Consider the following 57,671-nt stretch of genomic DNA (forward strand, 5'->3'; position numbering starts at 1 on the left):
TCTTAACAGCATTAACACCAGAGTTATTAAAAAAATTAACAAACTTTTCACTTTTTGTTTTAAATTTTTCTTGATCTAAATCTGACATCCATGGATTATAATTACCAATTTCATCATAATTTGCTCCATAATTATCAATGGAGTGAGCAATTTCATGAGCAATAACTACACCAATACCACCATAGTTTAAATTCTCTGAAAAATGGACATCATAAAAAGGAGGTTGTAAAATACCTAATAAAATAATAAATTGATTAGCTCTCTGATCATAATATGCATTCGCATTTAAAGGAGACATTTGCCATTTTGTATTAATAATTTCATGATTAATTTCATTTATTAATTTTTTAAAATTTCTTTCTTTTAATTTTAAAATATTTAAATAATATTGATTTACATCTATATTAATTAAATTTTCTAAATTCCAATCTGTCACATTATTTGGTCTAACAATTTGAAATTTCATTTTATTTAATTTAATTTCTGCTTTATTTTTAGAATTTTCTGATAACCAATTATTCTTTTTCAAAGCGCTAATGTATTCTTTTTTAATTTGATCAATCATATTTACAATTTTATTATTTGAAAAATTTTTATAATAATTTTTACTAATTTCATATTCAATATTTTTACCAAAAAAATTTTCAGCAATATTTGTACATTCATTTTCAATTGATAAATTTTCTAATGAACTTCCAAAATATTTATTTTTAAATTCTTTCAATTTAGAATAAAATATTGGTAAAGAAAATTTCACAAGCTCCTCATCATTCAATTTATACCAAACAGAAAGAGCAAAAAGCTCGGATGTTGATGCCCTTTCAAAAATATCATTCATTAATAGAAAAACTTCTTCTGATATTATATTTAAATTTATATGATTCGGAATTTTATTTAAAATTTTATTAAAGTATAGGTTTGAATATTTATTTAATAATATACTTCTTTCAATTGAAATATCTGAGTTATAATAAATTTGGGAAATATTTTGTGGATATATTTTTGATATTTTTCTTTCAAAATCAATAATAAAATTTGCATGATGAGAAGAATCATTTATTTTTAAAGTATTAAAAAGTTGTTCAATAAGAATTTTATAATCGTCTAACAAATCCTTATTCTCATAAAATATTTTATTCATTAATGGGAGCTCATGATAAAATAACAAATCCTTTACTTTATTATTTTTTTTATTTGGTACTTCTAAAATTTTTATTAAATTCATATTTGAATAAATAGATTCTTGAAATAAATGGTCTAACATTTTATTTTTATCGTAAAAAGATAAATTATTAAGATAATTTTCAATATATGTTTTTGATTCAAACTCTCTCAAATTAGTATTTAAACAAGATTGATAAAAATCTTTTAAAGTTTTATTTCTATTATTTAATACTTTTTGCTTTATAAGCGATTTTAAATATTGCTTTCTTTGTTCTTTGACTTTCGTCTCGGCTTTGTCAATTCCAATATATAATCCTGATTTATTGTTTGATAATTTGTATTTTTTTTCTTCTTCTGAACAAACGTATTCATAAAAATTTGTACACGGTGAAACATCTTTATTTAAATGTGTAAGAAAATTATTATTATTCAATTTTATAGAATCTATTTGAATATTATTATTTTGATTTTCATAAATAAATGATTCATTTTTTTTATTACAAGATAAAATAATTAAAGGTAAAATTAGAAATAATTTTTTTAATTTAGTGCTCATAAAATTCTCACTTTTAAATTTTATTAGAAACACTAAATTAATAATATTTTATCACAAATTAGTCAATTTTATAAACTTTAATAATATTTAAGAATCTACCATAGTGAGATTCTTTCTTCATTTGGAAGAGTCATTGGATCACCTTTTTTACAAGAAAAAGTTTCTTCAAATTTTTCAGATAATTTCATTTGATTATTAACTCTTAAATCAATTGGAGAATGAGGATCATTTTTAATAAAATATTCTCTTACTTTTGGTTGCAATACACCGCACCAAACTTTAGCAAATTGAATAAAAAATTCTTTTTGCTCTTCTTTATTTTCTGATGTTTTATTTGGAAAAGCGGATTGGAAAGCATTTTTAACTCCAACAAAATCTGCTATATTTTCTCCTAAAGTTAATTTTCCATCGATCCCATCCTTAGCAAAAAGATTAATTATTTTAAAAGTTTTTTTATTAAATAGTTTTAGATCTTCTTTATTCATCCAAGGATTTAATTTTCCTAACTCATCATATTTTGAGCCCTGATCATCAATCGAATGACCAATTTCATGGGCAACAACCATACCTACAGAACCAAAATTAATGATATCTGATTTTGTCTCATCAAAAAATGGCGCTTGTAATATGCCAAGAGGCATTACAAATTGATTTGCAGTAGGATTATAATAAGCATTTACCGTTAATGGAGACATTTGCCATTTTAAATCATTCACTGGTAACTTTATTTCTTTGAGCATTTTATTGAAATCATTATCTGCTATTTTTCTTTTATTTTTTATGAAACTATCAGGATTTAATTCCGTAGTTTCAATTAAATCCCAATCTTCAAGATTATCTGGTTTAACCAATTGAAAACGAATTTTTTTAATTTTCAATTCTGCCTTTGATTTCGCTTCTTTCGATAACCAAGTATTTTTTTCTACATTTTCTAGAGTCGTTTTTTGAATTTGATGAACAATACTCTTTACTCTATTCTCGGGAAAGTTTTTGTAATATTTATTTAAAACTTCAATATCTAAATTTCTTTCCAAAATTTGACTTGTATCAACAGTACATTGCAATTCTAGGGACTCTTCAATTTTAGAAGAACCAAAATATTTATTTTGAAAATCTTTATTTTTTATATAAAATTCTGGATATGAATATTTGATATCCTGCATTGAAAATCGATTCCAAATAGCTAATGCCTGTAATTCTTTAATTGAGACTTTCTGAAAAAGAACATTAATTTGTTTTATAACATCTTTTGTGACTAAATTAACATTGATATTATTAGGTATTTTATTTAACATTGTTTTAAAATAAAGATTGGGATAATTTGATAGAAGCTTTTCTCTTTTAATAGAAATATTACTAGTAAATATATTTCTGAACTCTGCTTTTGATGGGTATACTTTAGCAATTGATTTTTCAAAATCTATTAAAAACGAAGTTTCATTTTTCAGACTAGACATAGAAATAAGATCAAAAAATTGAATCATTAGATCATGATAATCTTTCATTAAATTTTCATCAGAATAGTAGTCCTTTGAACCTAAACGTAGATGATAATAAAATAAAATATCTTTAATTTTTGGATTATTTCTATTATTAAACTCATTAATGCTTATTAAATTTGAATTTCCTGTTAAAGATTCTTGAGCAAACTTCTCTAATAATTCTTGTTTTGATAAATTTACTATTTCTTTTTTATATTCTTCTATTAATAATAGTTCTTCTGTTTTTCTTGATTTTTCATTCATGCATGATGAATAATAGTTTTTTATCATTTTATTTTGTGCTGATAAATTTGATTCATTTAAAAGAGAATTAATATATTCAAAACGTTGTTTTTTTATTCTTTCAGAAGCATCATTAATACTAAAAATATAACGATTTTTGCTCTCTGGTAATTTAAAATCTTTAATTTCATTTGAACAAACATATTCAAAAAAATTATTGCATGGTGAAATGCTTTTATTTAATTGAAATTCTCGCTTTTCAGGAACAACAAACTTGGCGTCAGGTATTGTTGGTATTTCGCTTGAAAAAGAAATACTACTTGAAAAGCACGCTATAGTTATAATTGAAGTATATAAAGATCTCATTTTAATTGTCATTCTGATTCCTACTTAAAATAATAAAACAATTTTCCATGATAAATGGATAAAAAGAAACCTACCGTATCAAGTTTTTAATTTATTTACAAATTTAAATATTATACACTTTATATTAATAAATTAACTTTAAGCAGCAAAATCAATTATATTGAAATTTATAAAGCAAAAAGGCATGACTAAAATCATGCCTTTTATAAAATTATTTATAAAATTTTAATTACCAAAGAGTTATTCTTTCACTATCTGGAAGCGTCATAGAATCACCTTGCGAACAAGAAAAGGTTTCTTCAAATTTTTTTGATAGTTTCATTTGATCATTCACTCTGAGATCGATTGGAGAGTGAGGGTCTGTTTTAATTAAAAACTCTCTATTTTTGGGCTGAATAACCCCACACCATGTTTTAGCGTACTGAATAAAAAATTCTTTTTGTTTTTCAATATTCTTGGCATTATTAGGAAACGCTGACTGAAATGCATTTTGTAATCCAACAAAATCTGCAATATTTTCACCTAATGTTAGTTTACCGTCTATCCCATCTCTCGCAAACACAGTAATTATTTTTTGAGTTTTTTGCTTAAATGTGTTTAAATCGGATTCATTCATCCAAGGATTTAGTTTTCCTGTTTCATCGTATTTTGATCCTTGATCATCAATAGAGTGACCAATTTCATGAGCAACAACCATTCCTACAGAACCATAATTTACTATATCTGATTTTGTTTCATCAAAAAATGGAGGTTGCAATATTCCCAGTGGCATTACAAATTGATTTGCAGTTGGATTATAATAAGCATTTACAGTTAATGGTGACATTTGCCATTTTAAATCATTAACAGGATACTCAATTTCATTCAGCATTTTCTTAAAATCGTTTTCAGCAATTGACCTTTTATTTTTAATAAAAGTATCTTCATTTAAAACGGTTTCATCTTTTAAGTCCCAATCATCAATATGCTCAGGTTTAACTAGTTGAAATCTAATTTTTTGTATTTTTAATTCAGCTTTATGTTTTGCTTCTTGAGATAACCATGTATTTTTTTGAATATTATTTAAAGTTGTTTTTTGAACTTGATTTACAATGTTTTTTACACGCTGTGATGGAAAAGTATTATAATAAGCATTTACCACTTCTATATCAAGATTTCTTTCTAAAACATTTACAGTTTCTTGTGTACATTGCATATCCAAAGGTTCTTCTGCTTTCGAAAGACCATTATATTTACTCTTAAAGTTTTTAAATTCTGAATAAAAATCTGGATATGAATATTTAATATCACCTTTAGAAAAACGATTCCATAAAGCTAAAGCTTGTAGTTCTGAAAGAGATGCATTTTGTAATTTTGTATTCATTTTACTAAAAGCATCTTTTGTAATTACATTGATATTAACGTCATTAGGAATTCTATCAAGCATAGTTTTAAAATTTAATTGTGGATATATAAATAACAAATATTTTCTTTGAATTGAATTATCTTTGGTACTTAATTCTCTCATTTCTGCTTTTGATGGATAAACACTTGCAATATCTTTTTCAAACTGAACTATAAAATTTGATTTACTATCTGAATCATTCATATTAATCATATCAAAAAAGTTTTTAATTAATTTATTATAATCACTTAGCATTTGTTGATTATTATAATAATCTTTAACTTTTAGAGGTAGTGAATAAGAGAATTGAATATCTTTAATTTTTGGATTATGAATATTTTCATCTTCATCTATACTTATTAAGTTTGGATTTCCAGATAAGGATTCAAGTGCAAATTTTTCTAATAACTTTTCTCTATTTAAATTCATTATTTCATTTTTATAATTATTTATTAAACTAAACTCTTCATTTTTTCTTGAATTTTCATTAGAGCATGATAAATAGAAATTTTTTATCATTTTATTTCTTGAATTTAAATTTGGTTTATTCAATATATAATTAATATATTTCAATCTTAATTTTTTAATTCTTTCGGCTGAATCATTAAAACTGAAAACATATCTACTTTTACTTTCTGGTAATTTAAATTTTTCAATTTCTTTTGAACATGTGTAGTTAAAAAAATTATGGCATGGTGAAATTGAATTATTTAATTGAAAATCCCTTTTTTCAGGCACAACAAAATTAGCGTCTGGTATCGTTGGATAATCATCAGCAAATGCAGAAAAAGCAGATAATAAAGAACTAAAAAACGCTGTAATGCATATTTTTTTTAAATTATATGACATAATATTTCCTATTAATTAAAATTTTGATTCTGATCATTATTAAGAATAAAAATTTAAAAAGTCAATTTTTTTGATTAAATATTTATAATAGTTATTATCTCTATTTATTTAAATTTAAAATTTTTGGTAATCTTAAATCTGCTTTTTTGCAGAATGAAACCGCAATTAATATTTGCCATAATTTTAATCAGTAATTATTTCAACAAAGCTAATTTAAAATTAAACTTTTTTTTAATAATACATTGGAAATCTATCACTTAATTTTTTAATTTTTGGTTAGCAATATAAATTAAAAAGGTCTTAAATATTAATAGGAAAAAAATGATAACTTTTTTTAAATTATAAAATTATTAAAATATTTTTTTTATGACTTAATACATTATTTTTTCGTAAATTAGCATTAAATCAAATATGATATGCTTAAATTTATTATGTATAATATGATAATAATTTTTATAATAAAATAATTGACTTATTATAACAAACAATTTAAGGGTATTAAAATTTGGAATATTTAACAATTCCGATATTTTTAATGTTTTTTAGAAAGGCTGCAAAAATATGCTATCATTTTTTAAAAAAAAAATTCCAATATTTGAATTAATACAATCTTTTCTTTTTATTTATATCAGTAAAAATTCATTTTATTTATATAATAATAAAAATTAGTTTTTTTATTAGGAATATGAAATGATAATTGAAGCGTTAAAAGATAGCAAACCAACAGCTTTTGGATATTTATTACTTGGAGGTGCCTTTGGCATACTTTTTCAAAGTTTAAATGTACATTGGTTTTATGGTATTTTAATGAGCGCCATGGTTTATGCCGGGTTTTCTCAATTTATTGCTATACCTATTTTGGCAGCGCATGGTTCACTATTTAGCATTGCAATTGCAACTTTTTTAGTGAATTTAAGGCATATATTTTATGGTATTGCTTTTTTAGATAAATTTAAAGTTAATAAAATATTAAAAGGATATCTTATTTTTGGACTTACAGATGAATGCTTTTCTATTATAAGTTCAAAAAATAAAATAAATAATAGAAAATACGAAGCTACAATTGTTATTCTTTGCCATATTTACTGGATTATTGGTACATTTATTGGAATATTTCTTCATAAAGAAATATCAGGATTTGATATAAATTTTTTATTTTTTTCACTTGTTGCTCTGTTTGCAATACTAACAGTAGATTCATTTAAAGCTAATAAAGATATATATTCTCTTTCTACAGGAATTCTTACTTATATTTTCTTTAAATTTATTGGTGTTCAAGAAATATTATTTTTTAGTATGCTAACAAGTTTTTTTATAATCTATTTTTGGATATTTTTAAGCGACAATACCGAGGAAAAAGATGTCATTTGATAGGTATCAAACTTATATCCTTTCAGCAATTATTATTATGAGTTTAGTCACATATCTTACAAGAGTTGTTCCTTTTATTTTTTTCCAAAATATAAAGAATGAACTTATAAAAAAAACAGGCTCACATCTCCCAGTTTGTTTAATGGCTATTTTGACAATCCATTCAATTGACTCACTCAAAGAGTTTGATCCAAACTATCTCATTAATGGCTGGATAGCATGCGCTTCTTCTGTGCTTTTCTATTGCACGATAAGATCTGTTTTAGTTAGCATGATTCTTGGAACAACCGTTTATTATTTTGTGTTAAATTATTTATAAAAAAAGCAAGCTAGAAATAGCTTGCTTTCATTTTTTTAAAAAAGAAAAATATTACTTTTTCTTTTTAGCTAGAGTAGCTGCCGCTGCTTTTTTTGCTTTAGATGGAGAACGTGAGCCAGTTACTTGCTCTTTTAGTGACTTCGCTGCGCGGAATGCAATTTTTTTGGAAGCTGGGATTTTAATTTCTTCGCCTGTCTGTGGATTGCGACCCATGCGTGGAGCGCGCTCTTTAACTTGTAAAATTCCAATTTTATCGATGCGAAGTTTCTTGCCAGAAGCTACTTCACTTTCAACAGTATTTAGAAAATCGGCGATCACTTCTTTTGTTATTTTCTTAGGAAGTTGATCGAATTTAGCTGCAACATTCGCAATCATTTGACTAGTAGAAACTGTCTCTGGCTTAGCCATAGGGTACGCCTCCTTTATGAGAAAAAAGAACAAGAGCCAAATGCTTAGCCCATTTTAATCGCCAAAATTGGCGCTTGTTTTTTTTAAAATGGAAGTTCTGCATGCTCCTGTTACTTAAATATAAGGAAATCATTGTACAAGTCAATAGCCGACCTAAAAAATTGTAATAAAGCTAGCGTATAATCGGCATTACCTTATCTGAATTTGTTGATCTATTGATGAGGAATAGAATTTGTAGCATAACAGTTTGGAAAGTAGGGGAGCAGTGTTGCCTATTTTTTTATCAAAAAAAGGAGTACTTATGTCACTAATCGACGCTATTCGCGCTCGTCAAATTTTAGATTCTAGAGGAAATCCTACTGTTGAAGTTGAAGTTTTAACAACAGAAGGCTATGTAGGACGCGCTTCCGTACCATCTGGAGCAAGTACAGGTGAACACGAAGCTTGTGAACTTCGTGACGGTGATAAATCATATTATCAAGGTAAAAGCGTTTTAAAAGCGATAGAAAATATAAATGAACACATTGCACCATTATTAGAAGGTGTAATTGATGTTTCAGAACAAGCAGCAATTGATGATTTGCTTATTGAAGCAGATGGCACTGAAAATAAATCTAAATTTGGTGCAAATGCTATTTTAGCTGTATCCATGGCTTGCGCTAAAGCAGCTGCAGAAGAATCTGGCCTACAATTATTCCGTTATTTAGGTGGTACTTTTGCAAAAACATTACCAGTTCCATTAATGAATGTTATTAACGGTGGAGCTCATGCAGACAATAATGTAGATTTTCAAGAGTTTATGTTAGTACCACATGGCTTTAATAATTTCTCCGACTCCTTGAGAGCTGGTGTTGAAATTTTTCATAATCTAAAAAAAGTTTTAACTGAAAAAAAATTGGCTACAACTGTTGGTGATGAAGGAGGATTTGCTCCTAATTTAAATAGCAATGAACAAGCTCTTCAATTATTAAAATTAGCTATTGAAAAATCAGGATACAAAATTGGTACGCAAATTAGTTTTGCTCTTGACGTAGCTGCAAGCTCATTTTTCAAAGATGGAAAATACAATTTAGAAGGCGAAGGCGTTAAAAAATCTTCTGCTGAAATGGTAGATATGTATGAAGATCTTTGCAATAAATATCCTATTGTGAGTATTGAAGACGGCCTCGATGAAAATGATTGGGAAGGCTGGAAATTATTAACAGATAGACTTGGTAAGAAAATTCAACTTGTTGGTGATGACCTATTTGTTACAAATCCTAAATTACTTGCAAAAGGAATTGATAAAGGAATAGCAAATTCTATTCTTATTAAATTAAATCAAATCGGAACTGTAACAGAAACATTAAAAGCTATTGAACTAGCTAAGGTGAATGGCTATACAACTATTATTTCTCACAGAAGTGGAGAAACAGAAGACTCCTTTATAGCTGATCTCGCTGTTGCTACAAACTCAGGCCAAATTAAAACAGGAAGCGCTTCACGCACGGATCGTATTGCAAAATACAACCAACTCATTCGTATTGAAGAAGAACTTGGAAACACAGCAAGCTTTGCTTGGAGAATGGGACGTCGTATTTAATTAATACGACTCTCTCATTTTTTAAATTAAATTTGTATTCTTTAAAGAAAACTTTTTATATGACTTCTTTACTTGATGATAAGGATTTTGAGTATTCCATGTTAGTTCATTTATTTCTTGAATTACGCGGAAGAGGAATGTCTTTATCATCTGCTGATTTGGATATTTTAAAATCTTGGGAGGATTCAGGTATTAAACCTGAGTTCATCGCACAAATAATGATTGAGTATGCTGAAGATTGCAAACAAAGATCAAAACACTTTCCAAATTCCTTTTTACCTCTATCTCGAAGAGTTCGTTCTATCTTAATAAAGGCAAATGAAACTTAGGGGAATAACATGAGTGCAAATCGTTCTTTTGAAGAAATTTTTATTTCATTACAAAATTTAGCTGAATTAAGAGAACAAGAGCAAGAAGAAAATGATTCTTCTCCTATAAAAAATCAAATCCACTCTTGCAGATGTGGCAAAAATGAATATTCCCATTCAATTGATGATTCCGATGATAATGAAAACGAAGAAATTGAAGACAATGAACCAAGCGAACCTATTTATATAGAGCGAACTCAAAATGGATTGCGTTTTGCTGTTTGCCCAGCTTGCAATCCTCGTTTGCATTGCGCTTTATGCGAGGGAACAGGTCATAGAGTTCTTTCAAAAGTACATTTGTTTGAAACAAATGAAGGTGAGTTCGAACATGAAACAGAAGAAATTTGTCCTAACTCTTGTTCTTGTACACACACAGAAAGACTCGTTACCTTATTAAACAAAGCTGATATTCCTAGTAAGTATATGGAAGCAGATATTACTTCATTAAAAGACGATCACTTAAATGAAAATCAGTCTAAAAAATTAAATGAAAACATTAGAAAAATTGTTAATTTTTGTACGCAAGTTGCTTCTAGCTCTTTAAGTAATTTTAGTAAAAATCAAAAATATTTTATAACCTTATTTGGACCAGTTGGATCAGGAAAAACATTATTAGCAGTTTCTGCTTTAAAAATGGCTATTATTGACTATGGTTTTTCTGGAAAATTTGTTGATTTTCAGTTTTTACTAAATCAAATTAAAGCAGAATATGAGCAAAAACGTTCTGGTGAAAGTATTTTAAAAGAACTTAGAGAAGTTGACATTCTTATTATCGACGAACTAGGAAAAGGTCGTAATGAAAATGAATGGCAACTTGAAAAACTAGATGATCTTATAAATTCTAGATATAATGCTAGAAAAATAACTATTTTAACGACAAATTATTTACCGCCTAATTATAAATATGACGATAAAGATATTCCAAGAACAATAAATAAAGAAGTAAATGATTTTTGGCGTGAAGGTAAAGTAAATGCTAGCCAAGGAAACGTACCTGTTCATGAATCTTTTTGGAATGTTTCTTTATTAGAAAGAATTGGCGCACGAATGTATGAAAGAATTTATGAAGTGTCCGATTTTATTGACTTCACCGGACTTCCTAGTTATAGAAAATATATTGGAAAAAGTTTTTTAGAATTATATTCATCTAAAAACAATTGAACTAAAAACAGTGAATAAATTATGAACTTAATTGAATCATTTGATATTTTAAGTCTTTCCGTTTTAAATACTTTTCTAATTGATATGAATTATGATATATCAAAACATTCCTCTTATGAATCAAGAAAAGGAAATATTGGTGTTCCTCTTGGGTATGGAACAGAATTTGGAGAATTTTATTTTGGAAGTTCTCTTATTGCAGATTCAAAACACAGAGGATTACCTTTAAATCCAATAGCAGGATTCGGCTTTGGTTTAGGTAATTCAGAAAAATTTATTGGATTAGACAGCAATATTAGTATTGGTAGCACGAACCCTTTTGGTGGAGAGGGAATGGCTCACGATTCACATTATGGATTTAAATTACATAAACAATTTTTTTTAAATAATTCTATTTCAATCGGTATAGAAAATTTTATTTCGAATGGAAGAGATAAAAACTCTTATGGTTCTTATTTTTTAAATTCAACCCAATTAATCCCTATTTTTAGTAGTTTATTATTAGTTACAATAGGTGCTGGTACAGGGCGTTTTTATACTTCAAAATTTTACAAACAAAATAGTGATAAACAACCAAATGCCAATATAACACCAATCGGTATATTTGGAAGTTTAATATATTCTTTTAAACCAAATTTTGGAGTACAGGTTTCATCGTCATCAGATATTATAGGAACTATTCTTTTTTTTAACCCTCTTTTTTTCACAGATTTAAATGGTTTTAAAGGTGGGATTGGAATTATGGATCTATCTCATGAAATAAATGAAAACAATTTAAATGTAACTTTATCTTACTTAGTTAGACTTTAAAATTTAAAACACAAATTGAATTCCTGTTTGTGTTGTTAACAAAGTGTCTGTTTGCGACCCATCAGAAAATGTTTTTATTTTCCAATCATATACTCCATAACTAACACTCATAAAAATATATTTATTTGTTTTTAACTCACCATCAAATGAATATTTTAGGATTGGGGTAATTACATAAGAATTTGCATCATTTAATAATAATTTTTTTGTTACGTAATTATAGTTCAGGTCTAAACCTAATTGAAAACTATTTGGTAAATAAAGAACGGGTTGTAAACCTAAACTAATACGATTGGTAGTTCTTGATGTGCTTTTTCCATCTGACTCTAAATATTTACCATTATCTGATATATGTAATAATGGTAAATCAGAGGCATAAGTATTATTTAATAATATAATCCCGGTAAGAATTCCTCCATATTTATTAATAAAATATTCAGAAGAATCTGCAAAACCAATTGTATTCTGAGGATAATTTGGAGGTATTCGCCCTTCACCATAATAAGCCGATTTTATCGTAGTGCTTTCTGGTTTAGCGTCTTTATCTGCAGGCAAGGAAGTAAACCAAACCGTTGTTGTTCCTTTTAAACCATTGGACAAAGGTCTAGAAAAAATGCCACCAACTATTAATGAAGAAGAGAATGTTACTTTATCTTTATTTACGCCTTCAGGACTTGATCTAGGAAAACTTTGATATGCCCTTAAAGAAACAATAGGTTGAAATATTTTTCCTTCTGATAATAAAAATTTACCAGAAAGAAATGCCGTTCCAACCCAGTCATCGTTTTGAAATAAAGAGGCTTTTCCGTTAGAATCATTTATTTGAATCCCATTATTATCTTTTGCAGTTGTATAAACAGATTCTTTATTTACTGAAAAGGATACTTGAAATACTTTAGATTCAAAACCAATTCCTTGAAGTTCAATTTGATCAAATGGATTTGATACCTGAAATAAATAAATGTTGTCAAATTCAAAAGTTCGTCTTCCCAACCATATTGAATTTTCATTATTATTATCTAAAGGAATATTTAGGTATAAATCTCTTAATTGAAATTCTCTTTCAGTATAACTTTTAGGGTAGAGATCATAGCGAAACTTTTTTTGCCAGTTGTAGTCTACTCTTGTATACAATGTAAAAGTATTTTTTAGATCTAATCCCAATCTCAATGAAATATCATCTGTATTAAATGCTGCTGAACTAGACGCTTGATTATCTAAGTTTTGGTTTGGAATATTCTTTATTTGAAGGTTTTCCCCAGCAGTTCTAAAATTCCCTTTCAATACACCACCATATAGCAGCTTCCAACGCTCTGATAATTCAAAACTTTCATCAGCATTGGCTGAAGAGAATTGAGTAACTAAAAATGCTGTAAAAATCACATTTCTGAACATTTTTCCCAATTTAAATATTCTCTTTAAATAATAATGATTTATAAAAAACAAATTGATTTATCCTACTATAGTATATGATGTTACTCAAAATACTCTATCAAGCCCCCCTTGACCGAGTAAGTTCAGATACTATGCTTATACAGAAACAATCTTCAACCATGCAAGGTTGGCCTCTTTTAGAAAGGTTTTTTTAAATGATTGCAAAAATTCAAGAAATTATAGAACAACAAATTCGTCCCGCTCTTCAATCCGATGGCGGAGATATTGAACTCATTGACGTAGAAGACGGAATTGTAAAAGTTAGACTCGTAGGGGCTTGTTCTCATTGCCCTTCTAGCGCTATGACTTTGTATCAAGGTGTTGAAAAAATGCTTATGGACAAAGTCCCTGAAGTTAAGGGCATAGAGCAGGTCTGGTAAAAAATGACAATAAAATCAAATACAATTAGTTTGGAGGCGGTTCAAAATTTGGAACACGCCTTGAGTTCTTCTATTTTAAATCAGCTTGGAGATTTTTTTTGGAAAGATCGGGTTCATTCCATTGAAAACGACTCAGGAAAATTAAAAATCCGCTTTTACTCAGATGGACTGAATTTATCGGCTAAAACTGAGATAGAGACGTTTATCCGAAACCAGCTGAAAGAAGATACAAGTGAAAGTGAGTTTTCAATCTACTTTGAAAGAAAAGAAAAATCCGCTTCGTCTACTCCAGCATCAAAACCAAATGAAAATCACACGAATCATAGCCATAGTCCTCAAAATTCAGCCGCAAAACCCGCCCCTGATATGAAACCTCCATCTGGTAAGAAACCTATCCAGGGAGTTAAAAGAATTATTGCTGTCGCAAGTGGGAAAGGTGGAGTTGGGAAAAGCACGGTTAGTGTGAATTTAGCTATTGGATTACATAATCAAGGTTACAAAGTTGGTATTTTAGACGCCGATATTTATGGACCAAGCGTTCCAACAATGCTTAATTTACATCAAGATCCTCTTGTAAATGAAAATAATAAAATTATTCCACCAGAGGCCCATGGCTTAAAAGTAATGTCTTTTGGTTTTTTTGCTCCTGAAGAAACGGCAGTTATTTGGCGCGGTCCCATGATAATGAAAGCTCTTCAACAATTTTTTTGGGATGTCGACTGGGGAAATTTAGACTTTTTAATTATTGATTTACCTCCAGGTACGGGTGACGCTCAATTAACTCTTGTTCAAAGTATTCCAATTACAGGCGCAGTCATTGTAACAACTCCACAAAATGTAGCTCTGCTTGATGCTGTTAAAGGAATTGCCATGTTCCGCAAGACAGATGTTCCTATAATTGGTGTCGTTGAAAACATGTCTACCTTTACTTGCCCATCCTGCGGAACAGAATCTCATATTTTTGGATCAGGAGGAGCAGAAAGAATTTCAGGAAAATTTGAAGTACCACTACTTGGCCACATTCCTCTTATTTCCGAAATTCGTGAAGCAGGAGACTTAGGTTCTCCTTTAACTACAAAACAAAATAATCAAGTTCGTATTCGTTTTGCAGAAATTGCAGAAAAAGTAGTTAAAAATGCTGTTTCCTTAGAGAATTTAAAAAAATAATATTTAGCTTTTGTTTTTATCACTCTAATAAATTTGAATGATAAAAACGTTTTCATTATTTCTTATTATTTATGTGTTCCATAATAATTCTTTTCAAGATTGAGTTCATCAACTACTAATCTTGCAATATCATTAATAATCGATATATTTACTGTAAATGTTGTACTTTTATTAATTTCAATTGAATTATTTATTGAATAAACACCAGTCATAATAGCTGATATTATTAAATGAGTATAATTTGTTTTTATTGTTTTTAGATTAAATAAGGAAAGATATGAATTTAATGCACTGTCTACTGATGCATGTTGTTTAGGGCTATACATAAGCCAACATTCTTGATTATCATCCACCCATTTTTTTAATTTACTTGGCGGTAAAGAATTGTATTTTTGAGCATACATTACATCAGTAACTATTTTTGTTTTTCTAAAATAATTATATTTGTATAATTCGCTATAATTATGTCCTGAATTACCTAATGATTTTATATTTACTATTTTAAAATTTTGATATTCTGGAAAATATCCTACAAATTTATCCGTAGGAATTACATTAGTATCAATTGTATAGCCACCTTTATAGTATGTAACACAAAGTGACATGAGATCTTTTATTGTAATATAATATTTAACTCTATTCGTATAATCTAACTTTGCTTCTAAAAGCAATGAGTCAATAATTTTTAATTCCTTTTACTTTTACAAATTGATATTTCTTAAAGACAAAAGAATAAAATTTTTCATATTCATCTAAACACCAAAAATAAACAGTAGTTTGTATTTTATTTTTTTGTAATAAATTAAGCATTTTTATCACACCACTTACATCATGATTTTTCGCCTCTAAGGAGTATATTTCTGAAGAAGGTGGACCTATCCAAATATAGTTAATTATCGTCATATCATCTTCTTTACTAAGTTAAGAAAAAAATTATTTTTGGTAATATTTATCTATATTTATACTTATTAAATATAATTATTGACAAAATTAAACATTAAATTAGCATGAAATGATTAAATTTCAATTAAAATTTTTGTCATATTTTAAATTATTTATTTAATAATTAATTAAATTGTTACATAAAAATTATAACTATATTTTAAATAATAAAAACAAAACAAATGAATTACAAATTATTTATTTTTTTAATTATGAAATTTCCTAAATTTGACAAAAACGGATATATGCCTTACTTATTCTAGATTAAGAGGTTCAATGCTATGGAAAAAAATACTTATCCCGCTCTGGATGTCTTCATGACCGACTGATTTGTAATATTTTTCTGCTGCTTTAACTGAAAAGAAAGTATGGCTTCAAAAAGCCTTTTAGATAAACTAGGGCTTTCAAATTCGACCCCTAAACACCATTCTCCAGACTCCGAGCTCGTCCACGCAACTTTTCCAGTCATCGATTGAATTCTATCCCCCAGCTCTTTTTCTGTCATTTTTTTCTTTGTTACCGCAGACAATGTAGATAATGCGGGGGCATTTTTTTGTGAGGTTTTACTTTTCGGAGCTTCAGAAACTACCGACTTCCCTGTTCCTTTTTTCTTTGGAGAGTCTTCTGAAAGCAAATTGTTTTCATTTTCCATTTCATTTGAAACAAAAACAACCTTAGTCATTTCAACCATTTTTCCATTTTCAATATCTGATGGGGAAGGTAATTTTAAAATAACAGAACTACCTGAAGATATAAATTCCATGCTTGCTAATAAATGATTCCAATCCGTTAAACCTGTTTTATTGTTCTTACTTGGTTTCAACTTAACACCACTCAATGAACAATCCTCAACAACTCCACAAAAATAAATAGGAATCGACTTTTGAATTTCTTTTTTGGTAGCTATTTTCTTAACTACTTTACCACCTTTTGGAGACTTTTTATCTAAATCTTTGGATGCTTCTTTTTTTAGTTTTTGTGGAGTTATAATTTGCTGATAGGCTTCCAAGCTTTCATTTTCTAAAATAATCTCTGCAAATACAGGTAAATTACAAGCAATTCTTTTTTGCGTTCTAATTTTACCATCACAAAACCTTTGCACAACAGCAATAACCACTTCGGGATTTACTGGTTTTTTTAGCCAACTTTGGCAGTCAGGATACTGTTTTAGCGTTGTTTCAATAGAAGAAGACACTTCTGGGCGATCAAAAGCAGTGATAAGAACAGGGGTGCTATAAAGCTTTTTTAGCCGTGCCGCAGTTTGGGCTCCATCAGCATCAGGCAAGTCGTAATCAATCACATAAGCATCTACGCCCTCATTATTTTTTGCTATCTCTAGAGCCTCTGCAGAGGTTCTAGCGACAAGAACTTGAACTCCTGGATAGTGATCCTTAAAAACCTCGCTTGTCATCACTAAACTGGCTTTACTCGCATCTGCAATTAAAATTTTTTTCACTTTATTCTCCCAGGAATGCCTTTGCACTTCAAAAAGACTCAGATCTTTCCATTAAGGATTATAAACTTGAAATAAGGGGTCTTAAGAGACTAAAAAGGGAGTTATAAGCAGTTAAATGACAGAGGCAAAAAGAACCTTCCAAAATGAAGTTAAATGCTTTAACTGAGCAAAATAAATTCATATCCGCTTTTGATATTTTAAGTATTGATTTTACTAAATAAAGGGAGTTTTAAGATGAGGCGATGATACAAATGGCTCCCCAGGGGTGGATTGAACACCCGACCAAGTGATTAACAGTCACTTGCTCTACCACTGAGCTACTGAGGAACTTCTTTGTGAAAGTGTGTCTACATAATCAATGAAGAGAGGTCAAGTCGATTTGAAAAAAATTTTATACTTTTTTTACGTCAGCTCGTTATGCTATATTTTAAACAAGAAAATGCCTTATATTTAAGGAATAAGCCCTTCAGCCCCAAGAATATCGCTCTTTTCCCAAGCAAACTCCCATTTATGAACACGTTGCTGGCCTGTCACAAGGGGACGTAAAATATCGAGACGTTTTAAACGACGGTGAAAGTTTCCTGGATCAATCTCCTGATTGGAAAGCATACCTACAAGCAAACGAAGATCTTGGATAGAAAAAACTTGAGACAAGAGCTCAAAAGTAAAAGTTGTATTTTTTACCCACAAAGGCACTTGGTTAAGACATTCTCTCAAAAAAAGCCTGCTATCTGGAGCTAAAATGGAATCTTGAGAAAAAAGATTCTCTGCATCAAGCCAAATCCCTTTTGCATTTGCGGAAAACTCTTGTGGAAGAGCAATCGCACGAACAATTGCTATGCTTTGAACTTGTTCAAAAAGAAGATCTCGATCATAGACATCAACAATACGATCTTTACAACGAGCTGAGTTAAACCAAGTTTCTAAATCGGCCAAATGGGAACTTGAAAGAAGATCACTTAAAATACGACGCGTTCCACCATGCAAATGCAGATCTTGCTTAAGAGAAATACTTGGAAAAGTCTGTCTTTCACTCATAGGATCTTTGGTAACCAAAACACGAAGACTGTCGCTAACCGCGGCAATAGGTATCAAAAAAAGTTCTGTTTTCAAGAAAGGTCACTCCATCTGTTTTTTAACTGATGTATTTGAAGGATCACCAACTGAATAGAGCTGGGCAAGTAGAGAGAGCCACCCAGCTTCTACGATGTAAACAGTGGGTGAATCAGACCTTTTTAAATACACATTTTTTTCATTTTTTGGAACCCTATTGCCAACAATTATTTTTATAGGCTTCAAATTAGAAGATTCATTAAATTCAAATGAAAAAACTTTGAGTGGTTTTGTGATTCCAAAACTGTTTAATTGATCGTTGGTAGGGTTCAATATCATGTCATCTGCTGTCATAAATTCCCAATTTGAAAAAAAGGAAAAGGCATCTTGATTTGGAGTTTCAGAGACAGAAGGCTGCTGTGTTGTAGAAGAAACTTTATACCAATTATTGTCTTTTTTAACAAAAGAAAGAGAGTTCGATAAAGTTATTTTTGAAATATTATCTAAAGATACATTTAACATTACTGAACGATTTTTAAAATATTTCTCTTTAGGAACAAGCTCTGGCCATAGCTCCAAATTTATCTTTGCAATGGCGCCGTCTTTAATAAAAGTATAAATACCCTCTTTCGTAATACCTAATTTAAATGTTTGTAAGATATGTCCAGGAGATTCCGCAAATGTTACAGTTGCAATTGGGTTTTTTAAATTTAATTTCTCAATTAAATTATCATTCACTTCTGAACGTTCATAAATTTTTTGCGCAAGCAAACCTTGATAACGTGACAAATAATCAGAAATAAAATTAGCATCACCTGGCCAAGCCGTTGGTTCTACTACTTTCCATGAATTATTTTCCTTTACAGCTGTTATGACTTCTCCATTATATTTTATATTTATATTGTTAACTGTATTGCCTTTAAAATCAGAAACTCTCTTAGTCCGGAAGTCGGCTAATACTTTATTAGATATCAATTCAGCAAAACTACTATCTACAACCAATAATTTATTTTTTGCTGGGTTTTTTGCGTAAATAGAAGAAGGAGCAACAATTCCACTTATTTTATTACCAAGTTCTAAGCCACTCCCTAATAATAATACAGACTCTTTATGGGATTTATTTTCTATTGTTATTGAAGCGTTTGGATTTTCTAATCCATAGGGAGCCAATAATTTTTGATCATTTGCAGATAATAAATTTTCTGTATTTGCGATTTCTTGCTGAGTTTTAAGTTGCTGAACAGCTGCAAGAATATTATTTGCCGCATCTTGATCAGCAGACAATTCAACAGGAGCGATAAGTTTCCATGGATCTTCATTTGTACTTCTTACAAAATTAAAAATTCCATTTTTATTTTTTATTTTAAAACCTAAGACATCCTTTGTCTCAAAGTAAATAGCATAAGAAGCTTCTTTTGTGCGCTCTTCTTTTTTTTGAGTATAATAGTTGTCACCATAATAAATAGCCGTAAGACCTGCTATAGCAAAAAGACCCAATGCTACTTTCGTTGAGAACTTCATGCAGATCTCCTTCTCATCCAAATAAAGAAGCCAGCCAAAGCAGTCGATATTGGTAAAAATCCAGCAAAAAGTAACAACCAAGCGGATGGATTACGAGTTAAATTAAATTGCTTAGGCGTAAAATCTTTTGCAGGAATGGATACTAATTCCTGATCTTGATACAAATGCGCAACAGTTATAGGAAGAAGTTCTTCGCTAATTGGTACCGCTTTTGAATATGGCCCCACAATGCTAAAACCATAAATAACAACTTCTGATTTATCTTTAGCAGGATCAGTCACTTTAGTTGCTACTTTATCTAAAGCAAAATTTGAAATTCCTGTTACCTCTACATCAACCGCTAAAGGCCATGCTTTATTTGCATCAAAACCTATATCAGGAGCTAATTGAAATGGTGAATTTAGATCTATTCTATTTCTAGCTTCAGGAGTTAAAGTAATAGGTGCTGCACTATAAGCAGAAATAAGAACAGTTGAATTTGTTTTAATTGATGAGTTGTTATTTGAATTGATTATTGAAATAGGACGAGCACCATCCACAGGCATAACACCTTGAACACCGTAAACTTGAGCAATCACTCTAGTTATAGGAGATTCCATATTAAAGTTACTTCCAATTACTGGAGGACGCGATAAATTTTGTTTTTGAATTTGCTGCCCTATTGGAGTATTTATATTTAAAGTTAACAAAGTAGGATCTAGTTTAATATTTAACATAGAATAAAGTTTGTCTAATCCTTGTTCACGATATGGATTCACAATAAGAACAAGACGTCCTCCATTCGCAATAAAAGTTTGTAAAATACCTTGAACTTGCTCCGAATAGGCAATGTTATTATCACCAGCAATTAAAACCCTTGCTTCAACAGGTAAATTACCTTGCTTAATATTCCACTCTTTTACTTCATAAGCTTTAGAACGAAGTGAAGAAACGATATCCGAATAATTTTTCTCAATATTTCCTTCTGAATTAATGGAAGGTTCTCCACTTCCAGACAAGAAATAAACAACTTTCTTAAAGCGAACTAAATTTATAATTGCATTTGTTAATCTACTTTCTGTAATTGCGCCATCAAGTTCACTTTTATTAGAATCTGTTAATAAAATTAAACGTGCGTATCCAGATGGTTGAATTTTTTGCAACATTGCTTTATCTGATAAATTCAATGCACCAACATTTGTTATATATTTAGAACGCTTTGCAAATATATTTATTAAATCAGTACTATTATCACAATAATTATCTGTAGGATTTGCAGATGGAATACAAATAATTTCTACAGGTTTTGATAATGAGTCTAAAAATTTATATGATTCATCGCTTAGAGAATTTATTTTGTTTGTTGTTAAATCAAACGTTTTTGAAAAATTATTTTTATTTAGAACAACAGCACCCATAATAATAATTCCAACACCAATAACACTTGATATTACTGCTTGTGCAAAATATTTAGGCGCATAAACTTCATGCTCTTTATTTTTTTCGCCAAAAGGAGAAATAAGATATAAAATAATAAGTCCTGACAAGGAAATTAAAATAATAGGTAGTGGTTTTGAAATGACATATAAGTATTGCCACATTAATAAAACAATTAAAGCAACAAAAATAGCTCCAATTGAAAATTCAAGTTTATGCTTTTTCATGATTTATAATCTCCACTTTTTGCTTTCCATAACGAAACGACAAAGTAATAAAAAGACTAAAATAATTGCAAAATATGTTGCAAGTGACCCTGTCTTTATTAAACCTCTAGTGAAATCAGAACTAAGCTCTAATAAATTTACGCTTTTTCTATACCAATCAGGAATACCTGTTATAAAACCAGATAATATAAAAATTAAAATAAAAAAAGTGGAACCCAAATAACTCAAAACTGGATTTTTTGTTAGTGAACTTATAAATAAACCAATAGAAATAATAGCTGCACTATTTAAAATTAATCCAAGCCAACCTGTTATTAATACCTTTAAATCGGGTTGAGTAAAAATAAAGGTATAAAGTGGATAAATTAACATTAAAGTAATAATAGTTGCAAAATAAAACATAATTCCTAAAAACTTACCAGCCACTATTTCCCAAGTTGAAATAGGTGCTGCTGAATGCAAGCGATATGTTCCATTTCCAAGATCTTCACTTATTGCTCTCATTGTAAAAGCAGGAATAATAAATATATTAATATAATTTAAAAATCCGAGAACTTGTCCAAAAATATCTGCTACAGGATCTATGGATTGCCCACGCACTAATAAAAGATTTACAATGATAAAAAATACGACACCTGATATAAGAAAAATGATACATGCGGCTATCCATCCAAGTGGAGTACCAAAAAAACCTTTAAAATCTCTTTCAGCAATATATAATGCTGCACTCATAAAAGTTCTCCTGTAGGCGAAATTTGAATTTGATGATGTCCTGGTTGAGAACGAATTACTTCAAAAAATAATTCTTCTAATCCTTCTTTTTTTTCTTCAATACCAATTAACGGAAAATTTTCATGAACAATTTGTTCTGTAACGTTAGCAATACTTTCATTGTTACTTTCACTCCAAAATTCATTTCCAAATTCAACTAATATAGAATTCATTTTTTGGGATAGAGGTTTTGCAGAACGAACATAATTTCTTTGCTGAAACCAATGCAATGCATTTTCTGCTTTTGATGCAAAAGTATACAAATAAAATAATGGTTTTGAGGAGTCATTTTGAATTGAAGTTTTAGCCGCAATATGTCCTTGATTGATAATTACCACTTCATCACATGTTGCTTGTACTTCAGATAAAATATGGGAACTTAAAATAACCGTTCTTTCTTTTGCAAGTTTTTTAATTAATGTACGAATATGTAAAATTTGATTTGGATCGAGCCCTTCTGTTGGTTCATCTAAAATTAAAACATTTGGTCTATGAACAAGCGCGGCACATAAAGCAACACGTTGTCTATAACCTTTAGAAAGATTCCCAATTATTCTATTTGAAACATCTGTAACATCACATTCTTCAATAACACGCTCAACTTCACTTGAACGAATTTTAGAAGGAATGTTACGCAATTTTGCAACATAAGTAACAAAATCTTTTACTTTCATTTCTTTGTATAAGGGTGGATTATCTGGCAAATACCCAACTTGTTCCTTTACTTCTTTTGATTGTTGAACAACATCAAAACCACATATTTTTACGGTACCTGCACTCGGTCCAAGTAAACCTGCTAAAATGTCCATTGTTGTTGATTTACCTGATCCATTTGGTCCTAAAAATCCACAAATACGTCCCGATCCAACAGAAAAATTTAAACTATGTAATATTTTTCGATCCCCAAAAAGCTTAACAAGTCCTGTTACCTCAATCATTTTGGCCTCCTCAAACGCCCTATATTGGATTCAAAATGCGATATACGGCAAAATTGCACCGTCAAATTGCCAATATCTTAATGTGTAAGAAGAATATTAGCAAATTCAAGACAATCAGTAACGAATCCGATTAAAAATCGACTTAGAATTGAATTTGAACAGAAAGGCCCGTAGCCATGCGCAAAAGAAAATTTGGGGATCAGACCTTTGCTAAAAGGGTTGCAGAGCTAAATCGTAAAGCGATGGCACATGAACACATTGTTAATTTAGATGCCTACAGAGCCGCTTCAAGAAGACCTGAAGCAAAAACAATCCTTGTTGTTGATGACGAACCTGTTATGAGAAATGCAATAAAAAGAATTTTTGAAAAAGAAAATTATAGAGTTCTTATAGCAAAAGATGCAATGGAACTTTCCAAAATTATAGAAGATACAAAATTAGATCTTATTTTATTAGATATTCAATTACCATGGGTTGATGGTTATGAGTTGTGTGCATTATTAAAGTCACATCCTCTCTTAAAAAATTTGCCTGTAGCATTTGTTTCTGGCAATAAAACAGAAGAGGATATTCGTAAAGGTTTCGACGCAGGTTGTGATGAATACATCACAAAACCATTTGAAGTTGAAGCTATTCAAAAAATGGTGAGCCAATTATTACTAAAATCGAGTTAGGGAAAAATGGACAGCAATAAAAATGGAATCGTTTTAAAATTTGGGGGGGCTTCTGTAAGTTCCCCCGAAGCTTTCTCTTCTATCGCAGATATTATTCTTCATCGTAAAAAAAAATACAGTAGAGTAATCGTTGTTGTCAGTGCAATGGGTGATACAACAGATGAATTGATTTCTCTTGCTAATAAAGTAAACCCTAACCCTCCTCGTAGAGAATTAGACATGTTACTTTCCGTTGGCGAACGAATTAGTATCGCCCTTTTAGCAATGGCATTAGCTGCTAAAGGAACAGAGGCTCTTAGTTTTACAGGAAGTCAGTCTGGTATTATAACAACAAATGATCATGCTAATGCAAAAATAGTAAATGTGAAACCACATCGCCTGATTCCTCATTTAAATAAGGATAAAATTGTTATTGTGGCTGGATTTCAGGGAATGAGTTTAGAAGGAGAAATAACTACTTTAGGACGTGGCGGTTCTGACACAACTGCTGTTGCTTTAGCTGTTTCTTTAGAAGCTGAAAAAGTAGAGTTTTTTAAAGATGTCCTAGGTATTTATGATAAAGATCCAAAAATTTATCAAAATGCAAATTTATTAAAAGAACTTAGTTATAAAGAGGCATTTGAAATCATGGATAAAGGAGCTCAGGTTTTACATTCAAGATGCGTTCGTCTTGCAGAAAAAAACTCGTTACCTTTAAAAGTTCTTCCTTTTTCACGATTTTTAGAAGAAGACCTTGGCACAATCATCCAAGACACGGTAAGATCTAAAAAAAGCATCTCTTATGAAGATTGAAGTGTTAAGATCTTAAATATTTTTTTAAAGATAAATTTAAAAAATTTTGATTGATTGGAGAGAATAAATATGAAAAATATTATAATAGTAGGCGGTAGTGGCTTACTTGGCGGTAACATTCTTTCCATTCTTTCAGAAAAAAAAGATATTTCAGTTATAAGTTTAGTTAGAAAAAAAAACGATGATACAAAATCATCATCCATAAATGAAGTTATCTTCAATTTTGATGACGAAAATGAATACAAAAAAATAGGTAGTGAAATTCCATGCCATATTTTTATATGCTGTTTAGGTACGACAATAAGAAAAGCGAAATCCTTTGAAAGTTTTATTAAAGTAGATAAAGAATATCCTATTAATTTTTTAGAGCATCTTAAAGTAAATTCACCAAATGCCCTTTTTGTTTTTACTTCTAGTATTGGTGTTTCAAATCCAAGAGGTTATTACTTAACAGCTAAATCTGAAGTAGAAAAAGCCATTACAAAGAGTTTAATTCATTATATTATAGTAAGACCAAGTATCTTATTAGGAAAAAGAAAAGAGCTTAGAATTGCTGAAACAATTGGTGGGATAGTTTTAAATAAAGTTGACAATTTTTTTAAAAAACTAAATTTTAGTGAAGAATTTTCATTTAGTAAATACGCACCTATTGAAGCAAAACAAGTAGCTCATACGATGGTTTACCATGCCCTAAATTTTGATAGATCATTACCAGGTATGATTTTAGAAGGAGACAGTTTAAAATTTAATGAAAATGAAGAGAAAAATAGTTAAATTTAAAAATTCTATTTATTTAATCTTTTATTAAAGTTTTCTGTTGAATGTGATATTTCAGAAAGTTGGCCAACAGCTCCTAGTCCAAATAAAGACATACCAACATATATATTTTCTGCTTTATTAGGATCAATTTCATAAGTTTCATGCCAAATACCAATATTTTTATCTTTATAATATTTCCGCATGTATTGTATCCATGTTTCTTTATGTGAAAAATTAGAATTATTTGCAAAATTATTTATATGTTCTATTGATTTCCAATAGGATAAGTAAAGAGTTGTAAACGGTTTAAAAGAAATAAAGTTTTCACCCCATAATAAACCAGAGTCTTTATTCATATTTAACTCATTTTGAAGTTTTGACATTTTCCTTGAAATAAATGGTAATTTCCAAAATGATTTTAAAGAACGACATTGTACACCTACTAAAAATAAAGCAATTGGTTCTTCAATTTTAGAAGTTTTTCTAGAAATCATTTAATCTCCTTATTATTGTTAAAATGTAATATGAATGTATATATTCTTAACACAATCTTAATTTGACTTTATATATTATAAAATTTATACTTATATGTTATATCATTTATTATATATAACATATCTTAAAATAATTATTAATGGTGTTTTAATGAAAATTTTTAGACTCTTCAAAATTATATGGAATTATTATATAAACTATCCTTATTAAATTCTTCACAAAATGAATTCTATGTCAAAATATCATTAGCCTAAATTTTATTATATCATTTATATTATTATTCCTAAAAAAAGAGACTTTATGCTTAAAAAACATGCGAACCTTTTTGTCACATTCCTAATCATTTTTGAAATTTGTGTTTATCTTGCGGACGATATGATTATGCCTGCCATGATAAATGTAGTTAAAGATTTTTCCGTAAGCGAATCGTTTGTGCCAAGCGGTCTGAGTGCCTTTATCTTAGGTGGAGCCTTGCTACCTTTAATTTTAGGACCTTTATCCGATCGCCACGGTAGAAGAAACTATATTTTATCTGGAGTCATATTATTTGTTACTTCATGCATTTTAAATGGATTTACAAATTCTATTGGACAATTTTTATTTACTCGGTTTTTTCAAGGTATGGGTGCTGGTTTTATTGGAGTAATTGGCTATGCAATTGTTCAAGAAAAATTTGATGAAAAAAAAGCTGTAAAAATCACTTCTTTCATGACAACAATTTCATGTTTAGTCCCCGTAATAGGACCCTTTATTGGAAGTATTTACATAAGTTATTTCCACTGGAGAACAATAAATATCAATATTGGTATTATTGCATTAATCTCTTTAATTGGGCTTTATTTTTATTTTCCAAAAGACACTAAAAGTGTTTCAAGTAATTATCATTCGAAAAATTTTTTTAAAGAAATGAAAGATAATTATATTAAATTATTTAAAAATAAGCATTTCATGGCTGGGACCTTTGCATATGGCTTCATTGAATTACCTTTTTATGCATGGGTCTCAATTGCACCCATTATTTTATTTGAAAAGTCAAAAGTTACAAATATAGAATACGGAGTTTATCAAATTCCAATATTTGGATCATATGTAATTGGACTAATTCTTTTACAGCAATATGTTGAAAGAGTTTCTTTAAAAAAAATAATAATATTTGGAAGTTCTTTCTCAATTTTAGGATTGATTTTAAGTTTTATTTTACCATTTATTTATGGAGAAAATTTCCTTTATTTAATTTTATCCTATTCTATATACACATTCGGTGCTGCTATTATAAGTGCTCCATTATATAGAATTGTTTTATTTTCAAGCTCAGTTGGTTTAGGAACGGTTGCCGCTATTAAGAGCTCAATATTAATGATTGTTACAGCAATGGGAACTCAATCAATGTCATTTGTTTATCAAAATCAAAGTAATATATCATTTGGATTATTTGGAGTTTTAATGTCTTTATTATATATTATTTTTCTTAGTTATTTTTTCAAAATAGGCCCAAGAAAAAAGCTATAATAAAAGTTTTAAATTTATATAAATTTAACCATATAAAAATAGGGAAATTAGAAACTATTAATTTTTATAACAATAATTGTATTAATTTTGTTCGTAAATATTAAAACATGGAATACGAAAAATAAATTCTGTACCTGTTTTAAAATTTGAAAAAAAGAATATTTCGCCGTGATGTGATTTAATTATTTTATGACAAATATATAATCCTAATCCAGTACCATTTTTTTTATTTTTTGTATAAAACATTTCAAATATTTTTTTTCTTTCACTTTCTGGAATGTAACTGCCATCATTTTTGATAGATACTTCAATATACTCTCTGTTATCTAAAGTTATATTATTTGTTTTTATCCATATTTTTCCTCGATATTTATTTGCCTCCAATGCATTAGATATTATGTTTATCAAAACTCTCTTTATTTTAATTTTATCGATAAAAACATTTTTACAATGTTTAAAATCTTTTGATATACATTTTATATCTTCAAAAATTTCAGTTACAACCTCTTTAGCAAGAATAGATAATTCAACTTCTTCAATATTTAATAAATTAGGTTTTCCAATTTCCATTACATCACTAATTAAAGAATCTACATAAGAAATATTTTTATTTAATTCTTCTACAATACAATTATGCATTAAATCACTTTTAGAGGATTTATTCATATTATTTAAAAACATCATTTTTAACAAATTAAAAGGCTTTTTGATATCATGAGCAATCATTTGAGTAAGTTGCCCTAATAATACCTGTGATTTCATATCCTCACGTTCTTTAAATATTTTATTAAATTCATAAATTATTTTATTTATATTATTATAAATATGAATAATTTCTTGATTTTTTTTAACTGAATTCGGAATATAAGTAAATGATGGTGAAGATGGATTTATTTTACCAATATTTGAAATCAATTCGTATATAGGTTTATTTTTTTTATACACATAAAAAGAATTTGTGACACTAAACATTATTGAAATCGTAATGATAGTAAATATTATTTTTAAAACAATATTGTTTCTTTCCGATAAATACCTTATTTTAAAGCAGTAATTTATTTCTCCAATTTTTTCGTTTTCATAATAAATAATTTCTTTATTTACATTATATTCACAATGGCTATTATTTAATTTATTTTCTGAATGAAAAAATATTAATTTTTCATTGTCAATAATTTGAATAAAATCTGAGTTTTTTGTAATAAAAGCTTCAGAAGATAAAGACATAACCGCAGGAATATTTTTTATTTTAATCGGCAGTGAAATACTTTTTGCTAATTGATTCGCACTGATTTTATAAGAATTAGAAATAATATAATTAAATTCATTTATACAAAATAAAACATATATAGAAAAAGAAATTATTCCTAAAATTATAGGAAATAGAAAAATTGATAAATTAATATTTTTTTTATTTTGTTTCAAAATATTCATATATTTTCGATATATCTATTATATTATGACTTCCTAAAAATTCAAATCCTAATTTTGGAAGAACAGAATTACTCAATGAATTATTTAATTGTGTTTGTATAAATATCTTTTTATTTCTATATTTTCTAAGAAGATAAATTAATAATTCTTTTGATAATCCTAATTTTTGAAAATCAGGGAGTATGCCTAGATTAAAAATATAATAGTCATATTCATTGCATTCTATAATAGTTATAGTTCCACAAACTTCTTTTTTATAATATGCTATAAATGATTTGCTATAATGCTCTAAACTAATATCATAGAGCAACTTACATAATCTCTTCCTTGATTTTTCATTTAAATTAAATGATTTGTCTACTACTTGAGTAAAAAAATCTAAATCATCTGTAGAAATTATTTCAAATTCTTCAATTTGATTGTCGTAGGAAAATATATTATTGATGTAAAAATAACAACCATTATATATTGAATAATTTTTATACTGATCGGTAAAACTAAATAAATATCCATTATTATTGTTATTTAATTTAAAGTAATTATAAAATTCTTTTGTAATTTCATGAGTTATTACTAAATTATTTTCTAAATGAAAAATTGTATTCCAAAGAAACATATTTTCAAATTCAGGATTAGAAAATAAATTAAAATTTTCATTAATATCAAAATTATTTAAATATTTCTTAATTAATTTGAAATATATTTCTACTGATCTTTTTAATAATAAAGTATTTTTCACTGAATAATTTCCTCATTATTCATTGTAAATGATATTAATGGAATAGAATAAGCATAATGAAGTCCTGGTTGTAAATTTATGAACTTATTTGAGTAAATTCCAAAAACTTTTGGGTGAAATAGAGGGAATACAGTAGCTAAACTCAAAATATGATTATCAAGATACCTTGCACTCTTCTCTTTTTCAACCATATTAGTAGATTTATCAAGCTTATTATAAATTTCAGCAAACAATAAATCTTTTGGATCACCAAAAGTTAATTCAGTATTAGGATTAAAATGTCCCCAGAAATTTAAATTTGTTTCACCTTCGAACCAAATAATAATTGCATCTACTTTATTATTCTCCCATCGTTTAAAAGTTTTTAAAATTGGTGAAATATTAACTTTCAAATTAATTTCACTTTTTAACTCATTAAAATATTCTTTTAGACAATTCTCTGAACCTATATTCATAACAATATCTATTTTATAAGAACTATTTCTTTTTTCCGTAATATTAATTTTTTTATTTTTATAAATGTAATTAAATAATAATTCATTAGATTTATCAACTTCATTTTTAAAACCTGGAAGTCCTTTAGGAATAATACTAAATGCTCTTGTATTTCCAGGGTAGCATTTATCTCTTAATTTTTCTAAATTAAGACTTGCTAAAAAATTTATTCTATCGTCTTTATTTTTAAAATTATTTTTTGCATTTAACGCAATTACATAAACTCTTGTAGAGTATAACTCTTTATATTTTGCAATATTTTTTACTAAAATTATTTCTTTTTCGTCTAAATTATAAAAAAATAAATCGTCGAATTCTCTATTTATAAAACCCCTTATAGCTTCTGATTTTTCAATTTTAAAATAATATATTGCTTTATCAGGTATATTGGGATTTTTTCCTTTTATAAATCGGCTTAAAAAAACTTTATTATCTATTATTTTATCAACTTTAAAATCTCCTAATCCAATTTTTGGATCTCTATTTGATTTTAGTATACTCAAACGCTGATCTGTTAATTTACTTATAAAATTTATATCCTGATATCTTAATTTGATTTGGAATTTTAAATTATTTAAAGGATCTAGTATAAAACCATTAATTGATGGCGATTTTTTATTATAAAAATCCATAGCGCCCTCAATAGAAAATAATTGTTCATGATTTTCTATTTTATTTTCTAAATAAAATAGAAAATTACTAAGAACAGTTTTTGAATCTAAAATTGAATTATCATGAAATGTCATTTTTTTAAGTGTAAAATAATAATTTAATCCGTCATTAGATACAGTAAAATTGTCAATTAAATTTTGTCTTGGAATATTAAATTGATCCATTTTAAATAAAGTTGAATGAATTTGAATCGCTAAAGAAACACTAAATACATCCTTTAAAAAAGCAATATCTTTTAAATTTAGAACTTCAGGAATAGGTCTATTATACGTTAAAGAAAATATAGAATTATTAAATGATAATAAAATTAACACAGTAATTATTCTAAGAGTATATTTTACTTTTATTTTCATAAAATTTCCTATTTTTAAATACTATTGTGTGGCTACTGCAGCAATTTCTAATTCAATATCTTTATTAATATCTATGTTTTTTATTAACTCATTTATTAACAATTTTTCTTCATTATTTAAATTTTTATTATTGTATTTTTCAAAGGAAATTAATACAATTAAAAAAATTATTAAATTTTGGTTCTTCATTTTTATACCCTTAAATTAAATATTGTTATAAGAATAGATTTCTGTGATTATAATTTCACCTAAATTTGTAAATTTACAATTTTTTAGTAAAGAGTTTAAGTTTTTTTCTAATTGCATTTTGAATTTATCTCTTTTAATTTCAAAAATTTTGAAATCTTCAAAATAAATAATATTTCTTATATTATTTAAGTTATTTAAAAAATAAATCATATAGGTTAATGCAATTGCTGAATGCAATGATTTGATAGCAGGTCTATCAGCATTTTTTGCCCCAGAAAATATAAGTTGATTATAAGAAGATAATATAATCCGATCTGCTGTTAAATAATGCATTAAAACTTGGTGTCCAATTTCATGAACAATGTCTACTGCAAGATTGATACAGTCTATAATACTATTTGAATTTGAAGCTCTAAAAATAATTGCTCCTTTTAAAAAGTGAGTACTCATTGCTTTAATATTTTTTATTTCAGGTTCCAAAAAATAAACTTTTTTTACTAATAAATTATATAAATTTTTTATCCAAGGACATATTATTGATATTATTTCTAACGATTTTTCGAACATGTTTTTAAATTTAAATGTTATTTTTTCATTATTTTCTAATCTAAAATAATTTACTGGTATACCGAAATATTTTTCGAATTTAATTTTATTTTCTTCTTCAATAGATATATTAAAAAATATTTTATTTATTAACATTATATTATTTTCTGAATCTTCAATTATAGATTTATTATTTTTATTTATTAATTGAATAAATCTCTCTTCGCTTAAAGCAGGTATCATCCAAGGATCATAATTTTTATAATTTAACTCTAAACTTTCATTAAATTTTAAAAGAATTTTAGAAAAAACATTTTCCGAAATTATCTTTATTTTCGGTATGCAATTTTCAGATATAGTCCAATTTTGATATAAAATCATATTATACTAATTCCTTTATTTTAAAAAAAATAATAATCAATATTTATATTTTGTTGATTATTATATTTTAATAAAACCCTTATACACAATAGAATAATAATATCAACTTTTAAATTTGATTAAAATATTAATTAAAATTTGGTATGCTATTTATTTTTTATTAGAGCTTAAATTTTAAAGTTTAATATTTTGTTACTAATTACAAAATATATATTACCAATTAATAAGAAAGAGCTAAAGACAAAGAAATATTAAATCCAAGATGCTATTTCTAACGTGTTATCATTTTACCAAGCTTTTTATACAATGCTCAATTTTTAGGCGATTTGTAATTTATTTTCAAACTCTATTCTAATTCCAAGTAAATGGACATTATATATTTATAACCTAATATAGAAAATTATTAAGTAAAATTATTTTAATTTAAAATCTTAAAAAATTCTTATAAAAATTATCAAATCAATTAGGAATAAAAAAATTTCAAAAATGATGTTTTCTTAATGCTAAATAATAAATTTAATTTAAAAAATTTATATAATATTAAAATTTCAAAATAAATATTGCAAATTACAATTAATTAATTTAAAATACACTTAATTGAGTTAAATATTTATTATTAGTATATAAATTTAACAAAATTTTTCTTAATTTCAAATATATAATAGCCAAATTTAATAACTAATTATTGAATAAAATAAATAGTTATTAAAATTTAATTTTTGTAGCCCTATATTTTTAAAATATTATAAAGGAGAAGTTTTTATGAATAAAAATATAATAAATTTATCCATATTGTCATTTTATATTTTCCCGTGTGCCTTTGCAAAAGTGAATGAGACAAGCATCGATCAAGGAGTTATAAATCAATCATCAGAAGAACAACTACAAATTTATCCTCAAAGAAATGAAGCATCTCCTTCAAGAAATATACCTAATTTCGTTTACAGAGCTTCAATAACAGAACCTACTTATACTTATATTTTTGGCATTACCAGATCGAGAGGAAGAGAAATAAGCACAGATTTATCTAATTATATATTAAATCATTACATAAATTTACAAGATAATTCTTTTGAATATTATAATAATCAAAACCCAATCAATGAAAGAATGGGAGCAAGAAGCCAAAATTCATTTATAAGTACATACAGAAATCCAAGCAATGCCTATAGAGATGCTTTTAACTTTGTCAGAGCATATAGTTCTAATTTTAATTATTCACCTACAATTATGACGATATATGTTTATGCAATTCGCCCTAGTGACAATTTTATTAGCGTAACAGATACCTATGAAAGAGTTTTTCAATCTGCTCAACAAAACTCAATACTTCATGAAAATTTAAGACAACTCGATGGAATGTATAATAATGATGATCAATATTTAGCAATTGGAAACATAGCGAGTTCTCAAATAGCTTATGCGGATGAATACCGTTACAATCATTTAAGAAGGCGTTATGAATATTCTGAAAGAATTCCCAATGTAAATTTCAATAACCCAAATTCTGAACTCAGATTCAATAATTATCCAATTGGCACAATACCTGCAAGACTTCCTGAACAAAATAGAAGTCAATCAGAAATAACTTGCCATATTCAATCACGTCCTAATAACGAAACAGGTTCTCGTGAAAAAAGAAGCATGTTTGAAAAACATGACATTGTAAATACTGAAATTTGTCCTTCAATAAATACAAATGAATCCTCTAAAATTTTATCTCCAAGTGATCTATTTCAAAATAAAGCAATTGAGATAAGCGTTTTAGATAATTATGGAAAAAAAATATGTTTAGCACCATATGATTTTTATTTATCTTACTCAGAATGCAATAATAAAAACAAATGGATTTATACAACAACAGGACAACTCATTGCAGATGTGAATGATGGAAAATATTCGCAATATTATTGCTTAAGTAAGGGACATAAAGATGACAAGTATCCACTTTATCCAAGAATGAAAATTTGTGACTTAAATGATAAAGATCAAATTTGGCAATTTTTAGGAAATAAAAAAGATGGATTTACGCTTTCATTAAAATCAGGAGAAAAATTAAAATTAAATGAAAATGAATATTTTATAAATTTTAATAATTCTTCTTCAAAATTAAAATCTATAAAAATAGAAAATTATGAAGATATTTTTTTAAATATATCCGAACCATTAGTACAATTTTCTGTTAACATAAATTTTGCTATAAAATATTATCATTATGAGCGCGTATTTTCTAATAATTATTTTATCATTCGCTCTACAAATAAAATATATCCAGAATATAAAGGCATGTATAGTGATACTCTAGAAAATAAACCTGAATATATAAATTATTACAATGCTCATAACCATGCATTATTTTCAAATTATGGCTATTTAAATACCAATGGCCCTCAAGTTTGTTACACCTCAAATCAAGTCATAAATGGATCTCCAGCTTGGGATTGGGTGAGTGTTGAATATTGCTCAACGAAAGATTTTGTAGAAAATAAATATCAATGGTATTTTAAAAATAAGAATGGCATTTATCAAATATTTGATTCTGGAAATAATATTTTAAGGAACAATGGCGATAAAACTTATTTTTATACCGCAGGTAACATGTGGACGGATTCTACGAAGTTTTATCAAAGCTACTTATTAGATGAGATTTTAAAAAATTATATTAACAAAATAAATCAAAAAATATCAGTTTTAAAAGACATTGATAATTTAAAAAATGAAAACGCAAATTATTATGGCCTAATTACAGTGCAAAGACATTTTGAAGATTTATTAAAATAAATTTTATTCATTTTTTACAAGTTCGTAAACGCTTTTTAAAATATTTTTAAGTTCTACAGCTCCTGTATTAAATCCAGATAAAATATAAATTATATTTCCTAATGGTCTAACTTCAAGAGACATTTGTTTTAATTGTTGAACAATTTTTTTAGAACGTGTTGAGGTATAGTCTGAGTTTTTATCTTTTAGTCCAAATGCAAAAATACTTCCCAAGGTAAAAACTTTTTCTATATTTGGCAAACAAGAAAATTCATTTACAATTTCTTCGTCCCAAGGAATATCCAAACAATTTAGCTCTTTATTAAAATTCTTTGAGTCACAAGTTTCTTCAATAGCTTCAACAGCAACAGCACAGCCAACTGGGTTTGCTGCATAAGAATGCCCATGTAATAAAGCCTGAGAAATAGAATCGCCTAAAAAGGATGAAAAACACTCTTCATTTGCTAAAGTAACAGACAAAGGCATTAATCCTCCAGTCAATAATTTAGCGTAACATGCTATATCTGGTTTTTCATCAAGTAAAACAGAAGCGGATATTTTACCCAGTCTCCAAAATCCAGTAAAAACTTCATCAAAAATAATAGGTATTTTTCTTTTTCTGCATTCTTTTACTAATATTCTTTGAAAAAGAGGATCTACAAATTTCATGCCTCCCGCGCCTTGAACAACGGGCTCCAAAAGTAATGCTCCAATTAAAAAATCAGAACCTTCAAGAATAAACATTTGGCTTTGTATATAATTTAAGTAAATATTAGCTAAATCAGTGCTATTTCTATCTAATGAAAATACTTCGCCAATAGAATTGATATTTAATTCAAATTTTTGATTTGAATTAAAAGATTCAGGAATAGTAACAAAATGTTTTCGATCTTTTAAATATACGGTAGGATAATCAAACCAATAACCTTTGGGCTCATACCAATAATCTGTTTTTTTATAAGAATTTGGATTTGTCGCATCCATCGCCGCATGAGTGTCACCATGATAGGAGTCCTTTAATCCTAAAATGTAAATATCTTTTTTGTGCATCATGATTTCTTTTTGAGGTAACCCAAACGATTTTCGAAAAGCAATTTTTAATGCGACTTCTATTGCTGTAGAGCCATTATCTGAAAAAAAAGCTCTTTGCGCCCAACCTTTTCCAACTGTAGCCATTAATTTCTGAGTTAACTTAACAACAGGTTCATGAATATTACCAGGAAACATGACATGACCATATTTTCCAGCAGCACTTGCAGCTGCATGAGATAATCTAGATGAAGCATGCCCAATTCCTTGAGTCCACCAACTTGCCGAAGCATCAAAAGATTTATGTGTTAATATATTTTGATTTCTTAAATTTTTAATATCAACAAATGTTAAGTTATCTTTAAATGCACTATCAATCACCCGTGGCTCTATTTGCAGCCCATGTTGAGTAAAAGGCCACCAGATATTTTCTTTTGCAACTTCAATGTAATCATCAATAATTTGAATTTTGCTAACATGATAACTCGTTAAATGTTGAAAAACTTCTGAAAATTTTTCTTCATTTTCTTTAAACCAAACATCAAGCGGCTTTTTTATTAGAGTTTCATTTTTAGGTAAATTAGATTCTACAATATTTTGAAAAGAATAAACGGGAAATTTATTTTTATAATATTTTTGTAAAAATAAAGAATTTTCATCTTTGCCATCAAACATTAAAATACAGGCAATATCAAAACCTCTAGATTCTATTAAGGCGATTGAACTTATCGTACAGGAAATACCACCTAATTTTGAATCTGCAATAAAAACAACAGGAAGTCTTAATTCACGAAAAACATCACACTGTAATTGACCTTGTAATGTTGGAGAAGCCACACCACCTGAGCCTTCAATTAAAACAAATTGAGCTTCATTTGTTGTGATTTCTTCTTCAATAATAGAGATCATTTTATCATCTAAAAAGTGTTCTTTCATTTCAGACTCTTCATGATATTTATCTTGTATTATTGCACGATGAGGTGACACAGGATTTGACATTGAGAAAATTGTTTTTGTCAAAACAAATTCTGAGGGGTTATAATTTTTTACAAATGAGGAATCAGAATCAAAAGGAAAACCAGTTTGAACTGGCTTAATATATAAAAGTTTTAAACCATTTCTAACCGCCGCCATAGATATGCCAGTTGAAAAAACAGTTTTTCCTAAATCTGTATTCGAAGCCATTACATAATATGATGGGAATTTAGTTAGCATTAATAGTTTTTCCTTTATATTAAGTAAGGTAACTAAAAAGAAGATCTATATCTTCTTTTGTATGACCTGCTCTTAAAATAACTCTAAATCGTGATGTTCCTTTAGGGATTGAAGGCGGTCGAATTGCTTTTAGTAATAAACCTTGGTCCAAAAAAAACGACTCTTTTTCCATTATATTTTTATTATCTTTATAAACTAAAGGAAATATATTTGAATAGTGATTATCAAAATTAAATTTATTAAAATCAAATTCTAAATTTTTATCTCTCAAAAATATAATATTTTTTTTGAAATATTCCATATTATTTATTAATTTTTTTCTTCTTTCGTTACCTTCTTCACTAAAGATAATATCCAAAGATTTATTAACTGCTCCTGTTAAAAAAGGTGATACAGCTGTTGAATAAATAAGAGGTCTTGCTTTTTGTAAAATTCTTTCTTTTAATTGAAAGTAATCTGTTGAAATAAAACCACCAGATACACCAATTGCTTTTCCACAACCAAATACAGACGCTAAAATAAAGGGTTTTAAAAATGAGTTAGCTAAACTCCAACTTCCATTAGTAGGATAAGTACCAACAGAGTGAGTTTCATCAATGATAAGCATAGCACCAAATTTTTGGCAAACCTCTAAAAGTCTATGCGGATCAGAATAGTCTCCATCCATTGAATAAAGTGACTCAACTATAATAATTTTTACTTTAGCAGTTGAAGAATTCAATTTGAAATTAAGATGATCATATTCATTATGCTTAAATTGATCATATTTAATATTTGAATTTTTTAATCCATAAAATAAACTTGAATGACATCTATGGTCTATAAAAATATGCTGGTCAAAATTATTTTCTTCCCATAAAAAAGGAGATAACCCGTCAAACAAGGATATATTAGCTGTAAATCCAGTTGGAAAAAACAAAGAATGTTTAAATCCTGTCCTTTTTGAAAAATTTGATTCTAGTATTTCAATTCCCGGATCAGTTTGAGTTACCATTCGAGAACTCCCAGAACCTGCTCCAAAATTTAAAGCGGACTGATACCCCTCGTCAATAATTCTTTTATCATTTCTTAAACTTAAATAATCATTTGTTGAAAAGTCAACTTTAATATTATTTAAGTTACCTTGCTGATAAAAAGGAAATATTTTTCTATAATTCAAACTCATTTTTACAGATTGATTTGATTTTTCCCATGTATCAAATAAATAATTAAAGGACATTCAAATTTTCTTTATCTAATGGTTTTGTCATATCATCAATTAATTGATTATCAAAAGTATAACCAGGAAGCGGTGAAGTTAATAACACTTCTCCAGAAAATATGGAGTTTGCTCCTGCCGTTAGACAAAGAATTTGGGCTTCTCTGCTCATATCCATTCTACCTGCCGATAAACGAATTCTTGCTTTTGGTAATAAAATTCGTGCAACAGCTATTGTTCTAACAAAATGTAAAATGTCTAGATCTTTTGTATTTTCTAGTGGAGTTCCATCGAATTTTACTAAAAAATTAATAGGAACACTTTCTGGTTGTGGGTCCATAGTTGCCAAAAAAGCAATTAATTTCATTCGATCGTCAGAAGATTCACCCATTCCTAATATACCACCACAACAAACATTTATGTCGTTATTTCGCACATGACGTAATGTTTGCACACGATCTTGAAACTTACGTGTTGTAATTACTTTTGAATAATAATCTTTTGAAGTATCTACATTATGGTTGTAGTAATCTAGTCCAGCTTCTTTTAACTTTAATGCCTGTTCTTCATTTAACAAGCCTAAAGTAACACAAGCTTCCATACCTAAAGATTTAACTTCGCGAATAGCATCTAAAACTCTATCAAATTGTTCACCACGTGGTGGTTTTCTCCAAGCAGCGCCCATACAAAAACGCTCTGCTCCATTGGCTTTTGCTGCTTTTGCTTTTTCGACAATATCATTTACTTCCATAAGTGGATGTTTTTTAATATCGGTTTCATATCTTGCACTTTGTGGGCAATAAGAACAATCTTCTGGGCAAGAACCTGTTTTAATAGAAAGCAAAGCACTTCTTTGAATATCAGCTTCAGGCCAGTTTTCTTTATGAACGACGGCTGCTTCTTGAATCAATTGCAAAAATGGTTTTTTATAAAGTGTAATTGCTTTTTGATATATTGCTTCATCATAATCTTCACTTATTGTTTGAACTGAATTAGAATTACATTGAAGCTTTCCAAGCTGATTGTCTTGGGATTCTATAATAGGTTCCACCAAAATCTCCTCTAAAAAACATTTCACATAAAAGACCTCAATATGTCTTACATTTATAGATTATTCCTGTAAAGTGCATTTGCATTATGAATTTTTGATTAAAAAGGATTATTGTTATAAATAGCAATGATTGTTTTTATAAAGGGCTGAAAAATTGAGGTCAAATACATGATTAATTCAAACCTAAAAACACCTGTATTTGCTAATATAAAATCTAGTTTTTGCTATCTTGCTGCAAATAAAATAACAAATTTAGATATTGCTAAAGATATTTGTTTGGAAAATAAATCCTTATCTGACGTCTCCATGTCCATATTAAAACATACAGGCATTTTTGAAAGAAGATACGCCCAACCTGAAGAAGCTGCTAGTGATTTAGCTATAAAAGCTATTTTAAATTCATCTCTTAATCTTAATGAGATTGAAGCATTAATTGTTGCAACAACTTCAGGAGATTATCCATCTCCCGCGACAGCCCATCTTGTTCACAAAGGATTAAAATTAAATAAAAATGTGCATTGTCTCGATATTGCAAGTTCATGTACCAGTTTTATTTCTGCTCTAAGAGGTTCTTTAGGATTTGTTGCAACCAACTCAAATACAGTTGTTATTGCTACAGAGGTTAAAAACAAAGGCTTATTGAAAAAAGATTTAAGAACACGATCTTTATTTGCAGACGCTGCATCTGGAGTTTATTTAGAAAAAAATAACTCAAAAAACAATCCCGATCTATTTCTATTTTGTTACCAAGAAAGTATTTCGTCTCTTTCGGATAGAATTTATATTCCAGTAGGAGGCTCAAGAGAGCCAACTAATATAAATAATATTCATAGAAATAAATTAGAATTAAATAATCCGAAAGAAACTTTTTTTCAAATAGTAAAATCTATATCTGAAGCAATTGAAAAAAGCTTAGAAACAAGACAAAATTATATTAAAGAAAATTTTGAATTAGATCCTGTTTACATTCCAGGATTAATTTTTATACATCAAGCAAACAAAAATATTATTAAAGAAGTGAAATCAAGATTTCACAAAAATATTGCAGATAAAATTCCTATTTTAATGGGCGATATTGGAAATTCAGTTTGTGCTTCTTTACCTGTTTTAAGAACAAGAGTTTTATTCTTAAAAAGCATATTTTTTAGTAATCAAAAAATAATATCAAAAAAAGATTTAATACCTTATTTCATTCAATTATGTAATGAAAATAATGAATTTAGATTTATACATAAAGAGAAAGGAATATTATTTTCTTCTTATTGGCAAAATGAATCAATTGATATTTTTGATGATGGTTGTGATAGTCTTGAAAATTCTTGGCTAAACAAAATATCCGAAGATGAATTTAATCAACTTCAAACAGCATTTCAAAATGAGAACATATCTTGCCAAAATAAATCTGTACGCTTAAAATACATTGATATTTGGATTGCAGCTGGCGGTGGTTTCCAAACATTAGCAATGCTTCATGGGAAAGTTTATTAATATATTAAATATAGAAAAGGCATTTATTTTTATGAATTTATTGTTAAAAAAATATTCTTTTATATTTTCCATTTCATTATCATTCCCTTTATTTGCTTTTGCAGATCAAGAATTTGTAGAAATAAAACTTGATAATTGGACTGCTGAAATTAATCCAAGAACGCTAGAAGTAATTGGAAAAATGGATGAAAAATCAACCTCAATTGCTACTCCTGTAACAGAGAATCTTGGTGAATATAAAAATTTATTAAACTCACCAAATAAAACATCTTGGAATTATCCAGAAAAAAATTTAAATGTTGAAATTTCTAAAAATAAAAATCAAATTATATTTAAATTTACCTCTTCTAAATCTCAAACATTTGAATGGCCAAGCACTTTACAAGCAAATATTTCTGAAACAAATAATTCTGAAAATATTATATTACCAGATGGTGAAGGGCTTTTAATCCCAGTAACGGATCCATTTTGGCTAGTAAATTTTGAAAAGTACAACGCTACAAATTATTCTATGCAAGATCAATTAACAATGCCATTTTTTGGCAATATAACCGATGATAATACTGTATCTTATATATCTGATAGCTCTTTAAACAATACAATTAAAATATTAAAAAACAAAGATACATTATTTGTTCAACAAGAACATGTTTTTAGACAAAAAGATAATTATGCACCTTATATTGTAAAAATTAATTTAGATAATAAGAAAAACATATTAGCTCCTGCTATACATTTTAGAAATAATTTAATTGAAAAAAAAGAGTTTATTACATTTAAACAAAAAAAAGATATAAACCCAGAAATAGATAAATTATATGGAGCTCTTCATGCTTATATTTGGGGAACTGGAAGAACAGAGCAGGCTCTCGATCTTTTATCTTCTTTGGGAATTAAAAATTTATGGATTGGTTACGATGAAGGAAAAAATGATAAATACAAAGTAAATAAAAAATTCATAGAAAAAGCAAAAAAGTTATGTTACCTTATCGGGCCTTATGACACTTGGGAAAATATACAAGATCCAAAAACAGCGGACACGCCCTTGTCTATTTTTCCAAATGCTTGGCCGAAAGCAGCTATTGTAAATGAAAATGGGAAAAAAATGCCTGGTTTTCATAATAGAGGTTACGAAGCAAGTTCTGAATATTTTGCAAGACAAAAACCTATAAATAAAGATCTTTATGATCGCGCTGAAAAATTTAAATCCACAGGAATTAATAGTTACTTTTTAGATGTTGATGCCACAGGAACCGTTCACGATGATTATTCAGAAGATCATCCTATGAACACAGCAAAAGACATGCAAAATCGAATCACACGATTAAAGCATTTAAGAGATATGAAATTTGTTTTAGGATCTGAAACAGCAGTTTATTGGGCTGTACCTTATCTTTCATTTGCACATGGAAATAATGCTGTATTTAATAATCCGCATTGGACTCTAGCCAGAGATAAAAAAGCATATGGTCGCTGGTTTCCAAATGAGCGTCCTGAGTTCTTTTTTAAATCTATTTTAGCCCCAAAAGATTATGAAGACACAAAATATAACCCATTATATAGAATTCCCTTATTTCAAACTGTTTTTCATGATAGCATTATAACTACTGATAGATGGGAAATACCAATAACAAAATTTAAAAATTTAAAAGAAAAAAGATTATTAATTGGTTTGCTTTATGGTGTACCTTCTATCTGGTCATTAGATATCAAACAAATTAAAGATTATTCTAAAGATTTAAAAAAAATCTCAGCTTTTTTTCAAACGTATCATAAAAAAATTGGAGGAGTTCAGCTAACTAAATTTTCATATTTAACAGAAGATAAATTAGTTCAACAAACTCAATTTGGCGAGATAGCAACTGCTACAGTAAATTTTTCAAACAGAATATATAATAATATACCTGCTAATAGTATTGAGATTTTTTATATAAAAGAAAATAAAAAAGAAATATTTACTCCGTAACTTATTTTTTTATATCTTCATAAAAAACTTGCTCAAAGACTCTTCTTTCATCTGACATAGTATAAGATGCTTTTGTTTCTTTAACTAAATTTACTGAAAACTCAAGCACTTCTTTTAAATCACAATTTTGAATTCCTTTTTTTAAAAACTTAATCATCCCTTCATTCAATTTTCTTTGCGCTGTTAAAGCGTGCTCTATTCTTTGTGTTTGAATATCTTCAAAGTTTAAAGATTGAATCATTGTATAAACTTGAGGTCTTAATCTTTCTTCTAAACGGGAAACACTTTCAATTCTTTTTGATATCTCAGACCAGATTTGGTCAAAAGCATTGCTAGCATTTGCAGAACCTGCTGCGTTTGTTGAATTTGCAGCATTTGTTTTATTTGAATCATTTGTTTTATTTGTATCATTTTTATCTTGCCCAGACGCTTCAGCAAAAATATCATCTGCCCTAAAATTAGCTCTTTGATTTAATGCTGTAGCCTCAGAACCCGCTTTACTAAACAAACTTTCATATATTTCTTGAGCACTTTGTCCTTCTTCGACAACAAGATTATCCATCTTTTGAATTGCTTCAGACATGGCTTCGACAAAAGCTCTTACATTAGATTGTAAGTCTATGAGTTGATATTCCATTAAAATAGAAAAATGAAAAAGAAGTTGCATGAGCATTTGCTCTGAACTTTGTGCTTTTGCAAACGGTAATTCTTTTTCCATTACAATTCTCCGCTCAAATCATTCTTCAATACTGGCACCTAATTCTGTTAATTTATCCTTAGCTTTGGTATAATTTGCATCAATTTTAAGGATTCTTCTTAAAATCTTAATCGCTTCATCTTTTTTATCCCAAAGAACTAAGGTAATTGCTTTATTAAACAAGACAAGATGGTTATCGGGTTGTTTCTTCAAAATCTGATTATAGGTTTGTAAGGCTTTATCAAAATCTTTTGAATCTCGGTAACAAATTGCTAGCGAGTTCGCAAAACTCACATTTTCAGGATCCAACCGTACTGCATCTTTTAGTAATTTTAGGGCATTAGGATAGTCTTTTTTAACAAAGTAACAATAACCTAATCTTTCAATAATATAAGGATGTCTTAATCCAGCCGTTGTTCCAATCATTAAAAGCTGAATACATTCATCAATTTTATTTTGTTTTATTAAAGATTCCGTACAGCCTTCATAACGGATAATATTCATTGGGCTTAACGAAAGCGCTTTTTTTAAATCCTCTAATGATTTTGCATCATCATTCATAGCTGCATATATATCTGCACGGACAACATAAGCATGAATATAATTTTCATTTTTTGCGATACCCGAATTTACATAAGTTAACGCTTCATCCATTTGTTTTAGGGCAAGTTTTGTCCTTGCCATTCCAATATAGGGGCGCGCTGCTTTATCTGAAACTTGCGTCAATTTTTCATAAACTTTAAAAGCTTGCTCATAATCTTCAGTACGTAATTTTGATTTTGCAAATTCATAAACACGTTCAGGGTTTTTTGGATTGATAAATGCACTATAAGCACTTCTAATTTTAGGTAACAAATCTCCTTGCGATATAGGACGAATTAATATGTCATCTATTCCCATTTCTAGGGCATACATTAATTCTGCTTTATTTAAAGCTTTTGAAACCAGAATAAAGGCAGGGCGATAGACAGCAGGATCTTCATTAAGTTCCTTTATCATATCATAGCCGTTTAAAACTTCAAGATCATCGCCTTCTAAAGCTATATGTGCAGGTTTTACTTTCAGTTCAGCTAAGGATGCATGACCGTCCCTATCTGTCCTAACATTATTAAAACCTAATTTATTTAGATGGTGTTTGATGATTAAACGAATTTCATTATGAGTTTCACCCACATGAATGAGAAGGTCTGTACTAAATGGGTCTGGAGGACTTAATCCAAACATCTTAAAAAGATCAGAATTGTCCACACTCAACAACCTCCAGATTAAAGCATCACATTTTAAATAACCTTAAAAAATATGCGCTTTATTAAGAATGCTGAGAGTATGAATATTTTTAGAACTAACCGCCAAGTCCTGTTGCAAGAAGCTTTCTTCCTTGAGGAAAAAGAACTTCAATTTTATTCAAACCACTTTCAGCGACCACAAAGCCTATTCCAAAAGATTTATGATGAACTATTTCACCAGGTTTAAATCGTACGGAAGCCTTATACTCTTTAGCTTGAGAGACATTATTTTTTTGAGCGCTCAACCGAGCTTCATAATTTGCAATGTCTTCTGTGGTTCCAGACTGCATACTTAGAGGCAATTGGTGATTTCCTTTTGACACTCTACTATCTGAATCCTCTTTTTTACGCGATTTTGCTTTAGCTTTGCTTTTCTTTTTAGGAGAACCATCCTCTCCTATTAAGACTTTTGCTCCAGCATCTAAGTCTAAATCCTGTTCTTCATCTCGTTCCATTTCTCGTTTCCCTCCTTTTGCTAAAGCAGCTTCTGATTTTGGTGAACGATATTGTTTCTCTGACTTACAAGTGTTGCATTGCACCCTGCCAGGTTTGTTATTAGCTTCAATAGTTACAATAGTATGAGTTAAATTCATCTTGCAACGATTACAGTATGCTAAAATGTCATGACCCACACGCGATGCGGATTTAGACTGAGACGAAATAAAAAGAGAATTAGGGCCGTCCGTAATTGCCATTTTTCCTCCAAATGGATCTGACATATTTAAAAATTAAAGAGAGAAGGCGAGTTCAACTCCCGCTGTTTGCCTGATTGTTGTATCATCGGAATCAGTCTTGACAAGCGTATAATAGAGATGAAGTACTGGTGCTTTGAAAAAAATTCCAGACCCCCAAAAAAATCGGCTGTGATTTGGATTGTATCCAATGCTTCCTTTGAGATCAAAATATGATTCAGTAGCAATATTAATCCCGCCTACAACGCTTTGAAATCCATTATTAGAATCAATGAGCGCATCTGTACTAAGTGTGACATACTTATTTAAGGTAACAATAGAAACTCCTACATCTGTAATATTAGCATTATATTTATCAAAAAGGCCATTTGTACTCAAGCCTAAAAAAAGAGGATTTTCTGGTGATAAATTAATTTGGTAAAATAGACCTGCTCCCATTAAATAATTATCTTTTTTCCATGACCAATTTTCAAATAAACTAAGTTGCTGATATTCACCAGAGAGACCAACACTTAAGTTTGGAATTGAAGGAATTTGATACCCTAGTCCAACTTTAAAACTCCGATCACGGGTTCTCGTATCGTTAGGAATCGTTTCTCTACCACGAAATACCATGGCTACAGGAGTTGTTGTTGAATCAAAAACTCCGGCTTCAATTAGATCAAAATCTTTTTGCCAAGAACCACCTCCAAAAACAGAATATTGTTTTTTTAGTGCTGGCAATATTGCTGGGTTTGCGTCCATCATAGAAGCATCACCTGGAGCTGAAGCCCCTGCTCCACTGGAAGCAGCAAAAGAAGATGTTGGAGCATTTATCGCTTTTGAAGGTTTTATATCCTCTGCATTTGATGAAAAAGAAATCATAAGGTTTGATAAACAAAACTGGACAAGAAATATTTTCTTTAGTTTAAAAGACATAATGGGCTCCAAAGGATGCTTTCCATATAGAAAGGGCAGAAAATCATGACATCAAACAATTCTTTTATCACGAAACTCCGTAAACGAAGTCTAATTGCACAAATTAGCCACGAAGAAGAATTAGAACAACTGCTCCAAAAAGGAAATCAAAATGAAAAAGGAGAGAGATATTCTGTCTATTGTGGTTTTGATCCTACGGCAGCAAGTCTGCATGTTGGTAATTTAGCAGCCTTAATGATGTTAAGACGCGCTCAAGATGCAGGTTTGCAACCTATTGTTTTATTCGGTGGAGCCACAGGACTCATCGGAGATCCGACAGGAAGAACCGAAATGAGACCCATGAATACAAAAGAACAAATAGCATCATATATAGAAAACTTTAAATTACTTGTGAATCGTTATTTTCGTTTTGATGTGCCTAATCCACCAATATTTGTAAATAACATTGATTGGATTGGCAAAATGAGCTGGATAGATTTTACAAGAGATGTTGGAAGTCATTTTACTGTAGCAAGATTATTATCTGCAGAAGTAAATAAAACCCGCTTTAATGAAGGCGGACTTACATTTATGGAACTTGGTTATCAATTGCTACAGTCTTTTGATTTTCTCCACCTATATAAAAATTATAATTGCGTAATGCAATTTGGTGGAGATGATCAATGGTCAAATATCCTAAGTGGTGCTGATTTAATTCGAAGAGTAAATAGTGGAAAAGCATTTGCTGTTACAACTCCTCTTTTAGTTGGAAGTGATGGGAAAAAATTTGGAAAAACAGCTGGAAATGCAGTTTGGCTCGATCCTAATTTAGTGTCACCTTATGATTTTTACCAATTTTTTAGGAATGTTCATGATGCAGATGTCCTTAAAATGTTTCAGGTGTTTACTCTTTTAAATACAAATGAAATTGAAGATATTTTTTCAAATCCAAATATCAATCAAGTTAAAGAAAAAATGGCATTCGAAATTACAAAAATTGTTCATGGTGAAGAAGAAGCTATGAAAGCATTAGAGGCTTCTAAAATTCTTTTTTCAGGCCAAACGGGAGATCTCTCTCACGCTCCATGCATTTTCCTAACAAAAGTAGAATTAGAAACAGGAATAGATATTTTATCATTAATTATGAAATGTGGTTTTTCTCAAAGTAGAGGGGAAGCACGAAAACTTGTCCAAGGTAATGGACTTAATTTTAATGGCGAAAAACTTATAGATTTTAATTATAAAATATCTGAAAAAGATTTTAATACAGAACAAAATGCTATTATATTAAGAAAAGGAAAAAAGGATTATCATCTTGTAAAAATGAAATAAACTGCTAACATAAAACATAGTTTTAATAAACTAAACTATATTTTATGAGAAGGTTATGCCATTATGAAAAAAATCATTACGCATATTCTATTAACAGTTTTTTTGATTTTTTTTAATATTTCGTGTATTCCAAATTTTTTAAAAAATAATGACTCTATCCCCTATGGTTTTGAAAAAATTGATTTTTCACCACTTCAAAACCCACGAGAAATGACAAGAGCTTCACTAGACAAAAGTACCAATTCTCTTAATAGTTTAAATAATATATTTGTCAATTATAGCGAAAATATTATCAAACAAAAAGAAAATTTTATAAATAAAGATCAAGTTTTAAACGAAATATTGACAGAAGATATATTAAATAATTTTGTCCAAAATTTGCCCGATTTTATAGATAATAATTCCCTAACAAGAGCAATAAAAAATTTAGACCCATCGAGTTTTGTTATTACAACTACACCTTTAAATTTAGATTCCTCACTAAAAAACATAGATACAAGTAACATTTTTATACAATTAACAGGACAACAGCAAAAAGTAACAAAATTAAATCAAATTCAGTATTTTGATGAAAATGGTATTTTAATGGATAACAGTAATATAAGTTCAAATTTTTTTGTAAATACTTATTATGCAAGAAATTTAAATTCTAACTGGAATTTTCCATTAAATAACTCAACAAATTCAAACAGCAATTGGGAATTATTAGTACAATGTATTTCCGCTCAAATAAAAATACTAAATAAAAATATTACATACAATATTCCTTCTTGGCCAAGAGTATCTATAATACAATTAAATCCAAATTTAACAAATACAGATAAATATATATTAATAAAAAACAATTTATTTCTTGATCTTATAAAAACTCAAAGCTTTATTCCAGTAGGAAATATGAATTCAAGAACATTAAGAATTTTTAATAACTCTAATATTAATTTTTCACCACAAAGCTCTATTTATTATTCTTTAAAAACTATTGACACACCATCAAATCCACTTATCGGGAAAAATTATATATATTTTCAAGATGGAATGACAAGTTTTTTTTCTAGATTTATTTCTGGAGAAATTGATAAAGAAAATATTATAAATACATTTGTAAGTTGGCAAGCATTAATTAACAAATCATGGTTTGATATAACAAGAAAATTAGATCCTTCTTATAATGTTCCTTATTATTCAAATATAATTCCTTTAAACTTTTTAAATAATAAAAATTTACCTGTAAATAATTCAAGTTCAAAAGACTTTCAAACTGGCGGAATTCACTATATTGACCCTAATGACAAAACAAATTTATTAAATATACCCAATTTAATTGATGCTTCATCTATTGGTTTAAATGAAACAATATTAACAAATATCTGCAATAATATTACAATATAAATTATTATTGAATATTTGAAAAACCCAAGTCTATAAAAGCTTTTGTGTCTAATCTTCCATATTTTGTTAAAGTAATATTTTTTGAAGAATAAATTGGATTATAGTAAGAATTAGCACTTGAAAATAAGTGATTTAATAAAGTATTTAAATCTGTATTTGGAAATAAACCCAAGTAAATAGAAATTGCAGAAGCAACTAAGGGCCCAGAAAAACTTGTACCACCAACTGTATCAATAGAACCATTTTTACTATTTAAATCAATTTGAGAACCTTGAGCAGATAACTCAATACTATCTCCATAATTAGAAGAACTTGCTAAACTTAAATTATATGCATGCGAAGCAACAGTAATCATATTATTTAAATTATAGGCTGCAGGATAGGTTGGAAATTTATTAAAATTATTACCATCATTACCAGCTGCAACAATAAATATAACACCACTTTTAGATGCATTAGATATTACAATTTTTTCAGCCATTTCTACATTTTGATCTGGTTCTTGAAGATATGATAAACTTAAATTAACAATTTTAGCACCACTATATACAGCTGTATCTAATGCTGCAGCAAGTTGCATAGAACCATAATTTTTCATATCATCACTTATATTATCTTCAGCAAAATTAATTTTAACTGAATTCAGCTTAACATTTTTCGCGTAAACATTTAATAATGAGTTTCCTTTTGTTATTCCAGTAAAAATTGATGCAATATATGTTGCATGAGATGACCAGCTACTTGTATCAATTATTCCAGTTAAATTATAACTAGAAACTAAATTGTTTTTTATTTGAATTGTTGCAGGAATAACTCCTGAATCAATTATCGCCACATTGACAGGATTTAAAGTTAAATTTTTAGCGCTAATTTCACTATACGTTTTATCAAAGTTTGCTTCGCAATAAGAACTATTGCAATTTGATAAGTCTGTTTGTATTTTGTAATTATTTAAACTATTCATCCGTATTTTTATATTTTCAAATGGTAAATTATAAATATTAGTTAGATAAATATAATTATGAGATTGTTTCCCTATATTTATTTCTTTAACAGCGACCATATTTGGAACAGATTTAAATCTATAAACTACATTTTGACCATATGATAGAAGCTCTTCATCTGTCATTCCTGTTTCAATAACATAAGCACCATCAGAAGATGTTTGAACTTTATCATCAAAAGGATTAAATTTTGAACAAGAACATAAAAAAATAGCGTTTAATATAAAAATTAATAAAATATATTTATACATTTTAACCTATTAAATAATAATGGTTTTCTAATATAAATAAATTATATCAAAAACAATTAATTATTCAATAGGTCAATTAAATAAAATAAATTGGTATGCAATTATTATTTAGTTAAAAAGAATTAGAATTATTTATATGCAAATATTTCATTTTTATCTGCCAAATAAAGCTTTCCATGAGAATTATTTCTCATAGGAGAGTCTGTAAATAAAAAATTATAAATATTTTCAGCAGATCTTTTAGGATCCATTAATTCTTTATTTTGTATCATTTTTTTATATATTTTTACAATTTCTAAATCCGAAGGAGAATTTTGAATCACATTATTTACCATATCTGTTAAAACAGCTCCAGGATGAACAGAAAGACAGGTTAGCTCATCCATGGCAAAACGTTTTGACAACCATTGAAAATATAATAAACATGCTGATTTTGTAGCTCCATACAATTCCAAACCAGGAAAAGGATCGACAGCCGCCAAAGAAGAAAGATGAGCAACAAACGGAGTAATGCTAGATTGAGCATCATTTTTGCTCATAATAAAAGGAAGGATATCTTCAATTATTTCAGCGCAAGAAAAATAATTCACCCTCATAGCTTCTGCCTGAGATTGCCAGAACAAGTGTTTTTCAGCTCGATTCGATTCACTTACTCCCAAAACAGGCATTACTCCCGCACCGTATATAAATCCTGCAATGGATTTTCCATATAAACTTTTAGATAATTCTAAAATTGGTGTTTCCTTAATTGGATTTAATAAATCCCACCAAATAAACACATCTTCAAAACCACATTGCCCTCTTCCAAGATGAATGATTTTATAATTATTATCCTTAATCACTTTTGCTAACTCAAATCCAATTCCTCTTGAAAAACCTGTTCCTATAATCCACTTTTCAGTACTCATTTTCTCTCCTCAGTGTATCTTAGTTCCTTCAAAACTCTTAAATGCATTTAAAACTGATTTTGCAGATCCGTCCATTATAAGTTTACCAGAATCAAGCCAAAGGACACGATCACAATCTTCTATTGTTGAGAGTCTATGAGCGACAATTATTTGAGTCTTTCCCTGAAGAAATTTTTTTGTTGCGCTCACCAATATTTCTTCTGAATAAGGATCAATAGAACTTGTGGCTTCGTCCATCAAAATAATAGGACTATTTTTTAGTAAACAGCGCGTCATACAAATTAACTGTTTTTCACCCAAAGACAAATCCGATCCCTTTTCCTGTAAAAACGTGTCTAGGGATTTTTTATCATTAGATAGCATTTTTCCTAATCCAACAAGTTTAGCAACATAAATTATTTCATCATCACTCATATTTTTATTGGTTGTAAAGTTTTCTCGTAAGGTTCCAGAAAATATAGTTGGTTCTTGTGATATAAATGAAATTGCAGAACGGAATAAATTTAAATCTATATATTTATAACCTTCTTTCTTATCTTGACCCAAATCTGCTTCATAATTATTTATGCAAATACGTCCTTCATATAAAGAATAAAGATGAAAAATAGCTTGTATTAAACTTGACTTTCCGCTTCCTGTTTTACCGATAATCCCAATTTTTTCTCCATTTTTTACTTTAAAAGAAACATTTTTTAAAACAAAAGGTAAATTTTCACTATATCTCAATGACACATTATCTATTGTAATCTCTGCATTATCTAATTTAAATATATTTGAATTAAGAATATCATTATCCTCTTTTTTGGATAAAATTTTATGATTAGTTAAAAATTTAGCTTCACTCGGTAAAACACCTCCTTCTTCAAGATCACTTTTTAAATATTGATCCATTCTTTCTATTCCAGTTAGAGCTTCTTCTAATGCAGATACCCATTCAAAAAACACTTGAACAGTTGTTGATGTCATTAATATAAAGGTAAACCCAACGCCTAAACTTCCAACTGTAATAAACTTATTTTGAACCAGCCATACACCTAAAATTCCAGTCATAAGAAGCAAAGAAATGTTTAAAATAGACATTTGTAAAGAAAATAAATTTATATATAAATTTGTTTTCTTTATTTGCTTTAAATATTTTTCGATATTTTCGCTAAATTTCTTAATAAAAATTGAATCTTTTCCAAATACTCGTATTATCTTTGCGCCCTGAACAGTTTCTGCAAAATGCGCAATAGCAGGACTTCTTGATATACTTAAATTTCTTCTTTCTTTTCTTATTTTCAATTTATTTAATTTATATATATAATAATTTAAAAAGATAGAAACTAAAATTATCGGAAAAAAATAAAAGCTTGCTAATAATATTAATATTATATATAAAATCAAATCAAAAGTAATTGATAAAACTTCTGTTAAAGGACCTCCTGACATTCTTGTTATAGAAGAATAATCAGAACTAAATCTTGTTATAATTCTTCCTAAAGGATTCGTATCAAAAAAACGAATGGGAAATCTTGAAACACGTAGGGTAGTTTCATCATATAAAAGTGACGAAGAATAAGTTCCCATTCTTGAAACAAACACTCTAAATATAATAGATAAAAACAATCCTATAAATGACAATGACAATAATAAAAAAAGAAAATCATAAAAACTAAAATTAGAAAATATGTCGTTACTATTTCCGCAGTAAAGAGATCCTCTACATAAATGATCTGCCCATTTTCCAATAATATTTGCATTTATTAAGAGAAAAGCTCTACCTAAAAAACCAAGAATAATATAAAATATAAATTTATTTCTATATAACTTTATTGACATAGAAATAGTTTGAAAAATAGAACTTGAATATTTACCTGAAAACGATATTTCATTATTTATAAAATTATTTTTTTGCATTTTTTCTCCTTATGGAGATATCGAAGAAACAAAATCTCTGACAGATTCTGATCTATTGTAAATCTCATTAAAAGAACCATTTTCAATTATTTTTCCATTTCTTATAAATAAAACTTTGTCACACTTTGATAAAATTGAGAGTCTATGTGTTACGAGAATTCTAATTTTATTTTTCCAAACTGAATTAAATAAAACTTCATTAATTTTATCTTCTGTATTTACATCTAATGCACTTAAGCAATCATCTAATAAAATAATTGGCCTATCTGAAAAACAAGCTCTAGCAATTGCAACTCTTTGCTTTTGACCACCAGATAAATTAACACCTCTCTCCCCAATTTCTGTATCTAATCCAAAACTCATGTTTTCGTTTTTAATATCAAATTGAGATAATTCTAAACAATCTAATATTCTTTGATCTTGATAAGGAGAGGTATTATACTCAAAAGCAACATTATCTCTTAAATTAGAATTAATAATAAAATAATCCTGAGGAACATAACAAAAATAAGATCTTATTTGACTCAATGACATCTCTTCAACAGGCTTATTATTTATTTTAAATTCACTATAATTAACTTTTATGATATTTAATATAGCCTGTAAAATAAGACTTTTTCCAGAACCAATTTCACCAATTATAGCTATGAATTCATTTGATTTTATTTCTAAATTAATGTTATCTAATAATAACATACCATCAATTTTATAAGAAAGATTTTTTATAATAATATTGGTTTTTATATTGGAATCAAATTCAGGAGAGTAATTTACACTTTTTTCTTCAAGATTTTGATTCCAATAAGATTGAATTCTTTTTAATGATGTAAAACAATCAGAAAATGAAACAAGCATAATAGGCAACATGCGCATAGGACGTGTTAATAAAACTCCAAAAATCCATAAAAGACTAAAAATTTGTCCAGCTGAAATATCATTGCCTTTAACCTTAACAAGAATATATACAGACAAAATATTTACAAAAAATGGAGCTGAATAACCAATGGAATTCATAGTTGTTCCATTAGTAACCATTTGCAATCTATTTTTTGTTTCTACTATTCTTAAATCTTGAATTTTTTTTTCTATTACCCTTGTCCAACCAAGAGTCCTAATTATTCTTATATTTTGAATCCATTCATTGACATAACTCAAACGATTTGATGCATGTAGCTTACTTTTAAAAAAAAACTTACTTTGCCTAAATGCAAAAGAAAAATTTAAAAATAAGATAGAGAAAATAAGACAAAAAATTAATGATGGATTCATATCCAATATAAAAATGATAGCAATCGGAGCCATTAAAATAGGCAATACATATGACATAATGTTTGGAAATACTTCATCCATTAAAGTTGATGCTGTATGAATATCATTAGCATATATTGATAAAGAATGTCCTACAGATAATTTATTTTTATTGTCATTTTTTAATCTCAAAGCTTTAGAGTAAGTAATATCAGATAACCATTTTTTTATATAATTACTTTCACCATAACTTAAAATTTTACCAATGAAAAAAAGTAATTGTGATAAAAAAGCAAAAATAAACATAAAAAACAAACATTTATAAAAGATATTTTGAATTGATAATGTATTTATTTTTAATAAATTATCTAATAATATTTTTTGATAATAAGGAACCATAAGAGAGAATATAGTTGCTATTATAGAAATTAAAAATATATAAACCTTATAATGAGGCCTCATAAAAATAATTTTATAAAATAAATAATTATTTTCATTGTTATTGTTTTTTTTAAACATAAAAATTTGACTAACCTTATATATTAACTATTTACTAGCAATTTTATGAAATTTTAACATAAAATCATTATTAGTCAATTAAATAAAAGATTAAAAACTTAATTTGCTTCGTTTTAAAAATGAAATAATATATTTTAAACTTTACATGATTGTTGGTGAGTATTATAAATGAAAGTTTTATGAAAGGATTTTATGAAAAATAACAAACCCGACATAATGATTGCATTTTTAATCTCTCTTGCATTTTTTATTGAACTACTTGATACTACAATAATAAACACTTCCATACCACAAATGGCAATAAGTTTTAATGTTCCTGAAACTGCAATTAAGTTAGCTATTACAAGTTATTTAATTTCACTTGCGATTTTTATCCCAATTAGCGGTTGGTTTGCCGATAAATTTGGATCGAGGACTATTTTTTGTTCTGCCATTTTTATTTTTACAATAAGTTCTTTATTTTGCGGTCTTTCGAATTCTATTTACGAACTTGCTTTTTATCGAATTCTTCAAGGCATCGGCGGAGCTCTGATGACCCCAGTTGGTAGGTTAATTATTCTTCAGACGTTTGATAAGAACGATTTAATAAAAATTATGAGTTATATTTCAATTCCAGCATTATTTGGGCAAATGATAGGACCTCTTTTAGGTGGAATTATTACAACTTTCTACTCATGGCACTGGATTTTTTTTGTTAATATACCATTAGGCATTATATTATTTTCGCTTTCTTTAAAATTTATTAAAAATGAAAAGTCAATATATCTCAAAAAACTAGATTTAAAGGGTTTTATTTTAATTGCATTAGGACTTAGCTTTCTTAGTTTTAGTCTTGAAAATTTAAGTGAAAAAATATTTCCAAAATTATTTCTTATAATTTTAATGTTTATAGGATCTATTATTTTAATATATTATATTTTTTATTCTAAAAAAATTAAAAATCCAATCATAAACCTTAAATTATTTCAGACAAAAACATTTAAAATAGCTAATATTCAATTATTAATTAGTATTTCATCTGTAGGAGGTATTTCTTTTTTAATTCCGATATTGTTACAATCACAATTTAAAATGACACCACTACATTCTGGAATTATGGTTCTTCCCATTGCTATTGGAGCCATTTTTATAAGATTTTTTGTTTCAAAATTAGTCTCAACTTTTGGATACAGAAAAATATTAATAATAAATCCTTTAATTATTTCATGTTGTGTTCTTTTATTATCATTTATAAAAGAAAATAACATTTATTTAATCATTATTTTTGGATTTTTATTTGGTATTTTTTATACATTACAAATTTCAGTAACAAGTATTTTAGGTTATTTAGATATAAAAGCAATTGATAAAAGTAATGCAACAAGTATCCAAAGCTCTTCAATACAATTATCTATGAATATGGCAATTTGTTTTAGTGCTTTATTTTTAAACTTTTTTTTAACACTAAATAATGCAAAACTTGGTATAATAAATAACACGAATGAAGTACTTTTATCATTTCAATATTGCTTTATAATAATGTCTATCCTTTTTCTATTAAATTCATTTTTTGCTTATTTTCTTGATAAAAAAAATTTAAATTAAGAAGCTATAAATTAAAGAATTATTTACAACTTTCGCCAGGAGCAGCAGGCATATTGCAACTACTACAACAATTTTCTCCTCCTGTATCAGAAATACAAGTATTGCAATATGCCAATGCAATCCATTCAAAGACACACCACCCCGAACAGTTACAGCAAACTGTTTTTGCCCAAGGATTTGCAGTTAAATTTTTATTTTTAGGGTCTTTATAGTCTTTAAATAGAGTCATACAAGCATCAAGCTTTTTGGGTACGTTTGCAGGTGCTAATTTTTTATAGGATTCTATTATTTTTTTCTTATCTTCTTTAGATTTTGCAGTATCTAATTTATTTATAACATCTGCTCCTAATACCCACCTTACACATTCTTGCATTTCTGTAAATGAAAATGCTTTACTCATAAATAAAATACTAGAAATAATAATAAAAAATAAAGTAATTTTTTTCATATACAATCTCCATGTAAAATATTTTTATTTTTTTTGTGACCAATTTTCAACATTATATTTGTCATATAATTTTTGGTAAAAATCCGTAGATTTATAGTTCGCAATATATTCATCAAATATTCTAGATAATTTTAAGCTTTTTTCTTTATTTTTAGGACTTAATGCAAAATATAAATATTCTGTTTTAAGACATCCTACTTTTTTTACCTGATCAATTAAGTCATTTTTCTTTAAATAATAATCAGAAGTAACATAGTCTAAAACCAATGCTTGATAAGTATTATTTAATAAGTTTTTAAATCCTATTGTAAAAAGATCTTCCGTACTAATATTTTTAATTTTATTTTTTTTATCGCTGTTCTTATTTATATATTCCATAAGGCCAGGATAATGAGCACCTTGTGA

Annotated in this window: 50 protein-coding genes and 1 tRNA gene (2 of these 51 only partly in view); 18 read left to right on the forward strand and 33 right to left on the reverse strand. The window is 27.9% G+C overall.

The genetic code is table 11. The features are described 5' to 3' along the window. From GCL60_RS14090 to GCL60_RS14100, 3 genes are all read right to left on the reverse strand, one after another. Positions 1-1,720: the 5' portion of a M13 family metallopeptidase gene (locus tag GCL60_RS14090; protein WP_153421319.1), read on the reverse strand. The gene continues 296 nt to the left of window position 1, outside the view; the window shows 1,720 of its 2,016 coding nt (coding positions 1-1,720); it begins with the start codon at positions 1,718-1,720; its stop codon lies beyond the left edge, outside the window. 95 nt (positions 1,721-1,815) lie between these two features. Further along, on the reverse strand, positions 1,816-3,822 hold the full coding sequence (locus GCL60_RS14095) for a M13 family metallopeptidase (protein WP_153421320.1): 2,007 nt from the start codon (positions 3,820-3,822) through the stop codon (positions 1,816-1,818). 217 nt (positions 3,823-4,039) lie between these two features. Continuing rightward, on the reverse strand, positions 4,040-6,043 hold the full coding sequence (locus GCL60_RS14100) for a M13 family metallopeptidase (protein ID WP_153421321.1): 2,004 nt from the start codon (positions 6,041-6,043) through the stop codon (positions 4,040-4,042). A gap of 690 nt (positions 6,044-6,733) precedes the next feature. Here GCL60_RS14100 and GCL60_RS14105 point away from each other — a divergent pair. Beyond that, on the forward strand, positions 6,734-7,414 hold the full coding sequence (locus tag GCL60_RS14105) for an AzlC family ABC transporter permease (protein ID WP_153421322.1): 681 nt from the start codon (positions 6,734-6,736) through the stop codon (positions 7,412-7,414). Next, positions 7,404-7,733, forward strand: a complete 330-nt coding sequence (locus tag GCL60_RS14110) for a branched-chain amino acid transporter permease (RefSeq protein WP_153421323.1) — start codon at positions 7,404-7,406, stop codon at positions 7,731-7,733. Before GCL60_RS14105 ends, GCL60_RS14110 begins: the two co-directional genes overlap by 11 nt. Before the next feature lie 51 nt (positions 7,734-7,784). Here the strand turns inward: GCL60_RS14110 and GCL60_RS14115 are convergent, their stop codons facing one another. Then, positions 7,785-8,141, reverse strand: coding sequence for an HU family DNA-binding protein (locus tag GCL60_RS14115; protein WP_153421324.1), 357 nt, complete (start codon positions 8,139-8,141; stop codon positions 7,785-7,787). Between the two features lie 301 nt (positions 8,142-8,442). Between GCL60_RS14115 and eno the strand changes: the two genes are divergently transcribed. Genes eno through GCL60_RS14135 form a run of 4 tightly spaced genes read left to right on the forward strand, consistent with a single transcriptional unit; the run spans position 8,443 to position 12,062 of the window. After that, positions 8,443-9,723, forward strand: coding sequence for a phosphopyruvate hydratase (gene eno, locus GCL60_RS14120; RefSeq protein ID WP_153421325.1), 1,281 nt, complete (start codon positions 8,443-8,445; stop codon positions 9,721-9,723). 59 nt (positions 9,724-9,782) lie between these two features. Then, a complete protein-coding gene (locus GCL60_RS14125; protein ID WP_153421326.1) occupies positions 9,783-10,052 on the forward strand; it encodes a hypothetical protein in 270 nt (89 codons plus the stop codon). A gap of 9 nt (positions 10,053-10,061) precedes the next feature. Then, entirely contained in the window at positions 10,062-11,252 is a 1,191-nt protein-coding gene (locus GCL60_RS14130; protein WP_153421327.1) for an ATP-binding protein, read from the forward strand. A 21-nt stretch (positions 11,253-11,273) separates the two neighbouring features. Continuing rightward, positions 11,274-12,062: a hypothetical protein gene (locus tag GCL60_RS14135; RefSeq protein WP_153421328.1), complete on the forward strand. Its 789-nt coding sequence runs from the start codon at positions 11,274-11,276 to the stop codon at positions 12,060-12,062. A gap of 3 nt (positions 12,063-12,065) precedes the next feature. On the opposite strand, the gene GCL60_RS14140 is transcribed toward GCL60_RS14135, so the two are convergent. After that, a complete protein-coding gene (locus GCL60_RS14140; protein WP_161998226.1) occupies positions 12,066-13,457 on the reverse strand; it encodes a hypothetical protein in 1,392 nt (463 codons plus the stop codon). 194 nt (positions 13,458-13,651) lie between these two features. Between GCL60_RS14140 and GCL60_RS14145 the strand changes: the two genes are divergently transcribed. Both GCL60_RS14145 and GCL60_RS14150 read left to right on the forward strand, forming a co-directional pair. Further along, positions 13,652-13,876 carry a NifU family protein gene (locus tag GCL60_RS14145; RefSeq protein ID WP_153421330.1) on the forward strand — a complete coding sequence of 75 codons (225 nt, stop codon included), beginning with the start codon at positions 13,652-13,654 and terminating at the stop codon, positions 13,874-13,876. A 3-nt stretch (positions 13,877-13,879) separates the two neighbouring features. Next, positions 13,880-15,043, forward strand: coding sequence for an Mrp/NBP35 family ATP-binding protein (locus tag GCL60_RS14150; RefSeq protein ID WP_202614034.1), 1,164 nt, complete (start codon positions 13,880-13,882; stop codon positions 15,041-15,043). Between the two features lie 65 nt (positions 15,044-15,108). Here the strand turns inward: GCL60_RS14150 and GCL60_RS14155 are convergent, their stop codons facing one another. The 9 genes from GCL60_RS14155 to GCL60_RS14195 form a co-directional block, all read right to left on the reverse strand. Next, positions 15,109-15,648 (reverse strand): hypothetical protein, encoded by a 540-nt coding sequence (locus tag GCL60_RS14155; protein ID WP_153421331.1) that lies wholly within the window; start codon positions 15,646-15,648, stop codon positions 15,109-15,111. A 70-nt stretch (positions 15,649-15,718) separates the two neighbouring features. After that, positions 15,719-15,946: a hypothetical protein gene (locus tag GCL60_RS14160; RefSeq protein ID WP_153421332.1), complete on the reverse strand. Its 228-nt coding sequence runs from the start codon at positions 15,944-15,946 to the stop codon at positions 15,719-15,721. A 334-nt stretch (positions 15,947-16,280) separates the two neighbouring features. Beyond that, entirely contained in the window at positions 16,281-17,468 is a 1,188-nt protein-coding gene (locus GCL60_RS14165; RefSeq protein WP_153421333.1) for a response regulator, read from the reverse strand. Positions 17,469-17,693: 225 nt separating this feature from the next. Continuing rightward, positions 17,694-17,768, reverse strand: a tRNA-Asn gene (locus GCL60_RS14170). 123 nt (positions 17,769-17,891) lie between these two features. Then, a complete protein-coding gene (locus GCL60_RS14175) occupies positions 17,892-18,554 on the reverse strand; it encodes an NrtR DNA-binding winged helix domain-containing protein (protein ID WP_153421334.1) in 663 nt (220 codons plus the stop codon). A 6-nt stretch (positions 18,555-18,560) separates the two neighbouring features. Beyond that, a complete protein-coding gene (locus GCL60_RS14180) occupies positions 18,561-20,015 on the reverse strand; it encodes a DUF4340 domain-containing protein (protein ID WP_153421335.1) in 1,455 nt (484 codons plus the stop codon). After that, complete coding sequence (locus GCL60_RS14185; protein ID WP_153421336.1) at positions 20,012-21,658, reverse strand: Gldg family protein; 1,647 nt, start codon at positions 21,656-21,658, stop codon at positions 20,012-20,014. Before GCL60_RS14185 ends, GCL60_RS14180 begins: the two co-directional genes overlap by 4 nt. Positions 21,659-21,661: 3 nt before the next feature. Continuing rightward, complete coding sequence (locus GCL60_RS14190; protein WP_153421337.1) at positions 21,662-22,390, reverse strand: ABC transporter permease; 729 nt, start codon at positions 22,388-22,390, stop codon at positions 21,662-21,664. Then, positions 22,387-23,367: an ABC transporter ATP-binding protein gene (locus GCL60_RS14195; protein WP_153421338.1), complete on the reverse strand. Its 981-nt coding sequence runs from the start codon at positions 23,365-23,367 to the stop codon at positions 22,387-22,389. The genes GCL60_RS14190 and GCL60_RS14195 overlap by 4 nt, the downstream gene beginning before the upstream one ends. Positions 23,368-23,543: 176 nt before the next feature. Here GCL60_RS14195 and GCL60_RS14200 point away from each other — a divergent pair, with 176 nt between their 5' ends. The 3 genes from GCL60_RS14200 to GCL60_RS14210 all read left to right on the forward strand — a co-directional run bounded on the left by GCL60_RS14200 (position 23,544) and on the right by GCL60_RS14210 (position 25,607). Continuing rightward, on the forward strand, positions 23,544-24,041 hold the full coding sequence (locus GCL60_RS14200) for a response regulator (RefSeq protein WP_153421339.1): 498 nt from the start codon (positions 23,544-23,546) through the stop codon (positions 24,039-24,041). A 6-nt stretch (positions 24,042-24,047) separates the two neighbouring features. Continuing rightward, a complete protein-coding gene (locus tag GCL60_RS14205) occupies positions 24,048-24,833 on the forward strand; it encodes an amino acid kinase family protein (protein WP_153421340.1) in 786 nt (261 codons plus the stop codon). Between the two features lie 69 nt (positions 24,834-24,902). Continuing rightward, positions 24,903-25,607, forward strand: coding sequence for an NAD-dependent epimerase/dehydratase family protein (locus GCL60_RS14210; protein WP_153421341.1), 705 nt, complete (start codon positions 24,903-24,905; stop codon positions 25,605-25,607). 11 nt (positions 25,608-25,618) lie between these two features. Here the strand turns inward: GCL60_RS14210 and GCL60_RS14215 are convergent, their stop codons facing one another. Continuing rightward, on the reverse strand, positions 25,619-26,086 hold the full coding sequence (locus tag GCL60_RS14215) for a monooxygenase family protein (protein WP_153421342.1): 468 nt from the start codon (positions 26,084-26,086) through the stop codon (positions 25,619-25,621). A 301-nt stretch (positions 26,087-26,387) separates the two neighbouring features. Between GCL60_RS14215 and GCL60_RS14220 the strand changes: the two genes are divergently transcribed. Continuing rightward, the gene (locus GCL60_RS14220) at positions 26,388-27,596 is read left to right on the forward strand and encodes an MFS transporter (RefSeq protein ID WP_153421343.1); all 1,209 of its coding nucleotides are present in this window, start codon (positions 26,388-26,390) and stop codon (positions 27,594-27,596) included. Between the two features lie 81 nt (positions 27,597-27,677). On the opposite strand, the gene GCL60_RS14225 is transcribed toward GCL60_RS14220, so the two are convergent. Genes GCL60_RS14225 through GCL60_RS14245 form a run of 5 tightly spaced genes read right to left on the reverse strand, consistent with a single transcriptional unit; the run spans position 27,678 to position 32,405 of the window. After that, positions 27,678-29,030, reverse strand: a complete 1,353-nt coding sequence (locus GCL60_RS14225; RefSeq protein WP_153421344.1) for a sensor histidine kinase — start codon at positions 29,028-29,030, stop codon at positions 27,678-27,680. Continuing rightward, positions 29,008-29,769, reverse strand: a complete 762-nt coding sequence (locus tag GCL60_RS14230; protein WP_153421345.1) for a GNAT family N-acetyltransferase — start codon at positions 29,767-29,769, stop codon at positions 29,008-29,010. The genes GCL60_RS14225 and GCL60_RS14230 overlap by 23 nt, the downstream gene beginning before the upstream one ends. Beyond that, on the reverse strand, positions 29,766-31,289 hold the full coding sequence (locus GCL60_RS14235; protein ID WP_153421346.1) for an ABC transporter substrate-binding protein: 1,524 nt from the start codon (positions 31,287-31,289) through the stop codon (positions 29,766-29,768). Before GCL60_RS14235 ends, GCL60_RS14230 begins: the two co-directional genes overlap by 4 nt. A gap of 21 nt (positions 31,290-31,310) precedes the next feature. Continuing rightward, on the reverse strand, positions 31,311-31,478 hold the full coding sequence (locus tag GCL60_RS14240; protein ID WP_153421347.1) for a hypothetical protein: 168 nt from the start codon (positions 31,476-31,478) through the stop codon (positions 31,311-31,313). 15 nt (positions 31,479-31,493) lie between these two features. Then, positions 31,494-32,405, reverse strand: coding sequence for a hypothetical protein (locus tag GCL60_RS14245; RefSeq protein WP_153421348.1), 912 nt, complete (start codon positions 32,403-32,405; stop codon positions 31,494-31,496). A gap of 762 nt (positions 32,406-33,167) precedes the next feature. On the opposite strand from GCL60_RS14245, the gene GCL60_RS14250 reads away from it, so the two are divergent. After that, on the forward strand, positions 33,168-35,186 hold the full coding sequence (locus GCL60_RS14250; protein WP_153421349.1) for a hypothetical protein: 2,019 nt from the start codon (positions 33,168-33,170) through the stop codon (positions 35,184-35,186). A 3-nt stretch (positions 35,187-35,189) separates the two neighbouring features. Here GCL60_RS14250 and GCL60_RS14255 read toward each other — a convergent pair whose 3' ends face one another. Genes GCL60_RS14255 through bioB form a run of 3 tightly spaced genes read right to left on the reverse strand, consistent with a single transcriptional unit; the run spans position 35,190 to position 39,658 of the window. Further along, positions 35,190-37,409: an aminotransferase class III-fold pyridoxal phosphate-dependent enzyme gene (locus GCL60_RS14255; RefSeq protein WP_153421350.1), complete on the reverse strand. Its 2,220-nt coding sequence runs from the start codon at positions 37,407-37,409 to the stop codon at positions 35,190-35,192. Between the two features lie 19 nt (positions 37,410-37,428). Then, the gene (locus tag GCL60_RS14260; protein ID WP_153421351.1) at positions 37,429-38,628 is read right to left on the reverse strand and encodes an aminotransferase class I/II-fold pyridoxal phosphate-dependent enzyme; all 1,200 of its coding nucleotides are present in this window, start codon (positions 38,626-38,628) and stop codon (positions 37,429-37,431) included. Further along, positions 38,618-39,658: a biotin synthase BioB gene (gene bioB, locus GCL60_RS14265; RefSeq protein ID WP_202614035.1), complete on the reverse strand. Its 1,041-nt coding sequence runs from the start codon at positions 39,656-39,658 to the stop codon at positions 38,618-38,620. Before bioB ends, GCL60_RS14260 begins: the two co-directional genes overlap by 11 nt. Positions 39,659-39,826: 168 nt before the next feature. On the opposite strand from bioB, the gene GCL60_RS14270 reads away from it, so the two are divergent. Both GCL60_RS14270 and GCL60_RS14275 read left to right on the forward strand, forming a co-directional pair. Next, the gene (locus GCL60_RS14270) at positions 39,827-41,146 is read left to right on the forward strand and encodes a beta-ketoacyl-[acyl-carrier-protein] synthase family protein (RefSeq protein WP_153421352.1); all 1,320 of its coding nucleotides are present in this window, start codon (positions 39,827-39,829) and stop codon (positions 41,144-41,146) included. 31 nt (positions 41,147-41,177) lie between these two features. Next, positions 41,178-43,112, forward strand: coding sequence for a glycoside hydrolase (locus GCL60_RS14275; RefSeq protein ID WP_161998228.1), 1,935 nt, complete (start codon positions 41,178-41,180; stop codon positions 43,110-43,112). A gap of 1 nt (position 43,113) precedes the next feature. On the opposite strand, the gene GCL60_RS14280 is transcribed toward GCL60_RS14275, so the two are convergent. The 4 genes from GCL60_RS14280 to GCL60_RS14295 form a co-directional block, all read right to left on the reverse strand. Continuing rightward, entirely contained in the window at positions 43,114-43,830 is a 717-nt protein-coding gene (locus tag GCL60_RS14280) for a hypothetical protein (RefSeq protein WP_153421354.1), read from the reverse strand. Between the two features lie 18 nt (positions 43,831-43,848). Next, entirely contained in the window at positions 43,849-45,057 is a 1,209-nt protein-coding gene (locus tag GCL60_RS14285; RefSeq protein WP_153421355.1) for a tetratricopeptide repeat protein, read from the reverse strand. Between the two features lie 94 nt (positions 45,058-45,151). Then, positions 45,152-45,790: a hypothetical protein gene (locus tag GCL60_RS14290; RefSeq protein WP_153421356.1), complete on the reverse strand. Its 639-nt coding sequence runs from the start codon at positions 45,788-45,790 to the stop codon at positions 45,152-45,154. A gap of 33 nt (positions 45,791-45,823) precedes the next feature. Then, on the reverse strand, positions 45,824-46,705 hold the full coding sequence (locus tag GCL60_RS14295) for a hypothetical protein (protein ID WP_153421357.1): 882 nt from the start codon (positions 46,703-46,705) through the stop codon (positions 45,824-45,826). A 45-nt stretch (positions 46,706-46,750) separates the two neighbouring features. On the opposite strand from GCL60_RS14295, the gene tyrS reads away from it, so the two are divergent. Then, on the forward strand, positions 46,751-48,016 hold the full coding sequence (gene tyrS, locus GCL60_RS14300; RefSeq protein WP_153421358.1) for a tyrosine--tRNA ligase: 1,266 nt from the start codon (positions 46,751-46,753) through the stop codon (positions 48,014-48,016). 63 nt (positions 48,017-48,079) lie between these two features. After that, a complete protein-coding gene (locus GCL60_RS14305; RefSeq protein WP_153421359.1) occupies positions 48,080-49,405 on the forward strand; it encodes a hypothetical protein in 1,326 nt (441 codons plus the stop codon). A gap of 4 nt (positions 49,406-49,409) precedes the next feature. Here GCL60_RS14305 and GCL60_RS14310 read toward each other — a convergent pair whose 3' ends face one another. The 4 genes from GCL60_RS14310 to GCL60_RS14325 form a co-directional block, all read right to left on the reverse strand. Next, positions 49,410-50,660 carry a S8 family peptidase gene (locus GCL60_RS14310; protein WP_153421360.1) on the reverse strand — a complete coding sequence of 417 codons (1,251 nt, stop codon included), beginning with the start codon at positions 50,658-50,660 and terminating at the stop codon, positions 49,410-49,412. A gap of 128 nt (positions 50,661-50,788) precedes the next feature. Continuing rightward, positions 50,789-51,568, reverse strand: a complete 780-nt coding sequence (locus GCL60_RS14315; protein ID WP_153421361.1) for an SDR family NAD(P)-dependent oxidoreductase — start codon at positions 51,566-51,568, stop codon at positions 50,789-50,791. Positions 51,569-51,577: 9 nt separating this feature from the next. Continuing rightward, positions 51,578-53,467, reverse strand: coding sequence for an ABC transporter ATP-binding protein (locus GCL60_RS14320; RefSeq protein ID WP_153421362.1), 1,890 nt, complete (start codon positions 53,465-53,467; stop codon positions 51,578-51,580). Positions 53,468-53,476: 9 nt separating this feature from the next. Beyond that, positions 53,477-55,234, reverse strand: a complete 1,758-nt coding sequence (locus GCL60_RS14325; RefSeq protein WP_153421363.1) for an ATP-binding cassette domain-containing protein — start codon at positions 55,232-55,234, stop codon at positions 53,477-53,479. 192 nt (positions 55,235-55,426) lie between these two features. Between GCL60_RS14325 and GCL60_RS14330 the strand changes: the two genes are divergently transcribed. Then, positions 55,427-56,818: an MFS transporter gene (locus GCL60_RS14330; RefSeq protein WP_153421364.1), complete on the forward strand. Its 1,392-nt coding sequence runs from the start codon at positions 55,427-55,429 to the stop codon at positions 56,816-56,818. 19 nt (positions 56,819-56,837) lie between these two features. On the opposite strand, the gene GCL60_RS14335 is transcribed toward GCL60_RS14330, so the two are convergent. Further along, positions 56,838-57,266 (reverse strand): hypothetical protein, encoded by a 429-nt coding sequence (locus tag GCL60_RS14335; RefSeq protein ID WP_153421365.1) that lies wholly within the window; start codon positions 57,264-57,266, stop codon positions 56,838-56,840. Between the two features lie 24 nt (positions 57,267-57,290). Beyond that, positions 57,291-57,671 carry the 3' end of a substrate-binding periplasmic protein gene (locus GCL60_RS14340; protein ID WP_153421366.1) on the reverse strand. It continues 393 nt past the right edge of the window, so only the last 381 of its 774 coding nucleotides appear in the window; its start codon lies beyond the right edge, outside the window; its stop codon occupies positions 57,291-57,293.

Origin of the sequence: Silvanigrella paludirubra (assembly GCF_009208775.1) — a bacterium.
GTDB classification, from domain to species: domain Bacteria; phylum Bdellovibrionota_B; class Oligoflexia; order Silvanigrellales; family Silvanigrellaceae; genus Silvanigrella; species Silvanigrella paludirubra.

What these genes read in the sequence shown, in the direction of transcription:
- GCL60_RS14210 (WP_153421341.1), top strand. Translation starts at nt 24,903, where the DNA reads ATGAAAAATATTATAATAGTAGGCGGTAGTGGCTTACTTGGCGGTAAC.
- GCL60_RS14180 (WP_153421335.1), bottom strand. Translation starts at nt 20,015, where the DNA reads ATGAAGTTCTCAACGAAAGTAGCATTGGGTCTTTTTGCTATAGCAGGT.
- GCL60_RS14295 (WP_153421357.1), bottom strand. Translation starts at nt 46,705, where the DNA reads ATGTCTTTTAAACTAAAGAAAATATTTCTTGTCCAGTTTTGTTTATCA.
- GCL60_RS14205 (WP_153421340.1), top strand. Translation starts at nt 24,048, where the DNA reads ATGGACAGCAATAAAAATGGAATCGTTTTAAAATTTGGGGGGGCTTCT.
- GCL60_RS14195 (WP_153421338.1), bottom strand. Translation starts at nt 23,367, where the DNA reads ATGATTGAGGTAACAGGACTTGTTAAGCTTTTTGGGGATCGAAAAATA.
- GCL60_RS14105 (WP_153421322.1), top strand. Translation starts at nt 6,734, where the DNA reads ATGATAATTGAAGCGTTAAAAGATAGCAAACCAACAGCTTTTGGATAT.
- GCL60_RS14235 (WP_153421346.1), bottom strand. Translation starts at nt 31,289, where the DNA reads ATGAAAATAAAAGTAAAATATACTCTTAGAATAATTACTGTGTTAATT.
- GCL60_RS14270 (WP_153421352.1), top strand. Translation starts at nt 39,827, where the DNA reads ATGATTAATTCAAACCTAAAAACACCTGTATTTGCTAATATAAAATCT.
- GCL60_RS14155 (WP_153421331.1), bottom strand. Translation starts at nt 15,648, where the DNA reads ATGTCACTTTGTGTTACATACTATAAAGGTGGCTATACAATTGATACT.
- GCL60_RS14130 (WP_153421327.1), top strand. Translation starts at nt 10,062, where the DNA reads ATGAGTGCAAATCGTTCTTTTGAAGAAATTTTTATTTCATTACAAAAT.
- GCL60_RS14255 (WP_153421350.1), bottom strand. Translation starts at nt 37,409, where the DNA reads ATGCTAACTAAATTCCCATCATATTATGTAATGGCTTCGAATACAGAT.
- GCL60_RS14200 (WP_153421339.1), top strand. Translation starts at nt 23,544, where the DNA reads ATGCGCAAAAGAAAATTTGGGGATCAGACCTTTGCTAAAAGGGTTGCA.
- GCL60_RS14310 (WP_153421360.1), bottom strand. Translation starts at nt 50,660, where the DNA reads ATGTATAAATATATTTTATTAATTTTTATATTAAACGCTATTTTTTTA.
- GCL60_RS14115 (WP_153421324.1), bottom strand. Translation starts at nt 8,141, where the DNA reads ATGGCTAAGCCAGAGACAGTTTCTACTAGTCAAATGATTGCGAATGTT.
- GCL60_RS14140 (WP_161998226.1), bottom strand. Translation starts at nt 13,457, where the DNA reads ATGTTCAGAAATGTGATTTTTACAGCATTTTTAGTTACTCAATTCTCT.
- GCL60_RS14260 (WP_153421351.1), bottom strand. Translation starts at nt 38,628, where the DNA reads ATGTCCTTTAATTATTTATTTGATACATGGGAAAAATCAAATCAATCT.
- GCL60_RS14315 (WP_153421361.1), bottom strand. Translation starts at nt 51,568, where the DNA reads ATGAGTACTGAAAAGTGGATTATAGGAACAGGTTTTTCAAGAGGAATT.
- GCL60_RS14280 (WP_153421354.1), bottom strand. Translation starts at nt 43,830, where the DNA reads ATGGAAAAAGAATTACCGTTTGCAAAAGCACAAAGTTCAGAGCAAATG.
- GCL60_RS14325 (WP_153421363.1), bottom strand. Translation starts at nt 55,234, where the DNA reads ATGTTTAAAAAAAACAATAACAATGAAAATAATTATTTATTTTATAAA.
- GCL60_RS14125 (WP_153421326.1), top strand. Translation starts at nt 9,783, where the DNA reads ATGACTTCTTTACTTGATGATAAGGATTTTGAGTATTCCATGTTAGTT.
- GCL60_RS14160 (WP_153421332.1), bottom strand. Translation starts at nt 15,946, where the DNA reads ATGACGATAATTAACTATATTTGGATAGGTCCACCTTCTTCAGAAATA.
- GCL60_RS14305 (WP_153421359.1), top strand. Translation starts at nt 48,080, where the DNA reads ATGAAAAAAATCATTACGCATATTCTATTAACAGTTTTTTTGATTTTT.
- GCL60_RS14275 (WP_161998228.1), top strand. Translation starts at nt 41,178, where the DNA reads ATGAATTTATTGTTAAAAAAATATTCTTTTATATTTTCCATTTCATTA.
- GCL60_RS14150 (WP_202614034.1), top strand. Translation starts at nt 13,880, where the DNA reads ATGACAATAAAATCAAATACAATTAGTTTGGAGGCGGTTCAAAATTTG.
- GCL60_RS14335 (WP_153421365.1), bottom strand. Translation starts at nt 57,266, where the DNA reads ATGAAAAAAATTACTTTATTTTTTATTATTATTTCTAGTATTTTATTT.
- GCL60_RS14215 (WP_153421342.1), bottom strand. Translation starts at nt 26,086, where the DNA reads ATGATTTCTAGAAAAACTTCTAAAATTGAAGAACCAATTGCTTTATTT.
- GCL60_RS14220 (WP_153421343.1), top strand. Translation starts at nt 26,388, where the DNA reads ATGCTTAAAAAACATGCGAACCTTTTTGTCACATTCCTAATCATTTTT.
- GCL60_RS14095 (WP_153421320.1), bottom strand. Translation starts at nt 3,822, where the DNA reads ATGACAATTAAAATGAGATCTTTATATACTTCAATTATAACTATAGCG.
- GCL60_RS14135 (WP_153421328.1), top strand. Translation starts at nt 11,274, where the DNA reads ATGAACTTAATTGAATCATTTGATATTTTAAGTCTTTCCGTTTTAAAT.
- GCL60_RS14245 (WP_153421348.1), bottom strand. Translation starts at nt 32,405, where the DNA reads ATGATTTTATATCAAAATTGGACTATATCTGAAAATTGCATACCGAAA.
- GCL60_RS14330 (WP_153421364.1), top strand. Translation starts at nt 55,427, where the DNA reads ATGAAAAATAACAAACCCGACATAATGATTGCATTTTTAATCTCTCTT.
- GCL60_RS14225 (WP_153421344.1), bottom strand. Translation starts at nt 29,030, where the DNA reads ATGAATATTTTGAAACAAAATAAAAAAAATATTAATTTATCAATTTTT.
- GCL60_RS14110 (WP_153421323.1), top strand. Translation starts at nt 7,404, where the DNA reads ATGTCATTTGATAGGTATCAAACTTATATCCTTTCAGCAATTATTATT.
- GCL60_RS14100 (WP_153421321.1), bottom strand. Translation starts at nt 6,043, where the DNA reads ATGTCATATAATTTAAAAAAAATATGCATTACAGCGTTTTTTAGTTCT.
- GCL60_RS14290 (WP_153421356.1), bottom strand. Translation starts at nt 45,790, where the DNA reads ATGGCAATTACGGACGGCCCTAATTCTCTTTTTATTTCGTCTCAGTCT.
- GCL60_RS14190 (WP_153421337.1), bottom strand. Translation starts at nt 22,390, where the DNA reads ATGAGTGCAGCATTATATATTGCTGAAAGAGATTTTAAAGGTTTTTTT.
- GCL60_RS14145 (WP_153421330.1), top strand. Translation starts at nt 13,652, where the DNA reads ATGATTGCAAAAATTCAAGAAATTATAGAACAACAAATTCGTCCCGCT.
- eno (WP_153421325.1), top strand. Translation starts at nt 8,443, where the DNA reads ATGTCACTAATCGACGCTATTCGCGCTCGTCAAATTTTAGATTCTAGA.
- tyrS (WP_153421358.1), top strand. Translation starts at nt 46,751, where the DNA reads ATGACATCAAACAATTCTTTTATCACGAAACTCCGTAAACGAAGTCTA.
- GCL60_RS14320 (WP_153421362.1), bottom strand. Translation starts at nt 53,467, where the DNA reads ATGCAAAAAAATAATTTTATAAATAATGAAATATCGTTTTCAGGTAAA.
- GCL60_RS14250 (WP_153421349.1), top strand. Translation starts at nt 33,168, where the DNA reads ATGAATAAAAATATAATAAATTTATCCATATTGTCATTTTATATTTTC.
- GCL60_RS14185 (WP_153421336.1), bottom strand. Translation starts at nt 21,658, where the DNA reads ATGAAAAAGCATAAACTTGAATTTTCAATTGGAGCTATTTTTGTTGCT.
- GCL60_RS14240 (WP_153421347.1), bottom strand. Translation starts at nt 31,478, where the DNA reads ATGAAGAACCAAAATTTAATAATTTTTTTAATTGTATTAATTTCCTTT.